The organism is Faecalicatena orotica (assembly GCF_905197545.1).
Classification (GTDB): domain Bacteria; phylum Bacillota; class Clostridia; order Lachnospirales; family Lachnospiraceae; genus Faecalicatena_A; species Faecalicatena_A orotica.
The window spans coordinates 115,343-173,013 of the sequence record NZ_CAJJZH010000004.1; the positions used below are offsets into that span (position 1 = coordinate 115,343).

Consider the following 57,671-nt stretch of genomic DNA (forward strand, 5'->3'; position numbering starts at 1 on the left):
AGAGACATGGTATGAAGGGGACGGACTTCCGTCTCAGGGAAGAGGTTGCCGATCAGTTAAAGGCCCTGAAAGAGATGAAAGACATGGCGGCTGTTTACGGATACGATATTTCAAAGCCGGCCAAAGATGCAAGAGAAGCAGTTCAGTGGCTGTATTTTGGATATCTTGCAGCGATAAAGACACAGAACGGGGCTGCAATGAGCGTCGGAAGAATCTCAACATTCCTGGATGTCTACATCCAGAGAGATATGGAGAAGGGAATCCTGACAGAAGAAGAGGCACAGGAACTGATCGACCATATGGTTATGAAGTTCAGAATGGTGAAGTTCGCCAGAATTCCTTCTTATAATGAACTGTTTTCCGGGGACCCGGTATGGGCTACGCTGGAAGTGGCAGGTCTCGGGCAGGACGGACGCTCTATGGTTACAAAGAATGACTACCGCTTCCTGCACACACTGGAAAACATGGGACCGTCACCGGAGCCAAACCTGACAGTACTGTATTCTTCACGCCTGCCAGAGGCATTTAAGAAATATTCCGCACACATTTCTATTACGACAAGTTCCATCCAGTATGAGAACGATGATGTGATGCGCCCAGTATGGGGAGATGATTACTCTATCTGCTGCTGCGTATCCGCAACACAGACAGGCAAGGAAATCCAGTTCTTCGGGGCACGTGCAAACCTTGCAAAATGCCTGCTGTACGCAATCAACGGCGGCGTGGACGTGAAGACAAGAGAGCAGGTAGCGCCTGCATACAAACCAGTGACCTCAGAGTATCTGGATTACGATGAGGTCATGGATAAATATGACAAGATGATGGACTGGCTGTCCAAGCTGTATGTCGATACACTGAATATGATCCACTACATGCATGATAAATACTACTATGAAGCGGCAGAGATGGCACTGATCGACACAGACGTAAGACGTACATTTGCAACAGGTATCGCTGGATTTTCACATGTGGTTGACTCTTTAAGCGCGATCAAATATGCCAGGGTGAAAGTAATCCGCGATGAGACCGGAATGGCTGTAGACTACGAGACAGAGGGAGACTTCCCGAGATACGGAAATGATGATGACCGGGCAGACGACATCGCGATCTGGCTTCTAAAGACATTCATGGGTAAATTGAAAAAATGCCACACCTACAGAAATTCAGAGCCGACCACATCAATCCTTACCATTACATCAAACGTCGTATATGGCAAGGCAACAGGATCTCTTCCGGATGGAAGAAAAGCAGGAGAGCCGCTGGCACCGGGAGCCAACCCGTCCTATGGTGCAGAGCAGAACGGTCTGCTTGCATCTCTGAATTCAGTTGCAAAGCTTCCATATGAAGAGGCGCTGGACGGTATTTCCAATACACAGACGATCAATCCGGGAGCACTCGGACACGATGACCAGGAGAGAATCGACAATCTGACACACGTGCTGGACGGATATTTTGAGCAGGGTGCACACCATCTGAACGTAAATGTCTTTGGAAAAGAAAAGCTGATCGACGCAATGGAGCATCCGGAGAAGGAAGAATATGCAAACTTCACCATTCGTGTATCCGGATATGCAGTGAAGTTTATCGACCTGACACGTGAGCAGCAGATGGATGTAATCTCCAGAACATGCCACGCAGAGATGTAGTTTTATAAGTACTAATATTTAGTCAGAGGTGAAAAAATGACAGAGCAGACAGAGAAAAAAGGGTATATTCATTCCCTTGAAAGTTTTGGCTCTGTAGATGGACCGGGTGTCCGGTATGTGATCTTTATGAGCGGGTGCGCAATGCGCTGCCAGTTCTGCCACAATCCGGACACGTGGAATATGCAGGCAGGTACGCCGTACACGGCGGACGAACTGCTGAAGCAGGCAAAGAAATACCGCTCTTACTGGGGAAGTAAGGGCGGTATTACAGTAAGCGGGGGAGAACCCCTCCTCCAGATTGAATTCCTGACAGAACTATTCCGGAAGGCAAAGGAAGAAGGAATTCACACGACACTGGACACAAGCGGCAATCCATTTACAAGAGAAGAACCATTTTTCAGCAAAATGCAGGAACTGATGAAATATACAGACCTGATTATGCTGGATATCAAGCATATCGATGAAGAACAGCACCAGATTCTGACCGGATGTACCAACCGGAATATACTGGATCTGGCGGAATATCTATCAGAGACTAAAAAACCGGTCTGGATCAGACACGTCCTTGTACCCGGAAGAAGCGATCAGGACGAATATCTGGAAAGGCTGGATACATTTGTCCAGACACTGGGAAACGTGGAAAAGGTAGAAGTACTGCCTTATCACACACTGGGCACCTTCAAGTGGAAAGAACTTGGACTTTCATATCCACTGGAAGGAGTAGAACCGCCTTCAAAAGAGCGGATCGAGAATGCAGAAAGAATACTGCATGTATCTTCATAGGGGTCAGACCCTTTTGCGATCCGTATTCAGAATATTCTGGATATAGACGTAAAAACAGGCGGACTTTCGCCGCCTGTCGAGAAATTGTTTCTTAATCATGAACAAAAATTTGAATAATTTGTCTGTACCAGATGTCCACCCTCGCAGTCATAAATATATTTGATCTGTGCCCGGGTTAATTTCTGGGCAGAGGTGAGGATATTTCTGTCTGAAGAAGCAGTCCTGTCAGTGTTGGAAAACAGCACGGCATGGCTGCTTTTTTGGACTAGCAGACTCTGTCTGTGTTCTTTTGCAGCTAAATGCCGGGTGTCATTTCCAAATATGAGAAAATGCTGCCCGATGCTGTATATGTCATCCGTAAAATGTGTGCGGCACAAGATACTGTCCTTCAGTTCCGCCTGACAGTATCCGTTTAGTTTCTTATTAATATCCAGAACATATTTTTCTGAGGGGACTCGGGGGAGATAAAAGTCTGCACAGGGGCAGACTGCAAGAAAATATTGAAGCTCTCTGGACACGTCTGTACAGCCTGCAGAGAGAATGATTGTGTCAACATTTTTAAGATGTGGCCTGATTAATTGAATGTTGCTGCGCAAGGCATCTGCATTGGAAGAGATAAAAAGCAGCTTTCTTTTGCAGGTGTCTATATACCATGTTGGGTTGTCAGGTAAGTGGCCTGATGACAGTGATCCGGTAAATGTTGAAATCTTCATATTCAAATCCTCTCAGAATGTGGACCTGTGTTTGGCAGGTACTGCTGTTGACTGACTGCATAGAAAACGAATGTACGAAAAAAACAATAAATCTACCCTAATAATTTAGCACATTAATACAATAAAGACAATGGTATTGTGAAAAAAATTACAATTTTATCCAGAAAATAAAAAAACGTTCAGGAACATGTTTTGTAAGTCTGGGAACTGCCATGTATATAATTTCCAGTCCGGTCAATCCTATTGATGAGGTGAACGTAAATGGTGAAAAAATCAATATGGAGTATATCGGCATCTGCCGGAAAAAGAGATCCGTTGTCGGGAAATATCAGTACAGATACTGTCATCATTGGAGGCGGAATGGCGGGAGTCCTGACGGCTCATTTTCTGGAGCAGGCGGGTGTGGAATGTGTGATACTGGAAGAGAACAGAATCGGCAGCGGGCAGACGAAAAATACGACCGCAAAAGTAACTGCACAGCACGGTCTGATCTATGACCGGCTGCTCCAGAGCGTGGGGAAGGAGAAAGCCGGGCAGTATGCAGCCGCAAATCAGGAGGCAATACACCGGTATCGGATTCTTGTAGAGAAGTACCAGATGGACTGTCAGTGGGAGGACTGCCCGGCTTATCTGTATACTTCTGTCGATTCAAAAAGGCTGCGACAGGAATATGAGGCGGCAAAAAGACTCGGGATTCCGGGGGAACTGGCGGAAAAGACCGAGCTTCCGTTTCCGGTAAAACTAGCCCTGAAATTCGAAAATCAGGGAAGATTCCACCCATTGAAATTCTTGTACAGCATTGCGGGGGATCTGAAGATCTATGAAAATACAAAAGTAAAGCATGTGGAGGGACACACTGTAACGTCGGATCTGGGGCAGGTAACAGCTAAGAACATCGTGTTTGCATGTCACTATCCATTTCAGAATGTTCCGGGATATTACTTTATGAGGATGCATCAGGAGAGAAGTTATGTTGTTTCCGTAAAACAGACATGCAGTCTTAACGGTATGTATTATGGAATCGATGAAGATGCATTGTCATTCAGAAGCGCGGGCGAAGAAATCTTGATCGGCGGGGGCGGACACCGTACAGGAAAGAAGACGGCGGGGAACTCTTATGACTATCTGGCGCATATGGCGGAAAAATACTGGCCCGGATGTAAAGAAACTGCCAGATGGTCGGCACAGGACTGTATGACTTTAGACAACATTCCCTATATCGGGCTATTCAGCCGCTCCTGTCCGGACTGGTATGTAGCCACTGGTTTTGGAAAATGGGGTATGACAAGCTCTATGGTATCTGCAATGATACTGACAGACCTGATTCTGAAAAGAGAGTGCCCTTATGCGGATGTATTTTTCCCCCAGAGGTATAACATTCAGGCATCGGCAGCAAATTTTATCAAAGACAGCGGGCACGCGGCAGCCGGACTTCTGAAACGCGCAGCGGGCATACCGAAAGAAAAACTGGAGGAAATACGGCCTGGCGAGGGTGCTGTGATAGAACATGACGGCCAGAAATACGGGGTATATAAATCCGAAACAGGAAAAAAGTATGCGGTATCTGTCAAATGTCCCCACCTTGGCTGCCAGCTGGAATGGAATGCACAGGAAAAAAGCTGGGACTGCCCATGCCACGGTTCACGGTTTGACTATCAGGGGAGAAAGCTTGATGAGCCCGCGCAGGAAGATACCGAATGTTATATATGGGAGGAGGACTAGATGAAAGAACAATACTTTCACGGGATCGGCAGGCGCTATCCCTATTTTGAAGGCTGGTATTTAAAACATCAGAACATGGGGAAGACGATTGCATTTATTCCAGCACTGCACGCAGATAAAAAAGGAGGCTGGTCAGCCTCCATACAGGTCGTGCTGGATGACGGTGCATGGTACTTCACTTACCCGGTTGAAAGCTGCAGGATCAGCAGAAAAAAGTTTTGTGTAAAAATAGGAGAAAATGTATTTTCGGAAAAGGGAATCCGGATTAAAATACACGATTCCCGGGTTTCGGTTGAAGGGCAGATTATGTATTCGAAATTCAGGAAGATCAAGGGCGACATTATGGGATTTTTTCGATGGATTCCCTGTCTGCAGTGCCATCACGGCGTGATCAGTATGGCCCATGACCTGGCCGGGAGTCTGAAGATTAATGGCGAGCGGGTCGTGTTTACAGGAGGGCGCGGATACATTGAGACGGACTGGGGATCTTCCTTCCCAAAGACATATCTCTGGACACAGTGCGGATTTGGAATGCAGGAAAAAAACAGTATCATGGTTTCCGTGGCAGATGTCCCAGTGTTCGGAGTCAGCCTTTTGGGCTGTATCTGCGCGATTCATTACAAGGGACGAGAGTACAGGCTAGGAACCTACTATGGTGCACGGGTGACTGATTATGGACCCGACACTGTCACACTCACACAGGGGAAGATGAAAGTGAGAATCACAAAACTAAGCGAACATGCACTGGGACTTCATGCACCGCAGATGGGGAGTATGAAGAGGATGATAAAAGAAAGTCCTGCCTGCCTTGTGCGCTACCAGTTCTGGAGGGGGAAGAAACTGGTCTTTGATGTTACCTCGGACCGGGCGTCGTTTGAGTCAGAAACAGAGGAAGTAATGGACTAGAATAAGTTTAGAGCGTGTCAATGAATCATTGTACACGCTCTATTCCGGTCGATGTCCAAAGTATTGTGGAAAGTATTTTGTGAAAATTCCAATATTGCTTTAACTGATATATTATGGTAGAATAGCACCACATCAAAAATCAAGACAGATTCATTTCGAATATTATAACTGTCTTTTCAACAGCCATATGCTGTTTGTATCTGAATTCAGGCATTTTCAGCCAGATTACAGTTTGATGAAAAACAAGAAGATTTTTATTAGGGAGCAGAACCCGGTCAATGACAATTTTCGTTAATTGTGCTAAAATAAAAAAAGAAACGGAAATATCTGATGAGGCTCAATAATCTTCCCGAATAAAAATGAATTAACACAAAAGGGAAGGAGAAGGTGAGTGAAAGATTTTAATGAAGTGCGAGAAAGGGTACAGCGGTTAAATATAATTGATGATACTCTTTTTCAAAAAATGTCAGAAGATATTGGTTTCTGCGAAGAAATGTTTTCGACAATTTTGGAAGAGAATATTAAGGTTGTTCAAGTAGTACCACAGAATTCTATTAAGAATCTGCAGGGACGTTCGGTAATTGTTGACGCTTTGTGTGAAAAACAGGATGGCACATTTATAAATGTTGAGGTACAAAAGAGTGATAATGATAATCATCAGAAACGGGTTAGATATAATGCATCATGTATTACGGCAAATGTTATGGATCCGGGAACAAAGTTTGAAAAGATTCCCGATCTAATCGTAATTTACATATCCCAGTTTGATATGTTTAAAGGAAATAAAATTATATATCATGTGGATAGAACGGTTCGGGAAATGAATACCAGAGTATACAATGGCATGGAAGAAATTTATGTAAATACAAAGGTAGAGGATGGAAGTGATCTTGCTGAATTAATGAGAATCTATACGAATGCAGAGGCATACAATTACGAACAATTTCCGAACACATCCATAAGAAAAGCACAACTCAAAAAAAGCAGGGAAGGGGTGGAGATGATGTGTGATATAGTAGAAGAATACGCAAAGGAATATGCAGAAAAACAGAGTCGGATTGCGGTCAGACAGGCAGAAGAGAAATTGTCTAAAAGGCTCTTGGAAGAAGGCATGCCGATTGAAAAAATTGTATCTATGATGGAAATGCTTTCAGAGGAGGATGTGAAGAGAATTAGCGGTGAAATGTAAAAGGGACATTTTTTTATAATGTAATAGAGGCAGAAGCGAATGCCGGTGATTGTTTCACCGGTATTTTTGTGCATTTTGCCGCTGGGGATGAATGGGACAGAACTGTAACGTGCGCACTCTTTCTTTTATTACAGTTTTGCAAGGTATCTTTTTTTCCGTAATTCATGTGGTATACTATTTACACTTAGCGAGGTTTTATCGAGCTTAGTGAAAATGCATACCTGAATACTTGGTGAGGTGCTTTCGAATCTAGTGTTCATGGTATACTATTTACAATTAGAAAGGTTTTGCCGGGCTTAGTGTAAAGGTATACCTGAACACTTGGTGGGGGAATTTGGGGCGTGTTTGAGGATTCATTGTACAAGAACTTCAAAGAGCCTTAGAGTGTATTTGAGTTTAGGGAGAGATGACGATGAAGATTCTGATTGTAGAAGATGATATGACGCTGGCCAATGAGCTGGCTCTGTTATGCAGGCGGTGGGGATTTGAGGCCGTCTGCGCCAAAGGGTTTCGTGAAATTACGCAGGAATATATTCAGTGCCAGCCGGATTTTATACTGATGGATATTAATCTGCCATATTATGACGGGTTTTACTGGTGTGAGCAGATCCGCAAGATTTCTAATGTGCCCGTGTTGTTTTTATCCAGCCGGGACCAGAATGCGGATAAGGTGATGGCAATGGCGTCCGGCGGGGATGATTATGTGGAAAAACCATTTGACCCCGAACTGCTTCTGTTGAAGATCCGGGCAATGCTGCGCAGGGCTTACGAGTATACGGCAAATGACAGGGACTATTTAAATGACAGCATGTATTATGAGAACGGTATGTTTTTCTGTGACGGAAAATCGGTGGAACTGACCAGATCCGAGAGTAAGATTATGTCCACCCTGCTGTCGAAACGGGGGAGCATCGTCAGCAGGGAGAAACTGATGCAGCAGCTTTGGAACACGGATGAATTTGTCACGGACGCATCGCTTACGGTGCTGGTTTCCCGGTTACGCACGAAACTGAATGAGATTACCGGAGGACAGGATGTGGTCGTTACGAAAAAGGGAATGGGGTATTATATCGAATGAAAAATTATTTCCGCGAACGGGAAAAACAGATTTTGACAGGTGTACTGATCCTCGGTTTTATTAATCTGTATTTTTTAGTCCTCTGTGCAAGCAGACTTTATGTTCAGGATCTGTTCTATCTCGATGCAGTTCTTATTGCGGCTGCCGCAGCGGCAGTTTGTCTGGATTACAGAAGGTGGAAAAAGATTCCGCACATTTTCAGGGACGATATCAGGCGGCACAGGAGTGAGCTTGAGCGGCTCCTGGGAAAACAAATGACAGATCTGCTTTTTACGATGGAAGGTGACCACGAGGAAGAAATCCGCTCCCTCCGTGAAGATATGGATATGCTGACGGACTATATAACAAAATGGACGCATGAGGTCAAACTTCCGCTGTCAGCCCTTGGACTGATGAATGAGAGGAATCAGGACCGGGAGCTGAATACGGAGATGCAGGACTGCATTGAAAGAATCCAGCAGCTTTTAAACATAATGATGATGAGCAATAAGCTCAAAAACATGGAAAATGACGTCAAGTTCGAGCGTGTTTCTCTGGATGAGTGTGTGAGCGAAGCACTACGGAACCAGTCCTATTTCCTGATTCAGAATCATTTTCAGATCGGGAAGAACTGCGGGGATACTGCAGTGTATACAGACAGGAGGTGGCTTGTCTATATCCTGGACCAGCTGGTCGGGAATGCTGTGAAATACAGGCAGGAGGCACCGGAACTTCATTTCAGTGTAATGCGGGAGTCGGCAGACGGTGTGGTGCTGAATGTCCGGGACAATGGAATCGGGATTAAAAACGGAGAGATTCCTTACATTTTTGAGCGTGGGTATATCGGGAGCAATCTGCGTGCAGGAGATTACCGCTCTACCGGAATGGGGCTCTATTTTGTGCGGGAAACGGCAGGACATCTGGGCATTCAGATAAAGGTATATTCAGAACATGGAGCGGGAACAACATTTGAACTGCATTTTCAAAATAACGATTCGTATCTTATTTTGTAAGGAACCTTGCAGAACTGTTAGAAAAGGGGAGGCACTGTTATACGGATGAAAGGATTTAAGGCCGCCTTTTTGTTACACTTTTGGTAAACAAAGGAGGCTATAGAAATGAAAAAGATAGTTGAAATCAGAAATCTTGTGAAAAGTTTTGGGAAAAAAGAATATGAGACACGTGTTCTCAAGGGGATTAATCTAGATATCCAAGAGGGGGATTTTATCGCCATCATGGGGCCCAGCGGGGCAGGAAAGTCTACTTTGCTGAATATGCTCTCAACGTTGGATAAACCAACCAGAGGGCAGATTTTTCTGGACGGCGAGGATGTGACAAAGGCTGACAACAAGCGTCTGTCAGTTATCCGCAGGGATAAGATCGGGTTCATCTTTCAGGAGTATAATCTGCTGGACAATATGAGCCTTGAGGATAACATTGCACTGCCGCTCTCTTTAAATGGCGTGAAGAGTAAAGAAGTCCGAGAACGTGTGAAGAACATGGCGAAGCTTTTTGGGCTGGAGGAACACCTTGCAAAGCATCCGTACCAGCTTTCCGGAGGCCAGAAGCAGAGAGGGGCCAGTGCAAGGGCGCTCATTACGGAACCTGAGATTATATTTGCAGATGAGCCCACCGGGGCGCTGGATTCAAAGTCCAGCAGGGATCTGCTGATGAGCTTAAAGGCTGCAAATGATTCCGGGAGGGCAACAATCCTGATGGTGACCCATGATGCATATACGGCAAGCTATGCAAAACAGGTCTATATGCTTGCTGACGGGCAGATACAGTGCAGGGTTTATAATAAAGGCAGCCGGAAAGAGTTTTACGAGGAGATTCTGGACCTGCTTGCTTCAATGGGAGGTGACAGGGAATGAGTCTGATACAGCTGGCATTTTCTAATTTCAAGAGAAGCTTACGTGAATATGCGGCGCTGATCATATCGCTGTCATTCTCTATTTTTATCTTTTTTAATTTTCAGAATATTGTGTACTCGGATTCGATGGATGTCCTGAACAGTATGAAGAAAGAGTATATTGATGTGGTCGTAAATGCGGCCTCTGTAGTATTTGGTGTATTTCTGTTTTTCTTCATCTGGTATGCGACAAATGTATTTTTGAAACAGAGGAAAAAAGAAATCGGAATCTATACGTTTATGGGGCTGGATAATATAAGGATTGGAAAGATGTATGCGCTAGAGGCATTTTTTATCGGTTTGTTCTCGCTGGTTATCGGCCTGGCCACGGGGGCGGGATTTTCGAAGCTGTTTCAAATGCTGCTGTTGAAACTTTCTGAGATCAGTGTGGATATCCGTTTTTCTTTTACTTTAAAACCAGTTCTGGTCACTGCAGCTGTATTTTTTATCATATATGGGCTCATGATTCTGAAAGGCTATGTTTCGATTACAAGGAGCAGTGTACTGAGTATGCTTTCCGGAGCAAAACAGGAGGAAATGAAACCGGAAAAAACATGGTTAACTCTCATAAAGGTAATCACAGGCATCCTAATACTGGCGGCAGGCTATATATGTGCAGTAAGGACTGGGGAAATAGATACTCTGACATACGCTTTTGCAGCTGTCGTGCTGGTGATTGCCGGAACATACCTTCTGTTTGGCGGGGCAATCCCGTTCTTTATCAGAAAACTGACCGGAAGGAAGGATTTTTTATATCAGAAACAAAGAACGCTGTGGATCAATAATCTGTCCTATAGAATCCAGCGGAATTACCGCACTTACGCTATGGTGACGATTCTGATGATCTGTTCAGTTTCTGTACTTGGTACGTCCATTGCTATGAAGCAGCGCTATGATAAAATGACGCATTTCAGAGATACGTTTACGATTCAGGTAGTCGCACAGGAAGAAATGGATAAAGATGAAATAGAAAAAGGGATTGAACAGGAAAACAAGGTGGAATACAGTGCCGAAGTATCTTACCTGATGCTGGATCCAAGTTATTTCCATACAGAGTATACAAACTCTAATTATGGGATTATCCCATATTCCCAGGTCAAAAATGCAGCCGGGCAGGCACATCTTAAGTTCGGGTATTCCGAATTAAAGCAGGATGAAGTGATTGAACTGTCGCATGTTATACTAATGAGTTTTGTAGGGTATAACGGTCCAAAGGAGGTTCAGATCGGGGATGATAAGTTCCGTATTCTGGCGGAAGACGATACACCGTATCTCGGGGAAATGCAGGGGGCGATGAGCATTTATGTGGTGAATGACGAGGTTTATAAAAAGCTGGAACCATTGGGAATTGTAGCCCATATGTATAATTATAAGCTTGAAGACCCTGCAAATCTGGATGCATCCAGACCTTACCTAAAGTCACTCGCAGAACAGGGGGAGGACGGTCTTTGGAATGTTGGTGTAAATTTTAACAGTCCGGAAGGGAAGGACGAAGCATGGATCCGTGTCATGTATTCCCTGTGCGTCTTTATGTTCGTGACACTGATCCTCGCGGGCGGCAGTATTATCTTTATTAAACTGAACAATGATGCCTGTGAGGACAGAGAGCGCTACGGTGTGCTTATGAAACTGGGAATCGACAGGGAAACATTAGGAAAATCTATCAGGCAGGAAATCCGTTTTACTTATTACTGCCCGTTCCTGTTGATGACGGTAACCTCATGGTTTGCCATAAAGGCACTGGGAAACGTCATGAAGGAAGATTTGTTCAAGGTAAATATCTACAGTGCAGTTTCTATACTGGCGGTATTTACGGGGATTTATCTGGTTTCGGTGAGGGTGTTCAGAAGAAAGGTGTTGGATTAAGTTAAAGGTGTTATATGCTCTAAGTGACTTCTTAATCATGGTCTTTTCATGGTTAGTGAAGCACTTAGGGCATATTTTATTTTTATCAGGGATTGAAAAGAATCATGTGCAGCATTACAGATTCGTTTCCGATATTTTTATACGGATGAATAGTAACGGCTTCAATATAGAAAAAAGTCTTGACTTGGAGTTAACTTCAAGGCGTATGCTACTATCAGGCAGAAATGCCGGAACAAGGTTAACTTAGATTTTATACGATTGTATAAAAAGAAGGAGGCATTTTTTATGAACAGTTTTGTATATGATATCCCTGTAAAGGTATATTTTGGCGAGAACCAGCTTGGAAATCTTGGGGCGGAGTTAAAGAAATTCGGAAACAGGGTACTGCTTACTTACGGCGGGGGCTCTATCAAAAAATCAGGCCTGTATGACAGTGTTACTGATGAAATCAGAAAGGCAGGACTCGAATTGTTTGAACTGTCAGGGATTGAGCCAAATCCGCGTATCGATTCTGTGCGAAAAGGGGCTCAGATTTGTAAGGATGAGAAGATCGATGTTCTTTTGGCTGTCGGTGGAGGATCTACGATTGATGCGACTAAGTATATGGCAGCAGGAGCCTGCGTGGACCATGATCCGTGGGAGTTTTTCAGTAAGTGGGCACCGATAGAAAAAGCACTTCCCATTGTTACCGTACTGACGCTCTCTGCGACGGGGTCTGAGATGGACCCGGGCGGAGTGATCAGTAATCCTGAGACAAAAGATAAGATCGGAAGGCTGGCACCGCAGCTCCTTCCAAAGGTTTCTTTCCTTGACCCGACACTGACGTATTCTGTCAGTGAGTACCAGACGGCATGCGGGGCAGCCGATATGATGTCACATATTATGGAAGTTTATTTTAACATGGAGCAGGATTTATATATGCTTGATTGCTTTATGGAAGGTTTGATGAAGACAATCATAAAGTTTGCGCCTGCAGCCATGAAGGAGCCAGATAATTATGAGGCACGCGCCAATCTGATGTGGGCATCGAGCTGGGCAATCAATGGATTTGTGAATGGAGGAAAGCAGCAGGAATGGAGCTGCCATCCGATGGAGCATGAGGTTTCGGCAATCTATGACATCACACATGGCCTGGGCCTGGCAATTCTGACACCGAGATGGATGGAATACTGTCTGGATGAGACAACTGCTTCTAAATACTATCAATTTGGGGTAAATGTATTTGGGATTGATGCTTCCCTTCCTGAAATGGAGGCCGCTAAGAAGAGTATTGAGATGCTGAAGGAATTTTTATATGGTACACTGGGACTGAAAAGCAGCTTTGAAGAAGTAGGGATTGATGACAGTAATTTTGAAATCATGGCAAAAAAGGCATGTATGGGAGAGACACTGGAGGGATTCAAGTCTCTTAAGCAAAAGGATATTGAAGAAATATTTAAGATGTGTCTGAAATAGAACCGACTCTGTCTATCAACTAAAAAAAATGCAGCAGGCTGCGTGACAACGGAGTGAAGAACAGATATAATAAGAAGATGACCACGAAGAATGAGGTGACAATAGATGGAAACACATGAGGTGCTGGAAAAAGTCAGAAAAGGCGAGATGTCCGTTGAGGAAGCGGAACAGTATTTCCGGAGGGAGCCTTTTGAGGAGATGGGGTATGCAAAGCTGGATACCCATAGAAAGTTAAGGTCCGGTTTTCCGGAGGTGGTCTTTTGCAGCGGGAAGACGGATGAGCATTTACTTCATATTTATAAAAAGCTGTATGAGGAGGAAGGCGAGGTATTCGGGACAAGGGCATCAAAAGAACAGTATGATTTCCTGAAGAAGGAACTGCCGGAGGCAGAATACGACCCTCTTTCCAAAATTCTTAAGATTGAAAAGAAAGAAAAAGAGCATATCGGGAAAATTGCTGTCTGCACGGCAGGGACAGCGGATATTCCGGTTGCGGAGGAAGCGGCCCAGACGGCAGAATATTTTGGGAGCTATGTGGAGCGGATATATGATGTTGGTGTCAGCGGCATACATCGCCTGATGTCCCGTCTGGATGTTATCCAGAGCGCCAACTGTGTAGTTGCGGCGGCAGGTATGGAGGGGGCTCTGGCCAGTGTGCTTGGGGGGCTTGTAGATAAGCCTGTTATTGCGGTGCCCACATCAGTCGGTTATGGAGCCAATTTCCACGGCCTTTCAGCACTGCTTACGATGATTAATTCCTGTGCCAACGGGATCGCGGTAGTTAATATTGACAATGGCTACGGGGCAGGGTATATTGCGACACAGATTAACAGACTGGGGGAGAGACAATGAGCAGAACATTATACATGGAGTGTGGCTCGGGAATCAGTGGAGACATGGTAGTCGCGGCGCTTCTGGACCTTGGTGCGGATGAGAAGGTTTTACGGGACACACTGGACAGCCTGCATGTTTCCGGCCACCGGATCGAGATCAGCAGGGTCTCAAAAAACGGACTGGACGCCTGCGATTTTCGCGTGATTCTGGATGAGGAGCATGAAAATCATGACCACGACATGGCGTATCTTCACGGACACGGGGATGGCATACATGAGCCGGTGCACGGTCATAACCATAGCCATGAACACACTCATGGACATGACAATGAGCATAACCACGGGGAAACAGCAGCACACAGCCATACTCACGAACACCGGAATTTGACGGATATTCTTTCCATTATAGGAGATTCGGCCATGACAGAGGCTGCAAAGAAGTGTGCGGTACATATTTTTGAAATTCTGGCACAGGCGGAAGCGAAAGCACATGGTGTGCCTGTGGAAGAAGTACATTTCCATGAGGTGGGGGCTGTTGACTCTATCATCGATATTGCGGCCACAGCAGTCTGTCTGGATAATCTGGGAATCGAAGAGGTGATTATCCCCGTTTTGAATGAGGGGTCAGGATATATCCGCTGCCAGCACGGGATGATTCCTGTCCCGGTACCCGCAGTTTCTGCCATAGTACAGGCATACGCCCTGACACTTCATATGACGGGGATAGAGGGAGAACTTGTAACACCGACTGGGGCTGCCATTGCAGCAGCGGTCCGGACATCGGAAAAGCTGCCGGATAAGTTTACCATTCAAAGAACTGGGACCGGAGCCGGAAAGAGAAGCTATGAAAGGCCAAGCCTGCTCCGTGCGATGCTGATTGAATCCAGAGAGATTGAAGAAGATTGTATTTATAAACTGGAAACGAATATTGATGACTGTACAGGCGAGGCCCTCGGGTATGTGATGCAAAGACTGCTTGAAGCCGGGGCGAGGGATGTCCATTATATGCCCGTCTTTATGAAGAAAAACCGTCCCGCATATCAGCTGAATGTTATCTGCAGTGAAAAAGATGTTGAAAAGATGGAAGAAATTATTTTCATGGAGACTACAACGATCGGTATACGCAGACAGAAAATGGAGCGGAGTGTTTTAAAGAGAGAAACTAAGGAAATTGAGACTTCTCTTGGAAAAGCGGGTATAAAGATATGCAGACTTCCATCACGAACACGCATTTATCCGGAATATGAGAGTGTAGCGCAGTTAAGCAGAAAAACAGGGCTGTCCTGGCAGGAAGTATATGAATTAGTTGGGAGGGAAGCCCGTGACAGAGTACAGTAAGAAGCGAAAGGCTTTCCTGAATGCCATGGGGGAATATACGAAACACGATATTGCAGTGGCATTTTCAGGAGGGGCAGACAGCAGCCTGATTCTGAGAGCTGCCTGTGAGGAGGCAGAAGCATATGGAAGCAGGGTATATGCAGTTACGATGCAGACCGAACTTCATACGATGGAGGATTTAAAAACGGCTGAAAAAGTAGCGGAGGAAACGGGGGCATATCATATCGTTCTCCGTATAAATGAACTGGAGGAAGCGGGAATTGAGATGAATCCGGTTAATCGCTGTTATCTCTGTAAAAGACTTTTGTTTTCCAGACTGCGTGAGAGGGTTTGCCAGCTTGGAATCGACATGATTTTGGAGGGGACCAATGCAGATGATTTGAAGGCGTACCGCCCGGGAATCAAGGCAGTTGAGGAACTGGGGATCGTAAGTCCCCTTAAGGATGCGGGATTTACCAAACAGGAAGTACGGCAGATGGCAGCTGAATATGGAATTTCAGTGGCGGAACGCCCGGCGGCCCCGTGTATGGCAACAAGATTCCCATACGGGACAAGGCTGACAAAAGAGAAGATGGCGGCGGCAGCTATGGGGGAAGCATACATTAAGACGCTTGGCTTTTATAATGTGAGGCTGCGGGTCAATGATGAACTCGTACGCATAGAAGTTGACCGGGACCGGCTGGAGCAGGTGCTGAAATATAAAAAAGAAATCACAGACTACTTAAAGAGGCTGGGATACAGATATGTGACGCTTGATCTGGAAGGCTTCAGGTCAGGCAGCATGGATCTGGAACTCGGGGGAAAAGGGGGCATATGATGACGATAACAGAAGTTAGTAAAAAGTATGATATCACTGCCGATACACTCCGCTATTATGAAAGAATAGGCCTGATCCCGCCGGTTCCCAGAACAAAGGGGGGCGTGAGGAATTACGATGAAGATTCCTGCCGCTGGATCGAAATGATGAAATGCCTGCGTAAAGCGGGTGTTCAGATTGAGGCACTGATCGAATATGTGGCATTATATAAGCAGGGTGATTCTACGCTTGATGCAAGAAAAGCAATTCTGGTTGAACAACGCAGCCAGCTTGTGGACAGGATGGAAGATATGAGGGCATCTCTGGAGAGACTCGATGATAAGATTGAAAGATATGAAAATGGACTTATGTAAACTGAAAAATTGCTTAATAAATAAAATGATATGGATTTCTGCGCGCTAGAGCTGAAAGGCAGGAAGACTCGCAGTGGAGGAAAAGAGATGATAACAGGTTCCATAATTAAAAGTGAGGATATTATCGGGGTAATCCAGCGAACCCTGAATGAGGTCGATACCCGGCTTGTAGAGCATGGTGTGCGGGTGGCATATCTGGTATCTGGAATGTTGAAAGTGGATGGCGGATTTACGGATAAAGAGATGCAGGATATCTGCATCCTTTCTGTACTGCATGATATAGGGGCCTACAAGACGGAAGAGATAGACCGTCTGGTGCAGTTCGAAACGGGAGACGTATGGGAGCACTCCATATATGGTTATCTGTTCCTGCGTTATCTTTCTCCACTGGATGAATGGGCCGAGGCGGTCCTGTACCACCATGTGCCCTATGAAAGAATTCCCCATACAAGGCAGGAAATAAAGAAGGTAGCGCAGATGATAAGCCTAGCCGACCGGATGGAGATTTTCAGCAGAAATGCCAGGCAGGAAGGAACAAACGCCAAGATGTGGGAGGCAGCAGTAGAATATCTGGACAAGAGGCGTCCGGGCCAGTTTTCGGATGAAGTTACAGCGTCTTTTTTACAGGCTCAGAATGAATTTTCCATTTATGACAAATTAAAAGAGGAGAGCATTGATTTCTATGAGGTTTACCCGGGTGTGACTCTAACTGAGGACGAATGTATGAAGTATCTCAGGATGATGACATATGCCATAGATTTCCGCAGTCAGCATACAGTAACGCATACAATTACGACAACCAGCATCAGCAGCAGCTGTGCCCGCTATATGGGGATTTCAGCGGATCGGATCGAACGGATAAGGTATGGGGCGATGCTGCACGACCTCGGTAAAATCGGAATCCCGGTGGAGATACTGGAATATCCGGGAAAGCTTAGTGCACAGGCGATGAATATCATGAGGACACATGTGGACATCACAGAGCGGATACTGAATAAAGCAGCGGCGGAAGATGTCACGAGGATCGCCCTGAGGCACCATGAGAAAATTGATGGGAGCGGTTATCCCCGCGGGCTTAAGGGGGAGGATATGACTCTGGACGAGGAGATCGTGGCGGTTTCAGATATTGTCAGTGCGCTGATCGGAACGCGTAGTTACAAATCTGCTTTTTCCAAGGACCGTACGTTGTCTATTATTCAGGAGATGTCTGATGAAGGAAAGTTAAATCCCGAAGTTGTCGGTACGATGAAGAAAAATTTCAATGCGATCATAGACGAAGTGGCAGAAAACTGTGCGACCGCACTTCAGAATTATTATGGGATCCAGTCGGAATACCGTAGACTGCTGGTCAAATATCTTTCTTAAAAGTAAAGAAGTCTAAAGCAGCCGGGGCATTTGTGCTCCGGCTGTTGTTTTATCTTGAACGGCAAAGCAGGAACAAAACTACCATAGTTACCAATGCTTCAGCGGCAGGCACTGTCAGCCAGATTCCGGTGAGCCCGAAGAGGGCTGACAGGATAAAAGCAAGTGGAATAACCAGTAAAAATCCCCTTAGGCATGAAATAAGGAATGCATTTCCCGGCCTGTCGATGGAACTGAAATAGGCGGCAGTAATGATATTAATTCCGATGAACAGGAAGGCCGTAAAGTAAATATGCATTCCCTGCACTGCAATTGCATGGAGAGCCGCATCTTTATCTTTATTAAAAAGCTCCACGATTGGATCGGAAAAGAAAAACATGCACCCATAAGAAAACAGCGCAAACAGACCGGATGTAATCAGGGCATAGCGAAGCACCTTTTTGATATTTCCATGTTCCTTTTTCCCGAAGCAGCTGCTTAAGACCGGCTGGATACCCTGTGAGATACCGGTGAAAATAGAAATCAGTACAAGTGCGATATTCGCTAGAATGCCATACGCGGCAACGCCCAGATTACCGCTGTCTTTCAGGATCAGCATATTGAAAATGATCATAACTACCCCGGAGGAAACTTCTACAATCAGAGAGGAAACTCCGAGAGAACAAATATCCCTGATACTTTTGAAATGTATCCCGGTACGGCAGAAAGAAAAGTTGTTTTCTTTCCTGATAAAATGCCGCGAAAGGACAAGCATACTAATAACAGGGGCGATTCCAGTTGCCAGGGCGGCACCTGCCATTCCCAGCTGAAGCGGAAATATGAGAATGTAATCCAGCACAATATTGGCAAAGCTTCCAAGCAGCATGGCTGTCATAGAGAGCTGCGGCCTGCCGTCGTTGCGGACAAAAGCAATTAGCAGATTATTCATCATGAACATCGGTGCGAATAAGAGCAGGATGCGCAGATAAACACCGGTCAGTGAAAGGATCGTGGAATCAGCGCCCAAAAGGCCGGCCAGCTGATAGGGCAGAAACAGGCCAATCAGAAAAAATACTGCTGCAAGACAAAGCATAAAACAAAAAGCCTGGGTAAAGATGGTCTTCCTTACAGTTTTATCGCCTCTTCCTCCGGCGATGGAGTAACGGGTTGCGCCGCCGATCCCGATCATCAGCCCCAGTCCATTCACAAAGCTGTAGGCCGGGATTGCAAGGTTGAGCGCGGTCAGCCCGTCGGTTCCGACGCCTCTTGCAATAAAAAAAGTATCCGCCAGAATATAGCAGGAAAGGCCGACCATTCCCAGAATATTTGCGGAGACGTATTTGATAAAGGTTCGTAAAATAGAGTTCGTCTGGTTCATTTTATTATTCTCCTGTTTTCATATGATATGGATTCTTCCGGACAAAATAAAAGCATTCGTTCCCCCATACCTTCTAAGGCCTGCCGGTATGGGGTACGAATGCTTTTAGTTTCCCTACCCGGCGGCAGGGACAAGCATCTTTCATCGGAGGGAAAATACTTTTCGCTTCCGAATACATTTCAATGTTGTATTTGTGAAATTTATACTATCATAGATTAAATAAGAAATCAATGCTTTTCTGAAATCGGTTTTCGGTGTAAAATAGCATTACGCTGTTGTTCACAGGCAGCCCTGTAAACAGTAAAGCAGGTTTTGTGCAGATATTAAGTCATAGAAGAAAGAGGGAAGATAAATGAATAAGAAAGAAGTACTGGAGATAAGAAAACAATTTACACCAGCCAACTGTGCCATCACCCGCATCTGTGGATGCTATGTAGACCATGAAAAGAATAAGAAAATGGAATCGAGAGATGCATTCCTTTCCCTTCCGGAAGAAGAGGCATTTAAGTACTTTGATATTTTTAAAAAGACAATGTCAGGCACAATGGGGCGCAATATGCTGAACATGGAGTTCCCGCTGGACGCGGAGATGCCGGGCGGAACACAGGAATTCCTAATGAAGCTTCGGAACAGTAAGCTGGAAGACGATATGCTTCTGGAAGAATTTTATGATAAAGTAATCGAAAGCTACATATATGAAGAAAACTATTATATCGTCCTTATACATGCAATGTACGATATCCCCGGTAAATCCTCGGATAATATCGAGATGTTCGATGCGTCTGATAATGTATATGAGTACCTGCTCTGCAGTATCTGCCCGGTCAGCCTTTCCAAGCCAGGGCTCTGCTACAATGCGGAGGATAATAGGATACAGGACAGAATTCGTGACTGGATCGTAGATGTGCCGGATAAAGGATTTTTGTTTCCTGCATTTACAGACCGTAATATGGATATCCACGGTGTTTTATACTATACGAAAAAGTCTGAGGATCTGCAGGAAGAATTTATCGACCATGTGTTAGGTGCCAAGATGCCGATGTCCGCAGATACACAGAAAGAGACATTCCAGATGCTGATCGAGGATACACTTGGAGAGGATGGGGATTACGAGACTGTCCGTAATATCCATGAGACCCTGAACGAACTGATCGAGGAGCATAAGGAAGAGCCCGAGCCGCTTGCTCTTGACAAGACGGATGTTAAAAAAATCTTTGAAAAGAGCGGTGTACCGAATGAGAAGATGGAAACGTTTGAAGAGAATTTTGAGGAGACAGCAGGAGAAAAGGCTTCCCTTCTGGCAGCCAATATCGCGGAGACACGTAAGTTCAATATCGAGACGCCGGACGTTGTGATCAAGGTAAATCCGGAGCGCATGGACCTCGTAGAGACGAGGATCATTGACGGAAGGCAGTGCCTTGTGATTGCGGTGGACGACCATATTGAGGTGAACGGGGTCAATGTCCGCACCGTGAAAGCTCCGGGGAGTATTACTGTTGCCGGGAATGAGGAAACTGAAGATATAGAGCAGTAAAATAAGTGAAAGTGGCTGTGGTTAATCCCCTGGGGTCACTACCCAATAAAATTATGAATGAAAATTTAGCGTTGCTAGAAAATAAAATTTAGCAGTTATGAGCTGTAGACGGGCCTGGGACAACTCCCTGCCCGTCTTTTTTGAATTCATAAATATTTAGTAAACTTTATTTACAGGTCCATTACATTTCTTTTCCGACAGACTTAGTGATACTTGAAAGTATTCAGAATTATTAATTTGAGGACAGGAATGATACTGTTAAGGGATATTTAATTGAAAAAAATTAGATAATTGTTATAATAAATTTATAGAATACAGAATAATTAAATGAGATACAATTAGCCATTGTGGGGGAGAGTTTGATTGAAAAAAATATTAGAAAATATTAGATATGATTTGTATCGAAGTATGTTTAGAAAATCATATGTGGTTAAGATTATTCTCATTGCCGCTGTATGCCTGATGAGTCAGGTGGATGTATTAAGAGATCTATATTATGGAAGATCGCTTGAGGGGTATGACATTATTGGAGTGTATAATTTCATTATACATTTCGATCGGTTTAAAATTGTTTTACTTGTCATTATTGCTTCAATTTATACAGACAGTTTTTGTGTTGATTTTAATTGTCACTATTTAAAATATATTATTGTCCGAAGTGGTTTGAAAATATATATTATATCCAGAATCATTGCTATTTGTATTTCAGGGATCATTGCTTATATTGGAGGAGTTACAGTTTATTTCATAATTTTGGCATCTAAAATGCCGCTGACAGAACTAGAAAATCCTATTTTCCCACAAGAAGCATTTGCTTCATTTGAAGAGCTGCCACCGCATGAACATGCATGGCTGTGGCTTACGCTGACATCAGTCTTGTTTATTTTATCTGTTCTGATATTTTGCGTGGCCGGATTCTATCTTTCTATCTTTTTAACCGATTCACTGGCAGCTATATGTATGCCAACTATTTTATATTTTGCTTTAGCGAGTGTGACATTCCTGTTCCCGGAAATATTATATATACCAGCCTATGGAAATAATGTGTTATTACTAAATGGAGGTATGTGGGTAAATTATTTTTATAAGATACTGGTAAATATTGCTGGGATTGTATTGTTTACGGCTCTCTCTTATTTGAAATTGAGGAGAAAAGGCTATGAAGGAGTGCTTTAAAAAATCCTGGAACTATTTTAAAATAAAAATGAACAATATATTATATAACCAACATTTCTGGATTATAATTGTTATTATTTTTATTGTTATTTTTGAGTATACCAAGGACATACGTATTATGATAAAAATGACAGGGGTTCCTATTACACCCTATTTTATCACATTTTTTTTGAGCGACTATGTGGTTGCTTCAGGGGTAATGAAAATTTTAATATTACTTGGTTTTGTGGCTGTTATTTGCAACGTTTCTAAGATGTATCAAGAAAAATATTATTTTATTATACGTACAGGGTACAAAGCAGGTGTATTTGGCGATGCATTATTTATAGGAGCAGTTTCTGTTATTTATGCAGCAATAATTTATTTGTTTAGTATCATATGTTTTTTACCGAATTTGGAATTTCAGTTGGGCTGGGGAAAAATCATTAGCACTTTGGCTTATACTGATGCCTCTGTGCAATATGCTTCAGTTTTTGTGATAAATAGCAGAATAATTGATATCTATAATCCGGTTGAAGCTACTTTACTGTCGTTTACATTACTGGTTTTAGGGTGTTGGATGTTGGGGATGCTTGTCTATGTTGTCAATGTTATCTCTAATAATAAAGCGCTTGGAATAGCTATAGCGTGTATTTTAATATTGATTAGTCCAATTGTGATTTATTATAGGATACCTGCATTGTATTGGGTATCACCAATGACATGGGTTAGTATCGGCTGTTTAACTCCTGTTTTGGATTCAGATTATCCGTCGGTGTTTTATGCGGCGGGAATGTTTATGCTTATGCTGACAGTAATCTTAATAATACTTAATAAACATACCGCACGAATGGAGATTAAGGGTGATTATCATGGCTGATGTTAGAGTTAAAGTGAAAAACCTGAGTAAGAACTTTGGTAATAATGTAGTGTTAGACCGTGTTTCTATGGAGTTGGAAAAGGGAAAGATATATGGACTTATTGGCAGAAACGGATCGGGGAAAACTGTTTTAATGAAATGTATTTGTGGATTCCTATTGCCATCATCAGGAGAAATACTAATAGATGGTCAAAAAATGTCAGAGAATGCTCATCTACTTAATGATTTCGGTATAATTATAGAAGCACCGGGTTTTTTGCCTAATTATTCCGCTGTTAAAAACTTGCAATTGTTATCCTCAATCAGGGGAAGATGTGACCTTAATCATATCATAGACTGTATAAAATTAGTTGGACTTGATCCTTCATCCAGAAAAAAAGTTTCGAAATACTCAATGGGCATGAAACAGCGTCTTGGAATTGCGCAGGCGATAATGGAATATTCTAATATTTTAATATTAGATGAACCAATGAATGGATTAGATAATCAAGGCGTGGATGACATGAGAAAATTATTTATGAAACTGCGTGAAGAAGGGAATTTAATATTGTTAGCGTCTCACAATAGAGAGGATATAGAATCACTATGTGATGAGGTATTCGAGATGAATGCTGGAAGATTGATTAAAAAAAATGAGGACATGAAGACTAAAGGAAACTCTTCAGGGGGAGGATTATAATGGTGGAAAAATATTTAAAGGTTATTTTTGTAATCCTTATTATGATGATTTTTACAGTAAATTGTACAAAGAAAGAAGAAATGCAAAAAAATTCAGAAGAGTTTGACATTCAAGTTGATGAAAAGATTAATGAGAATTTAAAGGTTAAAATTAGTAAAGCGTTTTCAGAATAGGAAGTGAAAAATCAGGCAGTACTATCAGTTGAGCCTTATCCATTAACTGAGAAATGGGCACAGGGATTGGCAGATAAATATTTTCATATAGACGGCAGCGTTAAACTGAATAGAAATAAAGAATATGAGGAAAGTTTTGGAGATTTATGTTTTGATATATCAGGAGATGAATATTATTTTTTAGCGAAATTAGATTCTATTACTTTCTATACAGATAAAAACTTTGATAATGAAGCCCGGGTCTATTTTGAAGATGCTTTTGGTCTGTACCCTTACTTTAAAGAGGATGCTGCCAAGTATTATGACCAGAGTGACTTGACGAAAATGAGTTATCAGGAAGCTAAGGAACTTTGTATGAGTGTTTTATCTGATTCCGGTTTTACATATTTTGAGCCGGGAATAGAAGGTTTTACAATTACGTCTGAGGCTATGAGGAAGTACAGAGAAGCGAATCCCGACATATTTAATGCAGAGTTGGATAAAACAGGAGACTGGCTTAAGTCAGATGGTTTCTATGTGTTTTGTTTTCCCACAGAAGTAAATGGAGACAAAATTCGTGGGAACAGTATTTTTGTGGATTATGCGCAGTTTCTAGTATGTGACAACAAGATTATCTCAGCCTTCATACCTTCAAAATTAAAAGTTAAGGAACAAGAAAAAAAGCAAATTAAGGATCCCCAGTATGTACTTGATAATATTATAACAATGTATGAAAATATCATATTGACCCAGAAAGTAGAAATTTATGACTTGAATATGATATATGCATGCACTAAAATGAATTCTACACAAGGAGAAGGCATCAGGTCGTGGGAATATATTTGTGCACCTATATGGGAGTTTAGTGTAAGGTTTACAGATGAAACAGGAGTTATGGAAGGGAATGTTTTATATAATGCTGTAACGGGAGAGCGGATATATTAGTATTGAAAACAATTTTTGGTGAATAATAGTAAAAAATGCACGATTAGTTAAATGTTAGTTGTGAAAAAAGTATAGACTAAGACCCTAACTATGATTGAAATCTTATATAAAATGTGGTATTGTTAAAATATGGACAATGAGAGGCAAAAATGTATGAGGATATAGCCTTGTGGCATGGGGAATGTCAAAAAGCAGTGTTGTCCGGGAAAGGAAGGTATATGGGTATGATTTATTGTGGTAAGCATTTACTAACAGGAGACGGCAAGACACATCTGACAGACGCAGCGGTGGTTGTAAATGAAGCAGGTAAGATTCAGGACGTAGGGACAAAAGCAGATATGGTACAGAAATATCCTGATGAAGAAGTGAAAGATTACGGTGATGTGACACTTCTGCCGGGATTGTGCGATATGCATGTTCATTTTGGCTATTACTACAGCCAGCCGGATCAGTATAACTATGACGATTACATGATCGCTTATTATGCGCAGGAGCAGGCAAAGACCGCATTAAGCCTTGGCATCACGACTGTGCGTGACCTTTCTTCACCTCACAATTTGTGCAAGCAGCTCAGACTGGCAGGGGAAAAGGGATACTGCAGGGTCCCAAGGATTATCCACTCAGATGCAGGTATGTGCATGACAGGCGGACACGGACATGATGACGGGATCGAGGAAGTAGACGGAGAATGGGAAATCCGCAAAGAGATCAGAAAGCAGATCCGTGACGGCGCTGACTGGGTAAAGATCCTGACAAGCAACCGTACAAGTATTCCGGAATTTACACAGGCTGAACTGAATGCGGCAGTGGATGAATCACACCGTGTAGGCAAAAAGTGCGCAGTACATGCTGGACTCCAGCCGGCACTGCAGATGTCAATCGATGCCGGGTTCGATACGATAGAGCATGGAACCTTCCTTACATACGATCAGGTAAAACAGATGGCTGCAAACGGACAGGCATGGGTACCTACGATGACAGCCTATACCGTACTTTATGAGTTCTGCAAAGAAAAAATTGAGGCAGGATTTGACTCAGGCGACAGAATCGCTGCAAAAGCAATTAAAGATATGGCATTCTTTGAACCGGCTTACAATGCATATAAAGATAACTTCAAAAAATTCTATGACACTGGCGTTACGGTTTGTACGGGAAGTGATATGGTACTTTATGAGGCTCCTCCGCTCCCGATTAATCGTGAACTGGAACTGATGGTAGAATATGGAATTACACCGATCCAGGCAATCGAGACTGCAACTTCCAACCCGGCAAAAGTACTGGATCTGGAGGATGTTATGGGACAGCTGAAACCGGGCCTTGAGGCGGACATGATTGTTGTAAAGGGAAATGTTGCTGAGGACATCAAAGCTGTGAATAATCTTGTAGATGTATACATGAGCGGGGAACTGGTATACGAAAGTAAATAAGGTTCATTTTATTCTGGTAAAGAAAGAGAGGACTTAATCATGAATGTAACAGAACGTGTAGCTGCACTTAGAAAAGTAATGGCGGAAAAAGGGATCGATGCTTACATGGTTCCATCTGCTGATTTTCATCAGAGTGAATATGTTGGGGAATATTTTAAGGCAAGAAGATACATATCCGGATTTACAGGTTCCGCAGGAACTGTAGTCATAACACAGGACGACGGCGGACTGTGGACAGACGGAAGATATTTTATTCAGGCGGAGACACAGTTAAAGGGAAGCCCAATCCGTTTGTTTAAAATAAATGAACCAGGATATCCTACCGTAGAGGAATATCTTGCGGATGTTGTTCCGGAAGGCGGTACAGTCGGATTTGACGGACGTGTCATCCCGGTTGTGGAAGGAAAAGCTCTTGAGGAAGCGTTTGCAAAGAAGAATATTAAGATGCATGACGGCGAAGACCTGATTGATTTAATCTGGGAAGACCGCCCGGCCATGTCTGAGGAGAAAGCATTCCTTCTTGATGTGAAATATGCAGGAGAGTCTTTTGAATCCAAACTGGAAAGAATCCGCAAAACAATGCGTGAAAATGGCGCAAATGTCCATGTAATCGCTACTTTGGATGAAGTGGCATGGCTGTTTAACATCCGTGGGAATGATGTTGTATACACTCCGGTTATTCTTGGATATGCAGCTGTTACACTAGATAAAGTATACTTGTTTATGGATGAAAGAAAACTAAATGATGAGATCAAAGAGTCCTTTGGAAAAGTAACAGTAGAGATCCGCCCGTATAATGATGTCTATGATTATGTGAAGAATCTGTCTCCGGAGGAAATCGTAATGATCGATCCGGAAAGGATGAACTACAAGCTTTATAAGAGCATACCGGCAGAGGTGTCAAAGGTTGAAGCAGAGAATCCGGCAGTTCTGATGAAGGGCATGAAGAATGAAGTAGAGATTGCCAATACAAGAAATGCTTATATCAAAGACGGTATCGCCTGCACGAAGTTCATGTACTGGCTGAAAACGAACATCGGCAAGATGAAGATCACTGAGATCAGCGCGGCCGACGAGCTGGAGCGGTTAAGAAGAGAGCAGGAAGGCTTTATTGACTTAAGCTTCGAAACGATTGCCGGATACAAGGAACATGCAGCTATGATGCACTATGCGGCTACACCTGAGACGGAATATGAACTGAAACCGGAGGGCATGCTTCTGGTAGATTCAGGCGGACACTATTATGAAGGAACAACAGATATTACGAGAACCTATGTTTTAGGAGAACTCAGCGACGAATTAAAGACACATTATACAACAGTTTTACGTTCCATGATCGATTTGTCTCTGGCAAAATTCCTTTACGGATGCCGCGGATACAATCTGGACATTCTGGCAAGACAGCCTGTATGGGATCTGGGCCTTGATTTTAAATGCGGAACAGGACATGGCGTAGGCTATATATTAAGCGTTCATGAAGGACCTACCGGATTCCGCTGGTATATCGTGCCTGAGAAGCATGAGACCCACCCGTTTGAAGAAGGAATGATTATCACGAATGAGCCGGGAATCTATATCGAAGGTTCCCACGGTATCAGAACGGAAAACCAGCTGATCGTAAAGAAAGCAGAGAAAAATGAAAATGGACAGTTCATGGAATTCGAAAATATCACAATGTCACCGATCGACCTGGATGGAATTAATCCGGAACTTCTGACAAAACGTGAGAGAGATTATCTGAATGCTTATCACAAACAGGTTTACGATGTGATCGGACCGCACCTGACAGAGGAAGAACGTGACTGGCTGAAAGAGTATACAAGGGAAGTTTAATATGAAGTATGATTTTACAACAATTATGGACAGGGCAGGTCATGACGCCATCGCAGTGGATGATATTCCGATTCCGGGTGCGAGGGTAAAGGATGGTTTCTCGAGACTCCCGATGTGGGTTGCAGACATGAATTTCCCAACGCTGCCATCCATTCTGGATGCAATGGAGGAGAGACTTAGGCACCATCATTTCGGCTATTTCAATTTATCGGATGCTTATTTTAACGGGATTATGAACTGGCATAAAGAGAGATTCGGCGTGACAGGCATGACCCGGGAAGATATCGGCTATGAAAACGGTGTACTGGGCTGTGTATCAGCCTCGATTCAGGCATTTACAGCGCCGGGGGATGCAGTACTTTTGCATTCCCCCACCTACATCGGTTTCACGAAAACGATTGAAAATATCGGGAGAAATATTATACTGAGTGACCTGAAGCTGGATGAAAACAATGTCTGGCGGATGGACTATGAAGACATGGAGAAAAAGCTCAAGGAAAACAAGATCCACTGTGCTGTGTTCTGTTCCCCGCATAATCCTACAGGAAGAGTCTGGGAGCGGGAGGAACTTGAGCGGGCAATGGAACTGTATCAGAAATATGACTGTGTTGTCATTTCTGATGAAATATGGGCGGACCTGACACTCCCCGGACATACGCATATCCCGCTGCAGACAATTTCCGAGGATGCAAAGAACCGGACAATCAGTGTTTATGCCCCGTCAAAGACCTTTAATCTGGCAGGCCTGATCGGTTCCTACCATGTCATATACAATTCTTACCTGAGAGACCGCATCGGAAAGGTTTCCGCGGCCTCACATTACAATTCCTGCAACGTGCTGTCCATGCATGCCCTGACAGGGGCATACAGCCGGGAAGGAATGGAATGGGTGGATGAACTGCGGCAGGTGCTTGCAGACAATGTTGAGTATGCTTATGGGTTCATCAACAGCCATTTCAAAGGCGTCAGACTGGCAAAACCACAGGGCACTTACATGTTGTTTCTGGATTGTGAAGAATGGCTGAAGGAACATCAGAAGTCTCTGGATGAACTACTGAGGGCGGGCGTTGAAGTCGGCGTAATCTGGCAGGACGGCAGAGCGTTCCACGGAAAATACAGTATACGGGTGAATCTGGCCCTGCCACATGCATTGGTGGAGGAGGCCTTCGACCGGCTTGACAAGTATGTGTTTTAAAAATTGATACAAGTATTTTTATAATATGGGGCGTTGCAAAATAGATGAGTAATCATCTGTGGTGCAGCGCTCCATTTTTATGTCTATTCACAAATAGCTATTCTTAGAGAGAAAATGAAACAGCCTGCCGGAATTATTCAGACAGGGAGATTTTTAATTTCTTCGATAAACTCAGATTCTGTTTTAGTTAGCGTATGGCTCTGGAGATATAACAATACGAATTCAATTGTGATTTCAGTATCTGAGATGGGAATGTAGCGTATTCTTCCATTTCCGGGAGAAAGAGCTTCTAGGTTTACGCCTATGTAAAAGGCATTCGTGTGGGTCAGGATCTCGTAGAGCATGGATTTGTCGTTGATTATGATACGCTTTTCGGATAACTTTTCGTTATAACCCCGGATATCAGAGCAGGAGAGTATGGAGGATACGTCGCTGGAAGCTATGGTGGCATGAGGGTAGTCTTTTAACTCAGATATGTATACATAGTCTTTGGCTGCCAGAGGATTCTGTTCACCGATCTGGATGTATGAATCATGAGTGGAAAGAGTGGTCCAGTGTAGATTATACATATCTGCTTTGTGTTGCCAGTACTCTCGGGTATCGCTGGAAATCAGGATAAATCCCAGAGAATATTTCCCGTCATAAAGATTAAAAATCACTTCGTTTGTGTTTGTCTCTGATAAGGAGATATTCTGGAGTCTGTGTTCCTTGTGCTTATTATAAAAATTAGTGAAGGCACGCTCAACCGCTGCGTAATGAACGGATGATACAGACAATGTCAGGATGTTGGATTTACGCCTGTCATAATACTGCTCCTGAAAACTGACAAACTGTTCATTCAACCTTTTTGCTCTCATCAGAAATTCTTTGCCCTGATGGGTAACGACTACACCGGAATTGTTTCTAAGAAACAGCGTTATTCCGATCTCATCTTCTAACTCTCTTAATGTACGGCTTAATGCAGGCTGTGAAATATATAGATTCTGAGCTGCCTTGTTGATTGAGCCGCACTGTTCGATTTCCAAGGCATATTGGAGTTGCTGAATGTTCAAAATTAACCTCCTTTGTTTTCTTTCGCCATTATCAATAAATTTCGCGTAGCTAATTTATTTATATTATACTATACTTTTTGGTTATACCCAATATCCTTTTTTACAATTATCTGACTGGGGTTCCTCTCTGCTATACTGAATTCAAGAAAAGAGCATTCCTGCAGGTTTGTGTTCGAAAATGAAAGAGAGGAATAAAGCAATGAGTAATACTTGGCTGATAATCGTATTTTTGTTATCTATGATTTACCTGTTTCTTACGATTGTAAAATTTAAAATGAATCCTTTTTTCTCTATGGTTACAGCATCACTCATTATAGGCCTGCTTGTAAAACTGGAGCCGGGAAAGATGGTATCAGGAATCACCTCTGGCTTTGGAAGTGTCATGACCAGCCTGGGAATTATTATTGTACTGGGTGGAGTGCTTGGTACCCTTCTGGCTGAGGCAGGCGCCACAGATTCTCTGGCAAATTTTATGTTGGAGAAGGTAGGAAAAAAGCGCGCCAGTCTGGCGATCAATCTGACCGGTTTTTTAATCTCAATTCCGGTTTTTTTCGGAGCTGCTTATATTGTTTTGAATCCGATTCTTCGGGTTTTGTCAAGGAAAACAAAGAAGCCTGTACAGGTATATATTACATCACTTTCCGTTGGTCTTCTGATTACACATGCGTTGGTAATCCCTACACCGGGGCCGCTGACAGTAGCAAGCACATTAAATGCAAATATAGGCTGGTTTATCATTTATTCAATCATTGTTAGTATACCGACATCTCTGATAGCAGGGTGTCTTTACGGAGAATATCTTGGGAAAAAAATCCCCTATGTAGAACCGGAAGATCCCATTGAGGATGAAATTGAGAGGGGAGAAAGAGAACAGGCACCAGCCCAGCTTGCGATTATACTGATTTTTGTACCGCTATTTTTAATCGTTCTGGGAACAATTCTCCCCTTGATTTCGCAAAATGCGATACTTGTGGCTGTCTGCGGTCTGTTGACAGCAGGCAATGGTATGATTTCCCTTTTGATCAGTGTAGCTCTTGCTGCATGGCTTTTGCGTCCTTATATCAAAAAGAAGTATGCGCCTTTGATTACAGAGTCTTTCAACGGGCTCGGCGAGACGATACTACTGTTGGGGGCAGGGGGATCATTTGGCGTGATTGTGCAGTACAGCGGAATTGGAGAGTGCTTTGTAGAATTGCTTCAGAAATGGAATCTATCCTTGTTTGTTCTGGCAGCACTTCTTGCTATTCTTCTGCGGACCACTCTGGGATCATCGGCGACTTCAAGTGTAACGACAGTTTCGATTGTAGCGCCGCTTTGTGCACAGATGGGAGCAAGTCCCATTCTTATCGGACTGACAATCTGTGCCGGCAGTCTGGCAATTTCTACACCTACAGATGCCTCTTTCTGGATTGTACAGAAGTTGGATAACTTATCAATCAAAGATACTTTCAGGACATATACATTTGGAAATGCAATAGCCTGTTTCATTTTGCTCGCTATTATTTTTGTTCTGAATGCATGCAGCGGATTTCTGCCGGGTTTAAATATATAATCATGGAGGAAAAGATATGTACAGTTACATTATTAAAAATGGACTTATAGTAGACGGAACAAACGAAGTGCCTTATTCTGCAGATATTGCCGTGAAGAATGATACAATCGTTAAAATCGGGTGCATAGAAGAAGAGGCAGAACAGATAATTGATGTTCAGGGGAAAATAGTTACTCCTGGGTTTATTGATATCCATTGCCATTCTGATGCGATAGTGTTCTTTCCAGGAAAAAATGAAAAAAGACTGCGTCAGGGTTTTACAACAGAATTAACGGGAAATTGCGGTATTTCTGCCGCACCGGTAAATTCGGAGTATAAGGAGATGCTGGAAAAGTACTGTGATCCATATTATTCCTGTGTTCCCCTTCCTTATAATTGGAATACATTCGGAGAGTACTTAGATGAAGTGGAGAAGAATAAACCAGTGCTAAACACTGCGGCAATGATAGGGCATGGAAGTCTTAGGATTGCAGTTTCCGGTTTTGAGAATCGTAAGTTGACAGAGGGTGAAATGGAGCAAATGAAATGCCTGTTGAGAGAGGCTTTGGAGGATGGTGCATTTGGTTTGTCTACAGGCCTGATCTATCCACCGGGAATTTTTGCAGATGAGGAAGAAATTTTGGAACTGGCAAAGGTCGTAAAGGAGTATGACGGAATGTATGCCTCCCATATGAGAAGTGAGAGCGGCGGTTTGATTGAGGCGGTGCAGGAAACGATAAAAATTGCACGTTTTACTGAGGTAAATACAGAGATCTCACATCATAAGGCGAATGGAAAGAAGAACCACGGAAAAGTAAAAAAGACCCTGGAGATCATTGCAGAGGCACAGGCAGAGGGGATTCCGGTTCACTGTGATGTCTATCCTTATGATGCTGCAAGTACAAATTTCAATTCTGTTCTTCCGCCCTGGGCTATGGAAGGCGGAGTAGAGAAACTGCTGCTTCGTCTGGAAGATCAGGAACTCCGTGCAAGGATGATCAGGGATATGAAGAATGAAGAGCCGGATTATGAGAGCTTTTATCAGCTTGCTGGATGGGACAAAATCATAATTAATGAGTGTGAGATAAAGGCTTATGAAGGGAAAACAGTAGAAGAGATTGCGTGCATGCAGGCGAAAGACCCGTTTGAAACAGCGCTGGACATCATAAAAGAGAGCCGGAATAATGTGATGATGATTATATTTTCTATGGATTCACAGGATGTGGCAAGGGTTTTACATAGTCCATATTCTATCCTATGTACAGATGGTTTTGCATCTCCGGGGAAAACCCATCCCAGATATTTTTCCTCCTTTATCCGTGTATTGGAAAAATATGTGAAAGAGGAGCATCTCCTCTCTTTGCCGGAAGCGATTTATAAAATGACAAAGATGCCTGCCGATAAAATCGGAATCAGTGACAGAGGCAGGTTATTAGAAGGATGCAAGGCAGATATACTGGTTCTGGATTTGAAAAAGATACACGACAACTCGAATTATAATGCCCATGACGCCCTGGCAGATGGCGTGGATTATGTCATGATTAATGGACAGCCTGCAGTTGAAAAGGGAGTTTGGCATCCTATCTGTGCAGGAAAGGTATTGAGAAGAAAATAGGAACAGAATGTAAACAATATACTGGCCAACAGAATGGTTTATGTTAGAAGGAGAGGTATACGATGCAGGACTTTAAAAACCGATTTTGCAAAATAGCTGTAGTACAGGCGGAACCTGTAATGTTTGATAAAGAGGAAACTGTAAAAAAAGCGCTGGAGTATATTAAAGAAGCAGCAGAAAACGAGGCTCAGTTTGTTGTCTTTCCCGAGTCTTTCATTCCCTGTTATCCATATGGGATGAGTTTTGGATTTACCATAGGGGCACGTACGTCTCAGGGAAGAGCGGACTGGAAGCGTTATTATGACAATGCGGTTGTTGTTCCGGGCAAAGAAACGGAGCAGTTCGGTGAGGCAGCAGAAAAGTATGGGGTTTATATTAGCATTGGAATTACAGAGCGTGATGCTGTAAATACAACACTGTACTGTACTAACCTGCTCTTTTCACCTGATGGCAGGCTTGCTGCAAAACACCGCAAGTTAAAGCCTACAGGGGCAGAACGTTATATATGGGGGGATGGCTATGATGGTCTTTTCCCTGTCGTGGAAACTCCCTGGGGACCAGTGGGAACTCTGATCTGTTGGGAAAATTATATGCCCCTTGCCAGAGTCGCTTTATACGAAAAAGGAACGGCTATTTATCTGGCACCCAATACCAATGATAATACGGAGTGGTTTGACACCATACGGCATATTGCCATTGAAGGCCATTGTTATGTGATAAATGCTGATCAGTATGTGACCAAACAGGCGTATCCGGGAGATCTACACGCACAGGAGGAAATCAGCAGGATTCCGGATATAGTGATAAAAGGAGGAAGCTGTGTTATTGATCCTTATGGACATTATTTAGAAGAACCTGTATGGAACAGAGAGGCTATTATTTACGCAGACCTGGATATGGAGGCAGTGCCGGCAAGCAGAATGGAATTTGACGGAACAGGTCATTACTCCAGACCGGATGTTTTAAAACTGCAGGTTAGAGAACCGGAACTGTGATAAAAAAGTGGAAAGTCATATTTGCGCTGCCTGTTTGGCGGCGGAATGGAGAGTATCATGAAGAAAATTCTAATCATCAATACAGGAGGCACCTTTTCATCTGTAGAAAACGGAAGTGGACTTGCACCGGGAATTTCCGGAGAACAGATTACTGACTTACTCAGTCCCGAGCCTGATATGTGCAGACTTAAAATAGAAGATTATTGTTCCCTTGACAGTGCCAATATCTCACCTGATGACTGGAGGAAAATCAGCCAAAGAATCAGCCGTGCAGCAGAGGCCTGCGATGGAGTTGTTATCATCCACGGAACTGACGTTATGGCCTATACAGCATCTATGCTTTCTTTTATGTTGCTGCACGTGCCTATTCCGGTTATCCTGACCGGAAGCCAACTGCCTCTGTTTGCTTCAATGACCGATGCAGTGGACAATTTTCAGAGCGCTGTGCAGATGGCATTGACCGGGAAAAAGGGTGTTTATGTTGTATTTAGCCGTAAAATCATGCTGGGTTGCAGGACCTCAAAGGTAAGGACTGTCAGTTTTGATGCATTTGAAAGTATCAATTATCCGCAGGCTGGCGAATTTAATGCTAAGGGCCTCCAATTGAACGAAAGTGTTTTACCCGGGCAGGAGGGAAGTTTTTCTTTGTGTCCTGTATATTCAGACAAGATTGCGGTGCTCAAGGTATTTCCAGGGATTAGTCCGGATATTTTTTCCTATCTGTATGATAAAGGATATGAAGGTGTGTTTATTGAAGGCTTTGGATTAGGAGGGGTTCCTTTTATGAAGAATAACTTGCTCAGAGAAATAGACAGAGCGTCTGCAAAAGGGATGCCAATTCTGGTAGGAAGCCAGTGTCGCTATGAGGGAAGCGATTTGAGTGTATATGAAACCGGGCAGAGAGTGAAAGCCTGCGGAGGGATTCCTGTTTATGACATGACGCAGGAGGCTACAGTGACCAAACTTATGTGGTGTCTGGGACAGACAAAAGACAGGGGAGAAATCCAAAGGTTTTTCCAAACAAATTTTGTGAATGAAGTTACTCTGACGTGCAAAAATAAATAATCCAGATAATAAAACAGAAAAAGACAAGGAGGAAGTTGTCATGAGAAAATTAGGTTTAATTGGAGGAGTTGGACCGGAAGCTACGATCCCTTATTACCACGGTATCGTTTACGGTGTACAGAAGGAAATGAATGAGTCCGTATTTCCTCATCTTACAATTGAAAGCTTGAGCTGCTTTGAACTTATCCCTATGAGTGCACAGGGAAAGCGCAAAGAATTAAAGGAATATCTGCTGTCCGGAGTACAAAGTCTGGTTGCCGCGGGAGCGGATTTTGGCGCACTTGCCTGCAACACAGCTCATATGGTATTCGAGGAACTGAAAGCAGAGTGCCCCATTCCACTGGTGAGTATCATCGACGTAACTCTTGCTGAGGCACAACGGCTTGGTATAAAAAAAGCAGGACTGCTGGGCACAGAAGCTACGATGAATGACGATTTTTTCAGCCGTCCTTTCGAAGAAGCCGGAATTAAAATTGTGACGCCCGGAGAAGAAGAAAAAACGGCCATAGCAAAAAAGATTTTCGAGGAGTTGGAACTTGGGATTGTAAAATCGGAAACAATAAACCTATTCTGTGGTATTGTAGACCGTATGGTAAAAGATGATGAAATAGAAGCCATTATCCTAGGCTGTACAGAAATTCCTTTGGTGTTTCAAGATGTCACCCTGCCGGTCCCCCGTCTGGATACTATGGAAATCCATATCAAAGCATTGGTCAAAGAGATCCTTGCTGATACATAAAGCTGTATTGTGAACTTCATACTCATTCCACTGTAAAGAACAGAATATTGTTTCCATCCACAAGCAGAGGAAATTCTACCGTTTTTTTACATATAGAAAGAGGGTATCGCTCAATCATCTTTTTGCTGATTTTGCGACACCCTCTTTTTTGCCTAAACATAAAGTGTTTTTTTATTTTTATATAGCAAGGGGTTGCAAAAAATAGTCAATGGTTTATTCTGTTTATAAGGATTGACCAATAAAGTCAGTTCTAAGTACCGCAGCTTTAAGCAGGGCGGACAGGCAGGGAGGGGCCACATGAACGACAAATTTTATTTGCTTGAGGAAGAAAAACAGCTGAAGATTATAAATGCAGCTATGGAAGTATTCGGAAAAAATGAATACAAGAAAGCTTCCACCGATTTGATTGCGGCAAAGGCTGGAATTTCAAAAGGGTTATTATTTTATTATTTTCATAATAAGAAAGAATTATATATGTTTATTTATAATTACCTGATTGAAATTATGAAGGAACAGGTTGCAGATAAGAAGTTTCTGGAGTTAACTGATTTTTTTGAGCTTTTAGAATATGCTGCGACAGGTAAGGTATGGATTCTCGACAAGAATCCATACATCATGGACTTTACAATGAGGGCGTTCTATTCTGAAAAAGAATGTGTTTCGGATGACTTAAAATCTGTAAATACGAAGCAGGAAGAGATCATGTACCAGACATACTTTGGACATATAGAAACTTATAAGTTTAAAGATGGGATCGATCCATTTAAGGTGTTTAAGATGCTCCGCTGGATGGGAGACGGCTATATCCACGATATACAGATGTCAGGGAGGGGATTCAATATCAATGAGCTGCTGAAAGAATTCAATGAGTGGATGGACATGATGAAAAGGCTTGTGTATAAGGAGGAATATCAATAAATTTATAGAAGGGGGTTGTAAAAAATAGTCAATCCTGTATTCTTGAAAGTACTGGAAAGGAGAGCATGATGAATGAAAAGTTTTATGCACTTCCAGAGGAACGGCAGCAGGGTATTCTGAATGCCGGTATGGAGGTGTTTTCAAAAAATGCATATAAAAATGCATCCACTGATCTGATTGCAGCAAAAGCAGGAATATCAAAGGGACTCCTGTTTTATTATTTCCACAACAAGAAGGAATTGTATATGTACATATATGATTACCTGGCCGAAGTGATGAAAGCCCAGATTATAGATACCGGATTCCGGAAGCTGACAGACTTTTTTGAGATACTCAAGTACTCGGCAGACAAAAAGGTAGCCATGCTGCGGAAGAATCCATACATTATGGATTTCGCCATGAGGGCCTTCTATTCTGATAAGGAGGCTGTGTCGGAAGAAGTAAAAAGGATGAATGATCGTCTGGAAGATTCTTTATACCACATATACTTTGGGAATATTGATCTGTTTAAGTTCAAAGAAGGAGCAGAACCATACCGGATTTATAAGATGGTACGGTGGATGGCAGATGGTTACGCACATGATGTGCGGATATCCGGCAGGTCATTTGAGCTGGATGAGATGGAAGCGGAATTTAATGATTGGATAGACATGATGAGAAGGCTTGTGTATAAGGAGGAATATCAGATATGAGTGTAATTGAGATCAGCCATATTACGAAAGACTATGGGAAAGGCCGGGGCGTTTTTGATGTGAGCTTTTCAGTGAATCAGGGAGAAGTGCTGGGGTTTCTGGGGCCCAACGGTGCGGGGAAGACAACAACCATCCGCCAGTTGATGGGATTTATGAAACCGGACAGCGGAAAGCTGTCCATTATGGGGATGGACTGCTTCAAAAATACAGAGAAAATACAGAAATCTGTTGGGTATCTGCCGGGCGAAATTGCCTTTATAGATTCTATGAATGGAATGGAGTTTATACGTTTTGTGGCTAAGATGAAGAAGATGAAAGGGCTGGGGCGGGCAGAAGAACTCATGGAGATGTTCGGACTCAATGCGTCCGGGAGACTCAAAAAAATGTCAAAAGGAATGAAACAGAAGATAGGAATTGTCTGTGCATTTATGGACCCGGAGGCTGATATCATGATTCTGGATGAGCCAACATCTGGTTTGGATCCTCTCATGCAGAACCGTTTCGTAGAGCTGATCCTTTCAGAAAAGAAACAGGGGAAAACGATATTGATGTCTTCACACATGTTTGAGGAGATTGAACGCACATGTGACCGCGCTGCGATTATCAGGAGCGGACGGCTGGCTGCTGTGGAAGAGATTGAGAAGCTGAAAGAAGGCCGTCAGAAGGTGATTGAAGTTACGTTTAAAGAATCCCCGATGGCGGAAGAATTCGCCGCGGCCTTCCCGAGAGCTGTTTATCAGCCGGGGGGCAAAATTGTGACAGTCAAGGTTGGAAAGAATCTGGATGCATTTATCAAAAAGGCCGGAGAATATACGGTGACGGACTTTAATGTGCGGACCCAGAGCCTGGAAGAGTTCTTTATGCATTTTTACGGAGAGGGGGCAGACAAGTAATGAATACAACACTGTTTAAAAAAGAAATCAAATCGAACTGGCTGCTGCTTGTTATTTTTCTGGCGGTGCTTAGTGTGTACGGGAGCATGATTACAATTATGTTTGACCCGAAAATGGGGGACAGCTTAAAGCTGATGGCAGAAAGTATGCCGCAGATGTTCGCGGCCTTTGGCATGAATAATCCCGGAACAACATTGCTGCAGTTTGTTTCAAGTTATTTGTACGGCTGGCTTTTTATTGGTTTCCCCGGGGTGTTTATCATCATTCTGACAAACAGGCTGGCATCAAAATATGTGGACAATGGATCAATGGCATATCTGCTGGCCGCGCCGGTAAAGCGCTGGAAGATTATGCTGACACAGGCAGTTTTCATGTTATTATGCCTTGTGATTATGGTTGGATTTGTGACAGCACTGATACTTGCGTTTAGTGAAGGTATGTTTCCGGGGGAAATGGAAGTCAAGGCTTTTCTGCGGGTGAATATCGGTCTGTTGGGGCTGTTGGTGTTTTTAGGCGGCATAGGGTTCTGTGCATCCTGTTTTTGCAACGAAACGAAATACTCATCGGCAGTCAGCACGACAGTTTTAGTGTATTCCCTTCTGGCGCAGATGATTTCGAGAGTTGGGGATAAATTTGAAAATCTGAAGTATGCCACGCCTCTGACTTTGTTTGATGTTGATGGACTAGGGGCAGGAGACAGTCAGGCGTGGGCAGTATGCTGCATATTGTATGCGGCCGGGATCATTCTCATTGGAATTGGGATCGTGCGGTTTAGTAAGAGGGACCTGCCGCTTTGAACCGGGGGGACAGGAAATAAGGACACAGTAAAAGAATACAGAAAGTATGAAGAAAGGCATGACCGGGAGCACTTCGGTCGTGCCTTTTCAGATTAAAAAATACGCCTTCGTCTTATTTTGCGGTATCTCCTGCCTGTTCCGAGACCATTGCTTCCAGATATTTCAAAAAATGTGCAACAATCGGCGCCGGCCGGTATCCTTTCCTGCATATATAATAATACTCCCAGTCAACATTGATATCCGGAAGCGGCAATGCAGTCAGAAACGGATGCAGTTCCTCCACATGAAGCTGCGTGGTTCCGATAAAAATACCATCTGAATTGCCGATAAAATTATACATAAAGCGCATACTGTCGGTGAAGATGGTCTGCTCGAACTGATCATAAAATGGGAAACCGGCAACCAGATTATAGTCATCAAGTAAATTATCATCGTAATCCGTGCGGAAAACCGGATACTTGTAAAAGTCTTTGAGATGGAGTTCTGATTTTTCCAACAGGGGATGGCCTTTGCGCAATATTGCATAAGATCTGGTCCGGAACAGAAAGTGATGTACGATATCTCTTTTCTTTAAATCTTTGATCCATTCCATATTCTCTGAGGCCAGTACGGCTATGATTCCAACATCCACTTTTCTTGTAACCACATCGATAATGACCTGAGCGCTGTCTTTTTCATATAGATGGAGTGCATACTTCTTATCTTTCAGATAATCCTGACTAAATTCTACTAGCGCCTTTGCCACAAATGCAGCCCGGTCACTGGAGAATTTCAAAATCTGCGTCTGTGGCTGCTGCTGGGGAATATGAAGCTGCTGGATATTCTCCAGTTCCTGAATAATCGTTTGGGCCGATACAAGGAACTGCCTTCCCTCGTCTGTAGGCCTGACCCCTTTCCTGTCACGGATAAAAATGCTGTAGCCAAGCTCTGTTTCCAGATCTTTGATTGCATTGCTGAGCGCTGGCTGTGAAATAAATAGTGCCTGCGATGTTTTATTAAAGGATCCTTGTCTTGAAATTTCTATGACATATCGTAACTGTTGTATATTCAAACTCTCATCTCCCTTGATTCCTGTAAAGGAATGTGAATTGTATACATCATATCATAAAAAAATCAAAAGTAAAAGTAGAAGAGTATGAATGATTTTGTAAAATAGATTCATTTTTCTGATAACAGGTATAAGAAATAGAAATTGGTAAGAAAAATATCTTCTGTAGTATGATTAAACACAAGAGATGCAGTGAAGAAACAGGCAACATGAAAGAGAAAAGAAAGCAGGAGGGAATTTATGGAGAACAAAACAAAAACACAAAAGGAAAAGCGGCTGCCCCTGTTCTGGGAAGCGCTCATACCAATCGCTGCCCTGATTGTCTTACTGGTCTATGGAAAAGGAATTAAGAACTATTCTGTAGAGGCACTTCTCATAATTGCAGCAGCGATTGCCGCTATTATCGGGAAACGGACCGGACACACATGGGAGGATATGGAACAGGAGGTTGGCAACAAGATTAAATCAGCCTTTGGGGCAATTATGATTTTATTATCTGTCGGCCTGATTATCGGCAGCTGGATTCTGTCCGGCAGTATTCCGATGATGATCTATTATGGTGTGAAGATTATTAACCCACATATGCTTCTAACTACGGCGTTTGTCGTATGCGCTGTAATTTCGGTAGTTACCGGAACTTCGTGGGGGTCCGTCGGGACAATGGGCGTGGCGATCATGGGAATTGCCGGCGCACTTGGTGTGTCACTGCCAGTGGCGGCAGGTGCTGTGATCTCAGGGGCATACTTCGGGGATAAGATATCACCGCTGTCCGATACAACCAATCTGGCTCCTATGGTATCAGGCTGCTCTTTATACGACCATATTAAACATCAACTGTGGACGATAGTGCCTCCTACCATTATCTGCCTGATCGTTTATACTGTTCTGGGACTCAGCGGAAGTGTTACCGGTTCAGTTAATGCAGAAAATGTGGAACTTATGCTCGGACAGCTGGATCAATTATTTAATTTTAATATTTTCCTTCTTTTGCCGGCAGTCATTGTGCTGGGAGGTTCTCTGCTGCGTCTGCCAACTACTCCGATCATGGTCATCTCGGTAGGCGTTGCCAGTGTGGAAAGCATGATCTTCCAGCATGCGTCACTGGGTGATGTGTTATCCGCGATGATCAATGGATTTAATCTGGACTTACTTCATGTTCCGGGTTTCGATATGGTTGGCGTCGTACCTGAAATCAATACCCTGCTTGTGCGGGGAGGGCTGTCCAGTATGATGAGTACCATTCAGCTGCTTCTGGTAGCCCTGACATTTGCAGGGATTCTAGTTGCATCGGGCAGTACAGAGGTCCTGCTTGGAAAACTGCTCCAGTGTGTTAAGAGTACAGGCGGCCTAATTGCGTCAACTCTGTTTGCTACAGCCGGACTGGCGTTTACGGTTGGTTCAACCTATCTTACGATCATCCTTCCGGGTGAATTATTCCGGGATGTATATAAAAAAAGAGGGCTGGCGGCTGAAAACCTTTCACGGTCTTTGGAGGATGCCGGCACAGTGATTATGCCACTGGTTCCCTGGTCGACAAGCGGAGTCTTTATGGCATCTACATTAGGAGTTTCGGTAATATCTTATCTGCCGTGGTCATTTTTATGCTATTTGTGCATCATATTTGCACTTATTTATGGATTCACCGGTATCGGTATTAAAAAGATACCGGAAGGAGAAAAGACTGCTGGGCAAAGTTAGTTTATGCAAAGGAGAATGATTATGAATGCAGGAGAAGTATTAGCCATCGGATGGCGGGGCAGCTATGAGGATCTTTGTTTTACCGGACACATTCTGGTAGTAGATTCTAATGGAAAAATCGTATACAGTGCAGGAGATTCGGAAAAGATTGTGTTTGCCCGGTCTTCTGCCAAACTTTTTCAGGCAATGGTTGTTCTGGAAAGTGGCGCTTCCGATTATTATGGCATTACAAATAAGGAGTTATCTTTAATCTGTTCGTCGCACAGCGGTGAAGATTATCATGTGGAGGCAGTACGGGAGATCTTAAAAAAAGCGGGACTGGATGAAAGCTATCTGCAGTGCGGCACGCACTACCCTATGTATCAGCCGCTTGCGGATAAGATGCACCGTGAAGGGACCGAGCCTATTCCGGCACAGGAAATGTGCTCTGGTAAACACGCAGGCATGCTGGTCACCTCGAAATATCTGGGGGATAGCCTGGATGATTATTATCTGCCATCTCATCCCCACCAGCAGAGAATTCTAAAAACGATCAGCGAGATGTGCGATTATCCCATAGAAAAGATCGGGCTTGGTATTGATGGCTGCGGGGTTCCGGTCCATGCTATGCCAATGTACCATTTTGCACTTGGATTTGCACGAATGAGCCGTCCGGAAGTTCTACAGGAAAAACGCAGGAAAGCGTCCGAAAGAATTGTGGAGGCGATTCAGGAGTACCCCCTTTATATCTCTGGCACAGGACGTCCAGATGCAAGGATTAACGCCCTGTCCCGCAAAAATGTGTTCAGCAAGTCTGGTGCAGATGGATACTATGGGCTTGGTATCAAAGATAAGGGGCTTGGTATCGCAATTAAGCTGGACTGCGGTATCGGTCCGGTCAGGGACGCGGTTGTCGTGGAGACACTGCGTCAGCTGGGGGAAATACAGGATAATGAATTGGAGAGTTTCATTCCTGAGACGGAGATGAATGTCTATAATTTCAAGAAAGAAATCGTGGGACAGACACACTGCTGTTTTAAGCTTAAGAGGGTATAACTGTCTGATGGGGGAGAAATGAGTGGCTATGAATGACAGAGATAAAGGAAAAGCGAAGAAGAGCGGAGGGAGTATTCTTATTATCATGGCCGGAATCTTGTGGGCGACAATGGGGGTTTTTGTCCGGCAGCTTACCGGATATGGCCTTACGGCCATCCAGATATCCACCCTCAGGCTGACAGTGGCGGCGATGGGATATATAGTGATTATGCTGATAAAGTATCCTGTAGGATTTCGGATTTCCTGGAAAGATATCCCCCTGTTTATAAGTTTGGGAGTGTGCGGACTCGCAATTGTTACATGTACCAATTTTACTGCCATCCAGATGATGTCGATGTCGACGGCATCCATTCTGATGTACACTTCCCCTATATGGGTGATGCTGATGTCGATCGTGTTTTTTCATGAAAAGGTGACTAAAAGAAAGCTGGCAGCCCTGAGCATGGCATTTCTCGGATGTATACTGGTATCGGGCAGCGGAGGAGGCCTTGTGACACCGTCCGGCATCCTGCTTGGAATCATATCTGGCATTTCTTATGGTTCCTACAGTATTATAGGGACAATCGCCCTGCGGAAATATCCTCCGCTTGTGGTAACTACCTATAGTTTTCTATTTGCGGCAATTGCTATGTGCATTATCTCCAGACCCTCGGAGTTTGTAGTCATTTTTACTACATCTCCGGGACGTCCGGGCCTGCTGGCTTGGTCTGTGGCACTGGGGGTTGTTACAGCTCTTGTCCCACATTTGATATATACGATAGGACTAAAGACGACGCCTGCAAGTAAAGCTGCAATCCTCGCAACGATTGAACCGATGATGACCACACTCTTTGGTGCGGTCATTTACAGAGAGCCACTGACGATGGGGGCTGCACTTGGGATTCTCTGTATTCTGGGAGCCGTTATGATTCTTAATTTAAGCGTATCAGAAAAATAAAATAATGCCTCGGAAACAGTCGTTTACGATTCCGTATAATGGGAATGATATGAACAAATATAATTCTCAGGAGGAAAAGTATGTACAGATTGAGTCCGGAAGATCTTCTTTCATTTGAAAAACATTTGACTGAAGAAGAAAAAAGTAAGGCAACCACTGAAAAATATTTGAGGGATATCCGTTGCTTTAGACATTTCCTACAGGATGGGGACATCAGCAAAGAGCAGACGATTGCATATAAAAAGTACCTGTTAGAAAGATATGCTCCCTCTAGTGTGAATTCCATGCTGGTATCACTTAATTGTTTTCTGCGTTATGCCGGTAAACAGGAATTCTGTGTGAAATTATTGAAGGTCCAGAGGCAGATCTTTGCCACGGAAGATAAAGAACTGAACAGGCAGGAGTACCAGCGTCTTGTAAAAGCGGCCGGGGATACACGGATGTCATATATTATCAGGACTATCTGCGGTACGGGAATCAGGGTAAGTGAACTGGAATATATCACGGCAGAGGCTGTCAGGGCCGGTAAGGCCACTGTCCGGTGTAAAAGCAAAACAAGGGTCATCTTCATACCGGCAATGGTACAAAAAATATTATTTAAGTTCATAAAAAAAACCGGCCACAAAACCGGCCCTGTATTTGTGAGTAGAAGTGGGAAACCTCTCAGCCGGAAAAATATCTGGAGGGATATGAAAGCATTATGTTTAAAAGCGAAAGTGGCTGAGAATAAGGTTTTTCCACATAATCTCCGCCATTTATTTGCGAGAACATTTTACTCTGTTGAGAAAGATATCGTGAGGCTGGCTGATCTGCTGGGACACAGCAGCATTAACACGACCCGGGTGTATACGATAGAAACAGGTGAACAGCATATGGATTGTTTGGATCGTGTACAAATGTGTCTGATGACATAATGTCAATTATGTCATCCAGTATGTCATTTATATAGTAAATATCTTTGATTATTATAGCATTGACGGACTGTCAGCTCAACTTTGGACAGAGAAAATGAAAGAAAATAATAAGATTTACATATGTGTAATATTTCGTTTCACTGAAATGGGCACAAAAATGAAGCCATCAAGCGGACCTTGAAAAGCGGTGGCTTCATTTTTGCGCCTCTTTTTGCAATTTTATTGGCGGCATTCAATCTTTAGTAATCTGACCATACTGGTATGAAGACATAATTGACATTATGTCTTCCGGTGCGGGAGGATAAAATGGAGTCGAGAATATACAGGAAACAAACCTGGGATGAATGGTATCTGTGTGCGAAAGATTATTTTGAAGAACATGGGGATCTGCTTGTGCCCTCCAATTATATAACAGCGGACGGCTATCGTCTGGGACGTTGGATTGAGCGGCAGCGAGCGCGGTTTAATGGGCTTCTTGCCAGCCCAATCTATCATGATGAACAAATTGCCCTGGAAAGTATCGGGATGGTCTGGAAGCTGGAGGACAGACTTGAATGGGACAAATGGATTTCTCTGGCAGAAGGGTATTATCGGCAATATGGAAATCTGGAAGTTAATACCGAATATGTAGCAGATGGGTACCGGCTCGGGTATTGGCTTAGGGAACAGAGGAAAAAGCGGAAATCCGGGAAATTGACGGAAAAGCAGATTAGAGATTTGGACCGGTACAAAATGATCTGGAGCTGCTATGAAAGAAGGAGCTGGAATAACTGGTATTCTATGGCAGAAGAATATTTTCTGGAAAACGGGAATCTGCTGATTCCGCTGAGTTATAGGACTAAGGGAGGGGAACGGCTGGGAATATGGATTTTTGTCCAGCGGGAAAGGTACAGCCAGAAAGGAGGGCGCAAGCCTCTTAACAAGGAACAGATTCAGGCACTAGAGAGGATTTTGATGGTCTGGGAACTTGATAATGTGCGGGAGGAAAAGTGGACGGCCATGTATCAGTGGGTAAGTGAATATAAAAGAGAATATGGCCGTCTGCCTCTGGGAAGAGAATTGAAGGCTCCGGACGGGCGAAGTATGGGAAACTGGATATCTGTGCAAAGAAAGGCTCTGAAGCAGGGGAAGATGTCTGTGGCTAAAGCAAAGCAGTTGGAGACTCTGGAAATCTGAGCAATCAGCGTCCTGATGAAAGCGTATCCGGTGATTTATAAGTTGTATCCCGGAGCCTGTTTGTGGTATCATACCCATAATGACGATTTGATTATTAGGTTAGAATTATAAAGAGGAAAAGGCTATGCAGTCAATATTAATTATAGAAGATGATCCCAATATCAATAACATGGTTGCTGAATATCTACAGGAGAACAATTACACGTGTACCCAGGCGTTTTCAGGCAGTGAGGGTGCACTCCGCTTTTCGATGGAGACTTATGACCTGATTCTGCTGGACCTGATGCTCCCGGGGCAGACGGGGGAAGAGTTGATTCATACATTTGCAGGTAAAGTTCCGGTCATTGTGCTCTCTGCAAAAAATGAGCTGGACAGTAAAGTAGAGCTGCTCTCGTCGGGAGCTAATGACTATATCTGTAAACCCTTTGATCTTCGTGAACTTCTTGTGCGCATTCAGGTACAGCTTCGCAGTTCGCAGTCATTTGATTCAGGGAGTATCCTTCATTATAAGGAATGGACGCTCAGCCCGGATACTCAGGAGATGACCGTTGCAGGAAAGAATATAGATTTTACAAAACATGAATTTAAAATACTGGAATTATTATGCAAGCATCCGAAAAAGGTATTTACCAAACAGGTGATCTATGAATATGCATGGGGTGACGAGTATTTTATAGAAGATAAGACGATCAATGTACACATCAGTAATATCCGTTCAAAACTGAAACCAACTGGGACGGAAACTTATATCCAGACTGTATGGGGGATGGGCTTTAAACTTTCTTAAACTTTTCTTTGCGTTTTTTGAATTTTGCGGGGCTACACTATAATTACATCAAAGGATGAGAGTGTGTTTCGAGAAGGAATGCGCTCTGAAGCAAAGAAAGGAGCTGCCATGAATACAGAATATGCAGTCAGAACGAAAAATTTAAGTAAGATATACGGCGCGAAAGCAGCCGTGAGCCATCTCAATATGGAAGTAAGAGCGGGAGATATCTACGGCTTTATCGGCCGCAATGGTTCCGGCAAGTCTACCACACTGAAAATGTGCTGCGGGCTCGTCCATCCCACGGAGGGGGAAATCTCTCTTTATGGTTTGCCTGTAAAGAACCAGACAGCACGTCGCAGAGTCGGAATGCTTATAGAGGATGCGGGCCTGTATCCCCATATGACAGCCAGAGATAACATGATCCTGAAGGCAAAGTGCCTGGGGCTCACGGATGAAAAGAGTGTAGATAAGATTCTGGAGCTTATGAATCTGTCTCATACAGGAAAAAAGAAGATCCGGCAGTTTTCAATGGGAATGAAACAGAGGCTGGGAATCGCGATGGCCCTTCTCGGTAATCCAGACCTTCTGATTCTTGATGAGCCGATCAATGGTCTGGACCCGGAGGGGATCAGGGAAGTCAGGGAAAGTCTCATCAGGCTGAATGAAGAAGCGGGGAAGACGATCCTGATTAGTTCGCATATCCTGGGGGAACTCAGTAAACTTGCAACCTGTTACGGGATTATCAAGGAGGGGGAGCTGATCCAGCAGATTTCCAGAGAAAAATTAGAAGAGAAGTGTAAAGATTATCTGGAGCTTCAAGTGGACAATGCGGATAGAACCGCGGCGCTTTTGTCAGAACATTATCCCAAGATTCATTATGAAGTATCTGGCAGAAACCAGCTTCAGGTTTTTGATTTCACGGAATCGGGCCTGCTTACGGCAATGCTTGTACAGAACGGGATTCTTGTTCATTCGTGCAGCCTGCACAGGATGGATTTGGAACAGTATTTTCTGGAACTGATGGAAGGGGGTGTGCAGTATGCTTAATCTTCTTCGCACGGACCTATACCGTGTCTTCCGCAGCAAAAGTTTTTATATATGTTTTGGGATACTCGTATTTATCAATATCGTGACCTTTGGCATCCTGTTTATCATCACAAATCCATCGACCAGAGACCTGATCCTCCAGTTCGGGGCAGAGCTTTCAGCAGATGCCTCCGACATTGAGTCATCTCTGGCAAATACAACGATTCTGGAGATATTCCGGCAGGGAACAGTGAGCGGCGGCTTTCTTTCCGTTACGACAGGGGTTTTTGGTGCACTCTTTATATGCATGGATTTCGAGAGCGGGTTTATTAAGAACATTATGGCTGCCCATGAGAATAAGTGGGATTATGTTCTGGGTAAAGCAGGTACTTTCTTCATTGTTAATTTCCTGTACCTTACAGGTACTTTTCTGGTTACGCTGCTGTTAAATATTATCAGCGGAGGCTTTTTTGAATATTCAGGGTTAGAAGACATTCTGTATTATCTGTTCTCAGCCTGGGTTATCGTAAATGCTTTCTCAGCACTCATAATGCTAATCTGCATGATTACCCGCAGTAAGGCGGCGGGGGTAGCCGGGGCCATCTGTTTAAACAGCGGACTCGTCGTTATGATACTCAGCAGTGTGTTCGGACTGTTTGGACTAGGGTGGATTTTTGACTACAGTTTATATTTGACTCTTGCTTCTCTGCCAAGTGCGTTTCAGGGAGAATATGGTTTGAGGCCATTTATTACCGGAGCTGCTTTTTTTGTACTGTATACTGTTATCAGCGAGATTGTGCTGGCGAAAAAAGATATTTAAGGAGGTTAGATGCGGATGAAATTTCTGATTGCAGTACTGCTTATTGTGACTGCAGTACTGTCTGCCCTGATTATCCTCTATATCAGGGAGGTTAAGCATCTGTATAAACAGCTTGACCAGCTGGAAGCGGGCAGCCATATAGAGCTGACCTCGAACACAAGGAACCGGGCATTTTTGCGGCTTTATACGAAACTGAACCATATCTTTGCGGATGTCAGCGGCGAAAAACAGAAATATCTGCGGTCCCAGACAGAACTGAAACAGTCTATATCCAATATTGCGCATGATATCCGAACCCCGCTTACCAGTGCGTCGGGTTACCTGCAGATGCTGCAGGACTGTACGGAATCTGAGAAGCAGCTTCGCTATGAGCGGATTATTGAAAGACGGATTGCGGAACTAAAGGATATGCTGGAGGAATTGTTTTTATATACGAAGCTTACCAGCGGTGAGTTTTCACCCGACTGCCGCAGGACTGCGGTGTTCCCGATTCTGAGTGACTGTATGATTGGCCTGTTTCATGTGTTCGAGGAGAAACAAATAGAACCGGATATCCGGTTTGAGAATGAAGAAATCTGTGTCTTCGCAGCAGAGGAAATTCTTGGCCGCATCTTCCGTAATCTGATCAATAACGCATTGATACATGGTTTGGGCGGACTGAGTATTGTTCAGAAGGGGACGGCATTTACGTTTTCGAACCCGGTGCAGAATGCTTCAGTAATTGACCCTGACAGAATCTTCGACCGATTCTATAAAGCTGACCCGGCCCGGCAGAAACATTCTTCCGGGCTGGGCCTTGCGATTGTAAAGGAACTGTGTGGGAAGATAGGTGGAACAGCAGAAGCGGCCATTGTGGACGGGCAGTTTCTGGCGATCACCGTCCGTTTTCAGCCGGCAGATGAATAAGCTGCCGGCTATCGGTATGTATATTGGTTTTAGGCGAGTCTGGCATAAAGTATGAGGAGAGATAAGTATGAATGTAATAAGAAAGACAGGGAGAAGAGTCCAGAGGTTCGGAATACGTAATTCGGTCTATATTGAGAGAATCGTTCTGGTATTATTATGTTTAGGGCTGTGTCTATTTCATTATAATGTCAGGGAGTATAGAGCGGATACGGTCGTATTTAAGAGCTATCTGGAACAATATGGATTTCTGGATTTCCTTATCTGGCGTTCACAGACATGGTCAGGCAGGCTGATTCTGGAGGGGGCGCTTTATATTATACTGAAACAGCCCTATGTGGTGTTTGCTGTTTTGGACGGTCTGATTATTCTGGGAACGGTATATGCACTGCGGTCGCTGCTTGCGTGGAAACGGTTTGAAACAACTGTATTTATGGCACTGTTGTTTATATTTCCGGCAGATGGCCTTGTCGAAGTCGGGATCCAGCCCGGTGCGATTAACTATATCTGGGCGCTGGCTGCTGCAATTGCTGCCCTAATTCCAATTAGAATGCTGTTTCAGGACCAGAAAGTCAAATGGTATCACTATGCAGGATATGGCGTCGCGGCACTATTTGGCTGTAATATGGAGCAGACAGCTGCAATTGTTTTTTGTTTCTATTTTTTGGCTGCTGTATATTTCTTTCAGCTTAGGAAGGTTAAGCCGATCCTGTTTTCTCAAATGGCAGTCAGCCTTTTATCTTTAGTTTTTCTAATGACCTGCAAGGGGAATGCGGCGAGGCTTGAGCAGGAGATTTCTTCTTACTGGCACGGGTTTGGGGAACTATCCGTAATTGATAAGCTCTGGAACGGCTGGTTTACTACAGTCAATTACTTTTATGCCGCGAGGGATATTCCATTTATTTTATTTATAGTGGTTCTATGTGTGTGGCTTTGGATGAAATATCGAAGAGTGAACATATTTACTGTGTGCGGAACTATACCATTTTTGTACCGGGCCGGCATCTGGGCAGGGAAAATTCCAGATGCTCTGTTTGGCACGCAAATTCGGAAATGGGCTGCCGGTGTATATTATGAAAATGGCGATCTGGAGGCACCGCCACAGCCGGTCTATCCACAGATTATATTGTATACGATACTTACACTGATGATTCTGGTGGCTGTCTGTGGAAGCTTTATGTCTGCAAGAAAGACTCTGTTATTGGTTCTCATCTTATCGGCCGGACTTGCCACACGCCTGCTTATGGGATTTTCACCGACTCTGCTTGCATCAGGGACCAGAACATTCTTCTTTATGGATACAGCGCTGTGTATCGGAATTGTCTGGTATATCAGAGAAATATGGGATTTATTAATATCAGTTAATTTCAATTAAAAGCTTGTTATAATCTGACAAAATAAGTATAATAGTAGTAAGAACTGATGGACGTAAATCATGAAGGAAGGAGCTGAATGAATATGTCAAAGAATGTAATCATCACAATCGGGCGGCAGTTTGGAAGCGGCGGACGTGAAATCGGGTCGATGCTTGCGGAAAGATTGAATCTCCCGCTGTATGACAAAAATCTGGTGGAACTGGCGGCGGAGAAACTGGACATCAGCGAGGATACAGCAGATTCCGTGGATGAAACGGCTTTAAGCGGGTTTTTATCTACATATGCCTATGCACCCGGAACGATTATGCCATATGTAGGGAGAGTGGATTATCTCGAGCCGATCAATGATAAGATGTTCTATGCACAGGCAGGGATTATACGTGAACTGGCGAAAAAGGGACCTGCAATCTTTATCGGAAGATGTGCCGACTATGTACTGGATGGAAAGGCGGAATGCCTCAATGTTTTTATCTGTGCAGACAAGGCAGACAGGATTAAAAGGACAATGGAACTTTTTGACCTGACAGAGAAGAAGGCCGCTGACAAGGTAAAAAAGATGGACAGAGAACGACGCTATTACTATGAGACATATACCGGAAAGGACTGGGGATCTGTCGGCTCCCACGATCTGGTCCTGAATGTAAGCAGAATGGGAATGGAACGGGCAGCAAAGGATCTGGAGCTGATATATAAAGGGATGATTGAGGATTAAGTGCAGTGTATTTCCTGACATAGATGCCGTGCACAGGGGTGCACGGCATTTGCATGTGTAATAGTGGAAAGTTCTCTTAATAAGGTAGACATTATGAAAAGGATACGTTAAAATAATCACAGTATGTACAGTAAGATAAGGAAAAAGGGAGAGATTTTTCTATGTTAACAGGTATGAAGAAGCTATTCGCCCCGGTAGATATGACTGAAGGGAATCCGGGTAAGAAGATTGTGGCATTCACAATTCCGATGCTGATCGGCAATATTGCCCAGCAGCTATATAATACAGCAGACAGCATCATTGTAGGCAGGTTCGTAGGGGACAATGCACTGGCAGCAGTTGGAAGTGCAGGACCTATACTGAACCTGCTGCTTGTGTTGTTCGTTGGGATTTCTGTCGGGGTCGGAATCATGGTGTCGCAGTATTTTGGCGCGAAGCAGAGAGAAGCGCTGTCAAAAACAATTGGATGCTGTATTACGCTGACGGTTATTACAACGGTTCTTGTCATGGCGGTTACCCCGTTTGTTACAATGCCGCTTCTAAGACTTTTGCGTACGCCGGACAGTATCATCGGGTGGTGCAATAATTATCTGATGATCTTGTTCATGGGAATTGTAGGGTGTGCCTTTTATAACATTCTGGGTGGTATTTTAAGAGGTCTGGGAGATTCCGTTTCCGCCCTGGTGTATCTCCTCGTTGCGACAGTTATCAACATTGTTTTAGACTACATATTTGTGGCGAAGTTCGGACTTGGGGTGGCCGGAGTTGCACTGGCTACAGTAATTGCCCAGATGATCTCTGCGGTTTTATCATTTATGAAATTATGCCGGATGAAAGAGGTTTTTGATATGAAAAAAGAATATCTGATTCCGGAGAAGAAGTATTCCTGGGACCTGGTCCGTCTGGGACTGCCATCTGGTGTGACTCAGGCAATCTTTTCTTTGTCCATGATTGTTGTGCAGTCACTGACTAACAGCTTTGGGGAATTGTTTATAGCGGCCAATGTCATTGTCATGCGTGTGGATGGATTCGCGATGATGCCGGCATTCTCGTTTGGGACTGCGATGACGACATATTCCGGACAAAATGTAGGCGCCAGAAAGATGGACAGAGTGGTCAGAGGAGCAAGGCAGGGAACCGGGATAGCGGTGATGACATCGGCCGTGATTACGCTCCTGATTCTATTATTCGGACGATACCTGATGGCGATCTTTACAGAGACGCCGGAACTCGTGGAATTAAGCTTTTCTATGATGAAGATACTGGCAGCCGGTTATATAGCGATGGAAGTGACGCAGTGCCTGTCCGGTGTTATGAGAGGTGCCGGAGATACGGTTACTCCAATGTGGATTTCAATGGTGACGACGGTTGTCATCCGCGTGCCTCTTGCCTACGGTCTGGCATATTTTACAAGATCAGCTGCACATCCAAATGGAGATAGTGCGTGTATCTTTATCTCTCTCCTGATATCATGGGTACTCGGGGCATGTATTACATTTATTTGTTACCGCGCGGGACGATGGAAGAAAAAAGTGATTGCGGATTAAAAGGAAAACATAGAGAAAGGGCGGCGGTCAGGGGAAAAATCAATTTCTGACCGTCAAGATACTACATGACGAAATCATACAAATATACTATTTATTCCTGCTATGTAGGATATATTACTCAGGCAATAGTTAACAATTTAGGACCGCTTCTGTTCCTTACTTTTCAGCAGCAGTTTTCGATTTCTGTTGAGAGGATTGGATTCCTTATCACAATGAATTTCGGAATCCAGTTGATCGTAGATCTGCTTGCCGCAAAATATGTGGACAGGATTGGCTACCGTGTCTGCATGGTATTTGCGCACTTTATGGCAGCAGCAGGACTGATCGGGATGGGGATCTTCCCATTTTTGTTTCCCACCCCTTATGCGGGATTAATGGCGGCGATTACCCTAAACGGAATTGGCGGTGGGCTGCTGGAGGTACTGGTAAGCCCGATTGTTGAGGCTGCGCCGACGGGGGCAAAAGAGAAGGCAATGAGCCTTCTGCATTCCTTTTACTGCTTCGGGCATGTGGGAGTCGTAATTCTGTCTACATTGGGATTCAAGCTCATAGGAATGGAAAACTGGAGATATCTCCCGATGATCTGGGCGGTTCTGCCATTTTTGAATGCATTTGTTTTTATGAGGGTTCCGATCAGCGTACTGGTCGAGGAAGAGAACCGTATTCCAATTAAAAAGCTTTTGTCCATGCGGATATTCTGGCTGTTCTTTGTTCTGATGCTGTGTGCCGGGGCTTCCGAGCAGGCAATGTCCCAGTGGGCATCCTATTTTGCCGAGAGCAGCCTGCATGTTTCTAAAACAGTGGGAGACCTGCTCGGACCCTGCTCCTTTGCGCTTCTGATGGGAGTGTCCCGTGTCTTTTACGGGAAATGCGGAGAACGGATTAAACTGGAGAAGTTTATATTTATGAGCAGTGTGCTCTGCGTCGCAAGCTATCTGCTGGCGGTTTTTGCACCGATACCGATTGTCAGTCTTCTTGGCTGTGCCCTCTGCGGGCTCTCTGTCGGGATCATGTGGCCCGGTACTTTCAGTATAGCTGCCAGAGAATGCGCACAGGGTGGAACCGCCATGTTTGCTTTTCTTGCCCTTGCAGGGGATGCCGGCTGCATGTCCGGCCCGGGGCTTGTTGGTGTGGTAGCTGACCATACCTCGAAATGGGGACTGAAGGGCGGCTTATTTGCAGCAATCATCTTCCCAGTGTGCATCGCGGCAATATTCTTGATAAGAAAAGAAAAAAAGAATGCTCCTGCTTAGGAGAATTAAAAAATCCCCGGTGATTCATTTGCCGGGGATCTTGCTTCAAAGCCTCTTATCTCTTACCAATGTTACATATAAGAGCATCAAATTCATTGATAAATCATAACCATTCGGATAGTTCCTGGGATCAGCAAGAAATGTTTCAAATTCAGCTTCTGTTAAATGAAGATAGTTTGCAATTGCCTTATTTGAAACCATAAAATACCATGTCAGCATTGCTGCCAGATCTTTTAAATAATTTATATTTGTGGTATCCTCCATATATAATTCACTCAAAAAAGCAAGGACATATGTAAGTTCCTGATATTCTTCTCTGGTTAGAGTTTCCTTTTTGCGGCATTTCTCAAGCAGTTCTGCCGGTACACCGGCAGCCTTGCTTAATGTTTCATCGGTAAAGCCATCTGAATAAAACTGATCTAATAAAGACCAGATATCTGCGTTCGTAATCATGTAATTCTCACTTTCTATATTTTATAATATATTTCTTCAGGAGATACTTTCTAATCCGTTATCATTATTATATAAACAGATTACCAGATATTATAAAAACCCGTCAATCTATTTTGCGGCAGACAAGACTTGTGTTATGAATATAATATGTTAACTGTCTAATTATTTTTTGGAAGAAATTATTAAAAAACTGTGAAATCTATCACTTTATATTGACTTTTTTATATAATACTACTAATATAACCGTTAGACGTCTAACTAATTTATGGTTAGCGGTGTTTTGAAAATGCTTAAAGAAAGGAGCGCTGAGGATGAATTGTGACATGGAGCATATGCCTACTGTGGGAATTATGGGCCAGATTATGCATTTGAGTATGAAGAAAGCGACTCAGTTATTCGATAAGTTTGATTTAAAGCCGGGTCAGGCGGGGATACTTTTTATGCTGAATAAGTCGGGCGGCCTTTCACAGCGGGAGATGGCGAAGTTTATGAATGTGACACCACCGTCGATTACGAATACAATCCAGAAGATGGAAAAGATGGACTATATCAGGCGGAGCCCGGATGAAAAGGATCAAAGGATTATGCGGCTTAGTCTGACTGAAAAAGGGGAAGCCTGTCTTAAGAATATTAAAACCGTGGCGGCAGAGATGGATGAACAGATATTCAACGGGCTGAGTCAGGAAGAAAAGCTGCTGATGAGAAGACTCTTACTGCAGATGAGAGATAACCTCATGGAAATATCTTGAAAATAACGGGGTATGCATAGAACAGGGCTTAGAATAATGAAGCACCCTACAGGCACTATCACGATGACATAAGACAAGAATGAAGAAAGGATAGGGATTATGAAGAAATTATTCAAGTATATGGGAATGTACTGGAAAGCAATGATTGCGATTCTGGCAGTTCTCGTTGTGCAGGCATATTGTGATCTTTCGCTTCCTGCATATACATCCGATATAGTAAATGTCGGAATCCAGCAGGGCGGTATTGACGAATCAATACCGGACGCGATTGCACAGAAGGATATGGATAAGCTGTTGCTGTTTGTAAGCAGTGATGATGCAGAGACGGTAAAGGATGCCTATGAACTGAAAGATAAGGATACAGGATATGATTACGACGGAGCTGTTTATGTACTGAAAGACAAGACAGCAGAAGACGAGAAGCTGATGGAAAAGCTGTCAGATATTCTCGGAAAGCCGATGCTTTTTGTGTCCGGGATAGATTCAGGCAGTGATACCACGAAGAAGATGGAAAATTCCATGAAGGAGAATATGAAATCTGCCATTCAGGAACAGGCTGACCAGAAGATGGAAGAGGCAAAGCAGCAGATGGCGGATGCCCAGAACCAGATGACGGATGAGCAGAAGGCTGCACTCGCTGCAAACCCTGAGTTAGCTGACCAGATGATGGAACAGCAGCAACAGGCGGCAGAACAGATGCAGAAGGAAGCGCAGGAAAAGATTGACGAACAGTTGAAAAAGATAGACAAAGCGGATATTTTTGAACTGTTTGAGCTCGTTCCGGATGAGCAGCGTGCCCAGATCGTTGACAAGATGAGTGAGCAGATGGACGACATGCCCGAAACAATGGTAGAACAGGCTGCTACGCTTTATATAAAGGAAGTATATGGGAACCTGAATATTGATACGGCCCATCTTCAGTCCTCCTATATATTGGGGACCGGTGGTAAGATGCTGGCACTGGCGCTGCTGGGGATGATAGCGAGTGTGCTTGTAGGATTTATGGCTTCCCGCGTCGGCGCGACAGCAGGGCGCGACTTGAGGGGCAGGGTATTCAGAAAAGTGGTAGGATTCTCCAATAATGAGTTTGACCATTTTTCAACAGCGTCTCTGATCACAAGAAGTACCAATGACATCCAGCAGATTCAGATGCTTGTTGTCATGCTGCTTCGAATGGTCTTGTATGCACCGATCATGGCAGTCGGAGGTATCTACAAGGTATTCCAGACGAATGTATCTATGTCATGGATTATCGGTCTGGCAGTCCTCCTGATTGGTCTGGTTATACTCGTACTCTTTACAGTTGCTATGCCGAAATTCAAGATATTACAGAAGCTGGTTGATAAACTGAATCTCGTAACAAGAGAAATCCTGACCGGTCTGTCTGTTATCCGTGCTTTCAGTACGGAGAAGCATGAAGAAGAACGGTTTGATAAAGCAAATATTGACCTGACAAAGACGAACCTGTTTGTTAACCGTGCCATGACATTCATGATGCCTGTTATGATGGTGATTATGAATGGAATCTCCGTGTTGATCGTCTGGACAGGTGCACATGGAATCAGTGACGGGCAGATGCAGGTAGGAGATATGATGGCATTTATCCAGTATACAATGCAGATCATCTTTAGTTTCCTGATGCTGTGCATGATTTCGATTATGCTCCCGAGGGCAGCCGTATCAGCAGAGCGTGTGGATGAAGTTCTGACAAGTAAGACAATGATCCATGATCCGAAGGAACCTGAAAAACTTCCGGATGACCTTGACGGAGTCCTGAAATTTGATCATGTATCCTTCCGCTATCCGGGAGCAAGCGAGGATGTACTTCGTAACATTACATTCGAGGCTC

General features: G+C 43.7%; 53 protein-coding genes (2 of these 53 running past the window's edge). 48 read left to right on the forward strand and 5 right to left on the reverse strand.

The genetic code is table 11. The features are described from left to right. Positions 1-1,646: the 3' portion of a formate C-acetyltransferase gene (gene pflB / locus ABIN22_RS10015; RefSeq protein ID WP_346908326.1), read on the forward strand. The gene continues 607 nt to the left of window position 1, outside the view; the window shows 1,646 of its 2,253 coding nt (coding positions 608-2,253); the start codon falls outside the window, past its left edge; it ends in the stop codon at positions 1,644-1,646. A gap of 36 nt (positions 1,647-1,682) precedes the next feature. After that, positions 1,683-2,429, forward strand: coding sequence for a pyruvate formate-lyase-activating protein (gene pflA, locus ABIN22_RS10020; RefSeq protein ID WP_118618102.1), 747 nt, complete (start codon positions 1,683-1,685; stop codon positions 2,427-2,429). Positions 2,430-2,524: 95 nt separating this feature from the next. Here pflA and ABIN22_RS10025 read toward each other — a convergent pair whose 3' ends face one another. Then, entirely contained in the window at positions 2,525-3,142 is a 618-nt protein-coding gene (locus tag ABIN22_RS10025; RefSeq protein WP_346908328.1) for an MBL fold metallo-hydrolase, read from the reverse strand. 261 nt (positions 3,143-3,403) lie between these two features. Here ABIN22_RS10025 and ABIN22_RS10030 point away from each other — a divergent pair, with 261 nt between their 5' ends. The 13 genes from ABIN22_RS10030 to ABIN22_RS10090 all read left to right on the forward strand — a co-directional run bounded on the left by ABIN22_RS10030 (position 3,404) and on the right by ABIN22_RS10090 (position 17,955). Continuing rightward, positions 3,404-4,864, forward strand: coding sequence for an FAD-dependent oxidoreductase (locus ABIN22_RS10030; protein ID WP_346908330.1), 1,461 nt, complete (start codon positions 3,404-3,406; stop codon positions 4,862-4,864). Next, on the forward strand, positions 4,865-5,770 hold the full coding sequence (locus ABIN22_RS10035) for a tocopherol cyclase family protein (RefSeq protein ID WP_109732972.1): 906 nt from the start codon (positions 4,865-4,867) through the stop codon (positions 5,768-5,770). Between the two features lie 391 nt (positions 5,771-6,161). Further along, entirely contained in the window at positions 6,162-6,959 is a 798-nt protein-coding gene (locus ABIN22_RS10040; protein ID WP_346908333.1) for an Rpn family recombination-promoting nuclease/putative transposase, read from the forward strand. Positions 6,960-7,371: 412 nt separating this feature from the next. Then, complete coding sequence (locus ABIN22_RS10045; RefSeq protein ID WP_109732974.1) at positions 7,372-8,037, forward strand: response regulator transcription factor; 666 nt, start codon at positions 7,372-7,374, stop codon at positions 8,035-8,037. Beyond that, on the forward strand, positions 8,034-9,029 hold the full coding sequence (locus tag ABIN22_RS10050; RefSeq protein WP_346908335.1) for a sensor histidine kinase: 996 nt from the start codon (positions 8,034-8,036) through the stop codon (positions 9,027-9,029). Before ABIN22_RS10045 ends, ABIN22_RS10050 begins: the two co-directional genes overlap by 4 nt. A gap of 105 nt (positions 9,030-9,134) precedes the next feature. Then, positions 9,135-9,890, forward strand: coding sequence for an ABC transporter ATP-binding protein (locus ABIN22_RS10055; protein ID WP_109732976.1), 756 nt, complete (start codon positions 9,135-9,137; stop codon positions 9,888-9,890). Then, positions 9,887-11,794 carry an FtsX-like permease family protein gene (locus ABIN22_RS10060; protein WP_346908338.1) on the forward strand — a complete coding sequence of 636 codons (1,908 nt, stop codon included), beginning with the start codon at positions 9,887-9,889 and terminating at the stop codon, positions 11,792-11,794. The genes ABIN22_RS10055 and ABIN22_RS10060 overlap by 4 nt, the downstream gene beginning before the upstream one ends. A 285-nt stretch (positions 11,795-12,079) precedes the next feature. Then, positions 12,080-13,249, forward strand: a complete 1,170-nt coding sequence (locus ABIN22_RS10065) for an iron-containing alcohol dehydrogenase (protein WP_346908340.1) — start codon at positions 12,080-12,082, stop codon at positions 13,247-13,249. A gap of 105 nt (positions 13,250-13,354) precedes the next feature. Then, the gene (gene larB, locus ABIN22_RS10070; protein ID WP_118618117.1) at positions 13,355-14,101 is read left to right on the forward strand and encodes a nickel pincer cofactor biosynthesis protein LarB; all 747 of its coding nucleotides are present in this window, start codon (positions 13,355-13,357) and stop codon (positions 14,099-14,101) included. Next, positions 14,098-15,420, forward strand: coding sequence for a nickel pincer cofactor biosynthesis protein LarC (larC, locus tag ABIN22_RS10075; protein ID WP_346908342.1), 1,323 nt, complete (start codon positions 14,098-14,100; stop codon positions 15,418-15,420). The genes larB and larC overlap by 4 nt, the downstream gene beginning before the upstream one ends. Continuing rightward, complete coding sequence (larE, locus tag ABIN22_RS10080) at positions 15,404-16,237, forward strand: ATP-dependent sacrificial sulfur transferase LarE (protein WP_346908344.1); 834 nt, start codon at positions 15,404-15,406, stop codon at positions 16,235-16,237. Before larC ends, larE begins: the two co-directional genes overlap by 17 nt. Continuing rightward, positions 16,237-16,590, forward strand: a complete 354-nt coding sequence (locus tag ABIN22_RS10085) for a MerR family transcriptional regulator (protein WP_346908793.1) — start codon at positions 16,237-16,239, stop codon at positions 16,588-16,590. The genes larE and ABIN22_RS10085 overlap by 1 nt, the downstream gene beginning before the upstream one ends. A gap of 87 nt (positions 16,591-16,677) precedes the next feature. After that, positions 16,678-17,955, forward strand: a complete 1,278-nt coding sequence (locus tag ABIN22_RS10090) for an HD domain-containing phosphohydrolase (protein ID WP_346908346.1) — start codon at positions 16,678-16,680, stop codon at positions 17,953-17,955. A gap of 49 nt (positions 17,956-18,004) precedes the next feature. Here ABIN22_RS10090 and ABIN22_RS10095 read toward each other — a convergent pair whose 3' ends face one another. Then, positions 18,005-19,309, reverse strand: a complete 1,305-nt coding sequence (locus tag ABIN22_RS10095) for an MATE family efflux transporter (protein WP_346908348.1) — start codon at positions 19,307-19,309, stop codon at positions 18,005-18,007. Between the two features lie 352 nt (positions 19,310-19,661). On the opposite strand from ABIN22_RS10095, the gene ABIN22_RS10100 reads away from it, so the two are divergent. From ABIN22_RS10100 to ABIN22_RS10140, 9 genes are all read left to right on the forward strand, one after another. Beyond that, positions 19,662-20,843, forward strand: a complete 1,182-nt coding sequence (locus ABIN22_RS10100) for a DUF4317 domain-containing protein (RefSeq protein WP_109732985.1) — start codon at positions 19,662-19,664, stop codon at positions 20,841-20,843. A gap of 363 nt (positions 20,844-21,206) precedes the next feature. Continuing rightward, positions 21,207-22,019: a hypothetical protein gene (locus ABIN22_RS10105; RefSeq protein ID WP_346908350.1), complete on the forward strand. Its 813-nt coding sequence runs from the start codon at positions 21,207-21,209 to the stop codon at positions 22,017-22,019. Beyond that, on the forward strand, positions 22,003-22,878 hold the full coding sequence (locus ABIN22_RS10110) for a hypothetical protein (RefSeq protein ID WP_346908352.1): 876 nt from the start codon (positions 22,003-22,005) through the stop codon (positions 22,876-22,878). The genes ABIN22_RS10105 and ABIN22_RS10110 overlap by 17 nt, the downstream gene beginning before the upstream one ends. Next, entirely contained in the window at positions 22,871-23,557 is a 687-nt protein-coding gene (locus ABIN22_RS10115; protein ID WP_346908354.1) for an ATP-binding cassette domain-containing protein, read from the forward strand. The genes ABIN22_RS10110 and ABIN22_RS10115 overlap by 8 nt, the downstream gene beginning before the upstream one ends. Then, positions 23,557-23,730, forward strand: a complete 174-nt coding sequence (locus ABIN22_RS10120; protein ID WP_346908356.1) for a hypothetical protein — start codon at positions 23,557-23,559, stop codon at positions 23,728-23,730. The genes ABIN22_RS10115 and ABIN22_RS10120 overlap by 1 nt, the downstream gene beginning before the upstream one ends. Before the next feature lie 3 nt (positions 23,731-23,733). Next, a complete protein-coding gene (locus ABIN22_RS10125; protein WP_346908358.1) occupies positions 23,734-24,654 on the forward strand; it encodes a hypothetical protein in 921 nt (306 codons plus the stop codon). Between the two features lie 218 nt (positions 24,655-24,872). Continuing rightward, the gene (locus ABIN22_RS10130; RefSeq protein WP_346908360.1) at positions 24,873-26,081 is read left to right on the forward strand and encodes an amidohydrolase family protein; all 1,209 of its coding nucleotides are present in this window, start codon (positions 24,873-24,875) and stop codon (positions 26,079-26,081) included. A gap of 39 nt (positions 26,082-26,120) precedes the next feature. Beyond that, positions 26,121-27,914, forward strand: coding sequence for an aminopeptidase P family protein (locus ABIN22_RS10135; protein WP_109732989.1), 1,794 nt, complete (start codon positions 26,121-26,123; stop codon positions 27,912-27,914). Between the two features lies 1 nt (position 27,915). Further along, the gene (locus ABIN22_RS10140; RefSeq protein ID WP_346908362.1) at positions 27,916-29,109 is read left to right on the forward strand and encodes a MalY/PatB family protein; all 1,194 of its coding nucleotides are present in this window, start codon (positions 27,916-27,918) and stop codon (positions 29,107-29,109) included. Between the two features lie 137 nt (positions 29,110-29,246). On the opposite strand, the gene ABIN22_RS10145 is transcribed toward ABIN22_RS10140, so the two are convergent. Further along, entirely contained in the window at positions 29,247-30,161 is a 915-nt protein-coding gene (locus ABIN22_RS10145) for a LysR family transcriptional regulator (RefSeq protein ID WP_346908364.1), read from the reverse strand. A 199-nt stretch (positions 30,162-30,360) separates the two neighbouring features. On the opposite strand from ABIN22_RS10145, the gene ABIN22_RS10150 reads away from it, so the two are divergent. From ABIN22_RS10150 to ABIN22_RS10190, 9 genes are all read left to right on the forward strand, one after another. Next, positions 30,361-31,713 carry a GntP family permease gene (locus ABIN22_RS10150; protein WP_346908366.1) on the forward strand — a complete coding sequence of 451 codons (1,353 nt, stop codon included), beginning with the start codon at positions 30,361-30,363 and terminating at the stop codon, positions 31,711-31,713. A 16-nt stretch (positions 31,714-31,729) separates the two neighbouring features. After that, positions 31,730-33,307, forward strand: a complete 1,578-nt coding sequence (locus tag ABIN22_RS10155) for an N-acyl-D-amino-acid deacylase family protein (RefSeq protein WP_346908368.1) — start codon at positions 31,730-31,732, stop codon at positions 33,305-33,307. 62 nt (positions 33,308-33,369) lie between these two features. After that, positions 33,370-34,302 carry a carbon-nitrogen hydrolase family protein gene (locus tag ABIN22_RS10160; RefSeq protein ID WP_346908370.1) on the forward strand — a complete coding sequence of 311 codons (933 nt, stop codon included), beginning with the start codon at positions 33,370-33,372 and terminating at the stop codon, positions 34,300-34,302. A 57-nt stretch (positions 34,303-34,359) separates the two neighbouring features. Then, entirely contained in the window at positions 34,360-35,367 is a 1,008-nt protein-coding gene (locus ABIN22_RS10165) for an asparaginase (protein ID WP_346908372.1), read from the forward strand. A 40-nt stretch (positions 35,368-35,407) separates the two neighbouring features. After that, complete coding sequence (locus tag ABIN22_RS10170) at positions 35,408-36,106, forward strand: aspartate/glutamate racemase family protein (RefSeq protein ID WP_346908374.1); 699 nt, start codon at positions 35,408-35,410, stop codon at positions 36,104-36,106. A 297-nt stretch (positions 36,107-36,403) separates the two neighbouring features. Continuing rightward, positions 36,404-37,024, forward strand: coding sequence for a TetR/AcrR family transcriptional regulator (locus ABIN22_RS10175; RefSeq protein ID WP_118618131.1), 621 nt, complete (start codon positions 36,404-36,406; stop codon positions 37,022-37,024). A gap of 65 nt (positions 37,025-37,089) precedes the next feature. After that, entirely contained in the window at positions 37,090-37,716 is a 627-nt protein-coding gene (locus tag ABIN22_RS10180) for a TetR/AcrR family transcriptional regulator (protein WP_346908376.1), read from the forward strand. Continuing rightward, positions 37,713-38,609 (forward strand): ABC transporter ATP-binding protein, encoded by an 897-nt coding sequence (locus tag ABIN22_RS10185; RefSeq protein WP_346908378.1) that lies wholly within the window; start codon positions 37,713-37,715, stop codon positions 38,607-38,609. The genes ABIN22_RS10180 and ABIN22_RS10185 overlap by 4 nt, the downstream gene beginning before the upstream one ends. Beyond that, entirely contained in the window at positions 38,609-39,406 is a 798-nt protein-coding gene (locus ABIN22_RS10190) for a DUF2705 family protein (protein ID WP_346908380.1), read from the forward strand. Before ABIN22_RS10185 ends, ABIN22_RS10190 begins: the two co-directional genes overlap by 1 nt. A gap of 112 nt (positions 39,407-39,518) precedes the next feature. Here the strand turns inward: ABIN22_RS10190 and ABIN22_RS10195 are convergent, their stop codons facing one another. After that, a complete protein-coding gene (locus tag ABIN22_RS10195) occupies positions 39,519-40,457 on the reverse strand; it encodes a LysR family transcriptional regulator (RefSeq protein WP_118618137.1) in 939 nt (312 codons plus the stop codon). Between the two features lie 237 nt (positions 40,458-40,694). Here ABIN22_RS10195 and nhaC point away from each other — a divergent pair, with 237 nt between their 5' ends. The 13 genes from nhaC to ABIN22_RS10260 all read left to right on the forward strand — a co-directional run bounded on the left by nhaC (position 40,695) and on the right by ABIN22_RS10260 (position 54,620). Beyond that, entirely contained in the window at positions 40,695-42,152 is a 1,458-nt protein-coding gene (gene nhaC / locus ABIN22_RS10200; protein ID WP_118618139.1) for a Na+/H+ antiporter NhaC, read from the forward strand. Between the two features lie 21 nt (positions 42,153-42,173). Further along, positions 42,174-43,187 (forward strand): asparaginase, encoded by a 1,014-nt coding sequence (locus ABIN22_RS10205; protein WP_346908383.1) that lies wholly within the window; start codon positions 42,174-42,176, stop codon positions 43,185-43,187. Positions 43,188-43,215: 28 nt separating this feature from the next. Beyond that, on the forward strand, positions 43,216-44,124 hold the full coding sequence (locus ABIN22_RS10210) for a DMT family transporter (RefSeq protein ID WP_346908385.1): 909 nt from the start codon (positions 43,216-43,218) through the stop codon (positions 44,122-44,124). Between the two features lie 80 nt (positions 44,125-44,204). Then, on the forward strand, positions 44,205-45,038 hold the full coding sequence (locus ABIN22_RS10215; protein ID WP_346908387.1) for a tyrosine-type recombinase/integrase: 834 nt from the start codon (positions 44,205-44,207) through the stop codon (positions 45,036-45,038). A gap of 306 nt (positions 45,039-45,344) precedes the next feature. After that, positions 45,345-46,214: a helicase associated domain-containing protein gene (locus tag ABIN22_RS10220; RefSeq protein ID WP_118618147.1), complete on the forward strand. Its 870-nt coding sequence runs from the start codon at positions 45,345-45,347 to the stop codon at positions 46,212-46,214. 124 nt (positions 46,215-46,338) lie between these two features. Continuing rightward, on the forward strand, positions 46,339-47,001 hold the full coding sequence (locus ABIN22_RS10225) for a response regulator transcription factor (RefSeq protein WP_109732996.1): 663 nt from the start codon (positions 46,339-46,341) through the stop codon (positions 46,999-47,001). A gap of 108 nt (positions 47,002-47,109) precedes the next feature. Then, positions 47,110-48,030: an ABC transporter ATP-binding protein gene (locus ABIN22_RS10230; protein ID WP_346908390.1), complete on the forward strand. Its 921-nt coding sequence runs from the start codon at positions 47,110-47,112 to the stop codon at positions 48,028-48,030. Further along, on the forward strand, positions 48,023-48,829 hold the full coding sequence (locus ABIN22_RS10235; protein WP_346908392.1) for an ABC transporter permease: 807 nt from the start codon (positions 48,023-48,025) through the stop codon (positions 48,827-48,829). Before ABIN22_RS10230 ends, ABIN22_RS10235 begins: the two co-directional genes overlap by 8 nt. A 9-nt stretch (positions 48,830-48,838) precedes the next feature. Then, positions 48,839-49,735, forward strand: a complete 897-nt coding sequence (locus tag ABIN22_RS10240; protein WP_109732998.1) for a sensor histidine kinase — start codon at positions 48,839-48,841, stop codon at positions 49,733-49,735. 67 nt (positions 49,736-49,802) lie between these two features. Further along, a complete protein-coding gene (locus ABIN22_RS10245) occupies positions 49,803-51,107 on the forward strand; it encodes a DUF6056 family protein (protein WP_346908395.1) in 1,305 nt (434 codons plus the stop codon). A gap of 83 nt (positions 51,108-51,190) precedes the next feature. Continuing rightward, positions 51,191-51,820, forward strand: coding sequence for a cytidylate kinase-like family protein (locus ABIN22_RS10250; RefSeq protein ID WP_346908397.1), 630 nt, complete (start codon positions 51,191-51,193; stop codon positions 51,818-51,820). Between the two features lie 161 nt (positions 51,821-51,981). Beyond that, positions 51,982-53,367, forward strand: a complete 1,386-nt coding sequence (locus ABIN22_RS10255) for an MATE family efflux transporter (RefSeq protein WP_346908399.1) — start codon at positions 51,982-51,984, stop codon at positions 53,365-53,367. A 65-nt stretch (positions 53,368-53,432) separates the two neighbouring features. Then, complete coding sequence (locus tag ABIN22_RS10260) at positions 53,433-54,620, forward strand: MFS transporter (RefSeq protein WP_346908401.1); 1,188 nt, start codon at positions 53,433-53,435, stop codon at positions 54,618-54,620. Positions 54,621-54,665: 45 nt separating this feature from the next. On the opposite strand, the gene ABIN22_RS10265 is transcribed toward ABIN22_RS10260, so the two are convergent. Next, entirely contained in the window at positions 54,666-55,073 is a 408-nt protein-coding gene (locus tag ABIN22_RS10265) for an HTH domain-containing protein (RefSeq protein WP_346908403.1), read from the reverse strand. A gap of 311 nt (positions 55,074-55,384) precedes the next feature. Between ABIN22_RS10265 and ABIN22_RS10270 the strand changes: the two genes are divergently transcribed. Both ABIN22_RS10270 and ABIN22_RS10275 read left to right on the forward strand, forming a co-directional pair. Continuing rightward, positions 55,385-55,822 (forward strand): MarR family winged helix-turn-helix transcriptional regulator, encoded by a 438-nt coding sequence (locus ABIN22_RS10270; RefSeq protein ID WP_118618157.1) that lies wholly within the window; start codon positions 55,385-55,387, stop codon positions 55,820-55,822. A 99-nt stretch (positions 55,823-55,921) separates the two neighbouring features. Next, positions 55,922-57,671 carry the 5' portion of an ABC transporter ATP-binding protein gene (locus tag ABIN22_RS10275; protein WP_109733008.1) on the forward strand. Its footprint extends 695 nt past the window's final position, so 1,750 of the gene's 2,445 nt are visible here — the first part of the coding sequence; it begins with the start codon at positions 55,922-55,924; its stop codon lies beyond the right edge, outside the window.

Excerpts from the sequence above, each read along its gene's own strand:
- pflA (WP_118618102.1), top strand. The coding sequence starts at position 1,683 with ATGACAGAGCAGACAGAGAAAAAAGGGTATATTCATTCCCTTGAAAGT.
- ABIN22_RS10025 (WP_346908328.1), bottom strand. The coding sequence starts at position 3,142 with ATGAAGATTTCAACATTTACCGGATCACTGTCATCAGGCCACTTACCT.
- ABIN22_RS10030 (WP_346908330.1), top strand. The coding sequence starts at position 3,404 with ATGGTGAAAAAATCAATATGGAGTATATCGGCATCTGCCGGAAAAAGA.
- ABIN22_RS10035 (WP_109732972.1), top strand. The coding sequence starts at position 4,865 with ATGAAAGAACAATACTTTCACGGGATCGGCAGGCGCTATCCCTATTTT.
- ABIN22_RS10045 (WP_109732974.1), top strand. The coding sequence starts at position 7,372 with ATGAAGATTCTGATTGTAGAAGATGATATGACGCTGGCCAATGAGCTG.
- ABIN22_RS10050 (WP_346908335.1), top strand. The coding sequence starts at position 8,034 with ATGAAAAATTATTTCCGCGAACGGGAAAAACAGATTTTGACAGGTGTA.
- ABIN22_RS10055 (WP_109732976.1), top strand. The coding sequence starts at position 9,135 with ATGAAAAAGATAGTTGAAATCAGAAATCTTGTGAAAAGTTTTGGGAAA.
- ABIN22_RS10060 (WP_346908338.1), top strand. The coding sequence starts at position 9,887 with ATGAGTCTGATACAGCTGGCATTTTCTAATTTCAAGAGAAGCTTACGT.
- ABIN22_RS10065 (WP_346908340.1), top strand. The coding sequence starts at position 12,080 with ATGAACAGTTTTGTATATGATATCCCTGTAAAGGTATATTTTGGCGAG.
- larB (WP_118618117.1), top strand. The coding sequence starts at position 13,355 with ATGGAAACACATGAGGTGCTGGAAAAAGTCAGAAAAGGCGAGATGTCC.
- larC (WP_346908342.1), top strand. The coding sequence starts at position 14,098 with ATGAGCAGAACATTATACATGGAGTGTGGCTCGGGAATCAGTGGAGAC.
- ABIN22_RS10085 (WP_346908793.1), top strand. The coding sequence starts at position 16,237 with ATGACGATAACAGAAGTTAGTAAAAAGTATGATATCACTGCCGATACA.
- ABIN22_RS10090 (WP_346908346.1), top strand. The coding sequence starts at position 16,678 with ATGATAACAGGTTCCATAATTAAAAGTGAGGATATTATCGGGGTAATC.
- ABIN22_RS10095 (WP_346908348.1), bottom strand. The coding sequence starts at position 19,309 with ATGAACCAGACGAACTCTATTTTACGAACCTTTATCAAATACGTCTCC.
- ABIN22_RS10100 (WP_109732985.1), top strand. The coding sequence starts at position 19,662 with ATGAATAAGAAAGAAGTACTGGAGATAAGAAAACAATTTACACCAGCC.
- ABIN22_RS10110 (WP_346908352.1), top strand. The coding sequence starts at position 22,003 with ATGAAGGAGTGCTTTAAAAAATCCTGGAACTATTTTAAAATAAAAATG.
- ABIN22_RS10115 (WP_346908354.1), top strand. The coding sequence starts at position 22,871 with ATGGCTGATGTTAGAGTTAAAGTGAAAAACCTGAGTAAGAACTTTGGT.
- ABIN22_RS10120 (WP_346908356.1), top strand. The coding sequence starts at position 23,557 with ATGGTGGAAAAATATTTAAAGGTTATTTTTGTAATCCTTATTATGATG.
- ABIN22_RS10130 (WP_346908360.1), top strand. The coding sequence starts at position 24,873 with ATGGGTATGATTTATTGTGGTAAGCATTTACTAACAGGAGACGGCAAG.
- ABIN22_RS10135 (WP_109732989.1), top strand. The coding sequence starts at position 26,121 with ATGAATGTAACAGAACGTGTAGCTGCACTTAGAAAAGTAATGGCGGAA.
- ABIN22_RS10140 (WP_346908362.1), top strand. The coding sequence starts at position 27,916 with ATGAAGTATGATTTTACAACAATTATGGACAGGGCAGGTCATGACGCC.
- ABIN22_RS10150 (WP_346908366.1), top strand. The coding sequence starts at position 30,361 with ATGAGTAATACTTGGCTGATAATCGTATTTTTGTTATCTATGATTTAC.
- ABIN22_RS10155 (WP_346908368.1), top strand. The coding sequence starts at position 31,730 with ATGTACAGTTACATTATTAAAAATGGACTTATAGTAGACGGAACAAAC.
- ABIN22_RS10160 (WP_346908370.1), top strand. The coding sequence starts at position 33,370 with ATGCAGGACTTTAAAAACCGATTTTGCAAAATAGCTGTAGTACAGGCG.
- ABIN22_RS10165 (WP_346908372.1), top strand. The coding sequence starts at position 34,360 with ATGAAGAAAATTCTAATCATCAATACAGGAGGCACCTTTTCATCTGTA.
- ABIN22_RS10170 (WP_346908374.1), top strand. The coding sequence starts at position 35,408 with ATGAGAAAATTAGGTTTAATTGGAGGAGTTGGACCGGAAGCTACGATC.
- ABIN22_RS10175 (WP_118618131.1), top strand. The coding sequence starts at position 36,404 with ATGAACGACAAATTTTATTTGCTTGAGGAAGAAAAACAGCTGAAGATT.
- ABIN22_RS10180 (WP_346908376.1), top strand. The coding sequence starts at position 37,090 with ATGATGAATGAAAAGTTTTATGCACTTCCAGAGGAACGGCAGCAGGGT.
- ABIN22_RS10185 (WP_346908378.1), top strand. The coding sequence starts at position 37,713 with ATGAGTGTAATTGAGATCAGCCATATTACGAAAGACTATGGGAAAGGC.
- ABIN22_RS10190 (WP_346908380.1), top strand. The coding sequence starts at position 38,609 with ATGAATACAACACTGTTTAAAAAAGAAATCAAATCGAACTGGCTGCTG.
- nhaC (WP_118618139.1), top strand. The coding sequence starts at position 40,695 with ATGGAGAACAAAACAAAAACACAAAAGGAAAAGCGGCTGCCCCTGTTC.
- ABIN22_RS10205 (WP_346908383.1), top strand. The coding sequence starts at position 42,174 with ATGAATGCAGGAGAAGTATTAGCCATCGGATGGCGGGGCAGCTATGAG.
- ABIN22_RS10210 (WP_346908385.1), top strand. The coding sequence starts at position 43,216 with ATGAATGACAGAGATAAAGGAAAAGCGAAGAAGAGCGGAGGGAGTATT.
- ABIN22_RS10215 (WP_346908387.1), top strand. The coding sequence starts at position 44,205 with ATGTACAGATTGAGTCCGGAAGATCTTCTTTCATTTGAAAAACATTTG.
- ABIN22_RS10220 (WP_118618147.1), top strand. The coding sequence starts at position 45,345 with ATGGAGTCGAGAATATACAGGAAACAAACCTGGGATGAATGGTATCTG.
- ABIN22_RS10225 (WP_109732996.1), top strand. The coding sequence starts at position 46,339 with ATGCAGTCAATATTAATTATAGAAGATGATCCCAATATCAATAACATG.
- ABIN22_RS10230 (WP_346908390.1), top strand. The coding sequence starts at position 47,110 with ATGAATACAGAATATGCAGTCAGAACGAAAAATTTAAGTAAGATATAC.
- ABIN22_RS10235 (WP_346908392.1), top strand. The coding sequence starts at position 48,023 with ATGCTTAATCTTCTTCGCACGGACCTATACCGTGTCTTCCGCAGCAAA.
- ABIN22_RS10240 (WP_109732998.1), top strand. The coding sequence starts at position 48,839 with ATGCGGATGAAATTTCTGATTGCAGTACTGCTTATTGTGACTGCAGTA.
- ABIN22_RS10245 (WP_346908395.1), top strand. The coding sequence starts at position 49,803 with ATGAATGTAATAAGAAAGACAGGGAGAAGAGTCCAGAGGTTCGGAATA.
- ABIN22_RS10250 (WP_346908397.1), top strand. The coding sequence starts at position 51,191 with ATGTCAAAGAATGTAATCATCACAATCGGGCGGCAGTTTGGAAGCGGC.
- ABIN22_RS10255 (WP_346908399.1), top strand. The coding sequence starts at position 51,982 with ATGTTAACAGGTATGAAGAAGCTATTCGCCCCGGTAGATATGACTGAA.
- ABIN22_RS10260 (WP_346908401.1), top strand. The coding sequence starts at position 53,433 with ATGACGAAATCATACAAATATACTATTTATTCCTGCTATGTAGGATAT.
- ABIN22_RS10265 (WP_346908403.1), bottom strand. The coding sequence starts at position 55,073 with ATGATTACGAACGCAGATATCTGGTCTTTATTAGATCAGTTTTATTCA.
- ABIN22_RS10270 (WP_118618157.1), top strand. The coding sequence starts at position 55,385 with ATGAATTGTGACATGGAGCATATGCCTACTGTGGGAATTATGGGCCAG.